The 45,820-nt window shown below is 43.9% G+C and carries 43 protein-coding genes; 13 read left to right on the top strand and 30 right to left on the bottom strand.

What is annotated here, in order from left to right; genetic code table 11:
* Window positions 1–245 precede the first annotated feature (245 nt).
* The 6 genes from ACED25_RS19290 to ppsA all read right to left on the bottom strand — a co-directional run bounded on the left by ACED25_RS19290 (window position 246) and on the right by ppsA (window position 8,575).
* On the bottom strand, window positions 246–1,568 hold the full coding sequence (locus ACED25_RS19290) for a CoA-disulfide reductase (RefSeq protein ID WP_371695895.1): 1,323 nt from the start codon (window positions 1,566–1,568) through the stop codon (window positions 246–248).
* Window positions 1,569–1,645: 77 nt separating this feature from the next.
* Window positions 1,646–3,052 carry a cation:dicarboxylate symporter family transporter gene (locus ACED25_RS19285; RefSeq protein WP_017102501.1) on the bottom strand — a complete coding sequence of 469 codons (1,407 nt, stop codon included), beginning with the start codon at window positions 3,050–3,052 and terminating at the stop codon, window positions 1,646–1,648.
* 37 nt (window positions 3,053–3,089) lie between these two features.
* On the bottom strand, window positions 3,090–3,473 hold the full coding sequence (locus tag ACED25_RS19280) for a RidA family protein (RefSeq protein WP_017101764.1): 384 nt from the start codon (window positions 3,471–3,473) through the stop codon (window positions 3,090–3,092).
* A gap of 24 nt (window positions 3,474–3,497) precedes the next feature.
* A complete protein-coding gene (locus ACED25_RS19275; protein ID WP_017101763.1) occupies window positions 3,498–4,163 on the bottom strand; it encodes a transcriptional regulator in 666 nt (221 codons plus the stop codon).
* Between the two features lie 489 nt (window positions 4,164–4,652).
* Window positions 4,653–5,990: an MATE family efflux transporter gene (locus ACED25_RS19270; RefSeq protein ID WP_371695894.1), complete on the bottom strand. Its 1,338-nt coding sequence runs from the start codon at window positions 5,988–5,990 to the stop codon at window positions 4,653–4,655.
* A 212-nt stretch (window positions 5,991–6,202) separates the two neighbouring features.
* Window positions 6,203–8,575 (bottom strand): phosphoenolpyruvate synthase, encoded by a 2,373-nt coding sequence (ppsA, locus tag ACED25_RS19265; protein WP_182797205.1) that lies wholly within the window; start codon window positions 8,573–8,575, stop codon window positions 6,203–6,205.
* Window positions 8,576–8,753: 178 nt separating this feature from the next.
* Between ppsA and ACED25_RS19260 the strand changes: the two genes are divergently transcribed.
* Window positions 8,754–9,587, top strand: coding sequence for a pyruvate, water dikinase regulatory protein (locus ACED25_RS19260; protein ID WP_009846294.1), 834 nt, complete (start codon window positions 8,754–8,756; stop codon window positions 9,585–9,587).
* A 117-nt stretch (window positions 9,588–9,704) separates the two neighbouring features.
* On the opposite strand, the gene grxB is transcribed toward ACED25_RS19260, so the two are convergent.
* From grxB to ACED25_RS19245, 3 genes are all read right to left on the bottom strand, one after another.
* On the bottom strand, window positions 9,705–10,337 hold the full coding sequence (gene grxB / locus ACED25_RS19255) for a glutaredoxin 2 (protein WP_017096986.1): 633 nt from the start codon (window positions 10,335–10,337) through the stop codon (window positions 9,705–9,707).
* 348 nt (window positions 10,338–10,685) lie between these two features.
* Window positions 10,686–10,847 (bottom strand): hypothetical protein, encoded by a 162-nt coding sequence (locus tag ACED25_RS19250; protein WP_009846296.1) that lies wholly within the window; start codon window positions 10,845–10,847, stop codon window positions 10,686–10,688.
* A 163-nt stretch (window positions 10,848–11,010) separates the two neighbouring features.
* Window positions 11,011–11,991 carry a Gfo/Idh/MocA family protein gene (locus ACED25_RS19245; RefSeq protein WP_371695893.1) on the bottom strand — a complete coding sequence of 327 codons (981 nt, stop codon included), beginning with the start codon at window positions 11,989–11,991 and terminating at the stop codon, window positions 11,011–11,013.
* Window positions 11,992–12,595: 604 nt separating this feature from the next.
* On the opposite strand from ACED25_RS19245, the gene ACED25_RS19240 reads away from it, so the two are divergent.
* From ACED25_RS19240 to ACED25_RS19230, 3 genes are all read left to right on the top strand, one after another.
* Entirely contained in the window at window positions 12,596–13,372 is a 777-nt protein-coding gene (locus ACED25_RS19240; RefSeq protein ID WP_009846298.1) for a glycosyltransferase family 25 protein, read from the top strand.
* A 211-nt stretch (window positions 13,373–13,583) separates the two neighbouring features.
* Entirely contained in the window at window positions 13,584–14,066 is a 483-nt protein-coding gene (locus ACED25_RS19235) for a GNAT family N-acetyltransferase (RefSeq protein ID WP_017096483.1), read from the top strand.
* Window positions 14,067–14,068: 2 nt separating this feature from the next.
* Entirely contained in the window at window positions 14,069–14,842 is a 774-nt protein-coding gene (locus ACED25_RS19230) for a murein L,D-transpeptidase family protein (RefSeq protein WP_017096484.1), read from the top strand.
* Window positions 14,843–14,946: 104 nt separating this feature from the next.
* Here ACED25_RS19230 and ACED25_RS19225 read toward each other — a convergent pair whose 3' ends face one another.
* The 7 genes from ACED25_RS19225 to ACED25_RS19195 all read right to left on the bottom strand — a co-directional run bounded on the left by ACED25_RS19225 (window position 14,947) and on the right by ACED25_RS19195 (window position 22,125).
* The gene (locus ACED25_RS19225; protein ID WP_017096485.1) at window positions 14,947–15,684 is read right to left on the bottom strand and encodes a sulfite exporter TauE/SafE family protein; all 738 of its coding nucleotides are present in this window, start codon (window positions 15,682–15,684) and stop codon (window positions 14,947–14,949) included.
* Between the two features lie 159 nt (window positions 15,685–15,843).
* Window positions 15,844–16,563, bottom strand: a complete 720-nt coding sequence (locus tag ACED25_RS19220; RefSeq protein WP_017096486.1) for a glycerophosphodiester phosphodiesterase family protein — start codon at window positions 16,561–16,563, stop codon at window positions 15,844–15,846.
* Window positions 16,564–16,619: 56 nt separating this feature from the next.
* Window positions 16,620–17,930, bottom strand: coding sequence for a sn-glycerol-3-phosphate import ATP-binding protein UgpC (locus ACED25_RS19215; protein ID WP_017096487.1), 1,311 nt, complete (start codon window positions 17,928–17,930; stop codon window positions 16,620–16,622).
* Window positions 17,920–18,762, bottom strand: a complete 843-nt coding sequence (gene ugpE / locus ACED25_RS19210) for a sn-glycerol-3-phosphate ABC transporter permease UgpE (RefSeq protein ID WP_017096488.1) — start codon at window positions 18,760–18,762, stop codon at window positions 17,920–17,922. Before ugpE ends, ACED25_RS19215 begins: the two co-directional genes overlap by 11 nt.
* A gap of 38 nt (window positions 18,763–18,800) precedes the next feature.
* On the bottom strand, window positions 18,801–19,682 hold the full coding sequence (locus ACED25_RS19205) for an ABC transporter permease subunit (protein ID WP_029223743.1): 882 nt from the start codon (window positions 19,680–19,682) through the stop codon (window positions 18,801–18,803).
* Window positions 19,683–19,954: 272 nt separating this feature from the next.
* On the bottom strand, window positions 19,955–21,247 hold the full coding sequence (locus tag ACED25_RS19200; RefSeq protein ID WP_009846306.1) for an extracellular solute-binding protein: 1,293 nt from the start codon (window positions 21,245–21,247) through the stop codon (window positions 19,955–19,957).
* Window positions 21,248–21,522: 275 nt separating this feature from the next.
* Window positions 21,523–22,125: a 2OG-Fe(II) oxygenase gene (locus ACED25_RS19195; protein ID WP_371695892.1), complete on the bottom strand. Its 603-nt coding sequence runs from the start codon at window positions 22,123–22,125 to the stop codon at window positions 21,523–21,525.
* 403 nt (window positions 22,126–22,528) lie between these two features.
* Between ACED25_RS19195 and ACED25_RS19190 the strand changes: the two genes are divergently transcribed.
* Entirely contained in the window at window positions 22,529–23,317 is a 789-nt protein-coding gene (locus tag ACED25_RS19190; protein ID WP_371695891.1) for an MBL fold metallo-hydrolase, read from the top strand.
* Window positions 23,318–23,392: 75 nt separating this feature from the next.
* Here ACED25_RS19190 and ACED25_RS19185 read toward each other — a convergent pair whose 3' ends face one another.
* Window positions 23,393–23,821: a RimK/LysX family protein gene (locus tag ACED25_RS19185; RefSeq protein ID WP_004733090.1), complete on the bottom strand. Its 429-nt coding sequence runs from the start codon at window positions 23,819–23,821 to the stop codon at window positions 23,393–23,395.
* Between the two features lie 32 nt (window positions 23,822–23,853).
* Complete coding sequence (gene rimK, locus ACED25_RS19180) at window positions 23,854–24,759, bottom strand: 30S ribosomal protein S6--L-glutamate ligase (RefSeq protein WP_010428457.1); 906 nt, start codon at window positions 24,757–24,759, stop codon at window positions 23,854–23,856.
* 603 nt (window positions 24,760–25,362) lie between these two features.
* Between rimK and ACED25_RS19175 the strand changes: the two genes are divergently transcribed.
* Both ACED25_RS19175 and ACED25_RS19170 read left to right on the top strand, forming a co-directional pair.
* The gene (locus ACED25_RS19175; protein WP_371695890.1) at window positions 25,363–27,147 is read left to right on the top strand and encodes an SgrR family transcriptional regulator; all 1,785 of its coding nucleotides are present in this window, start codon (window positions 25,363–25,365) and stop codon (window positions 27,145–27,147) included.
* A gap of 164 nt (window positions 27,148–27,311) precedes the next feature.
* The gene (locus ACED25_RS19170; protein WP_371695889.1) at window positions 27,312–28,373 is read left to right on the top strand and encodes an MBL fold metallo-hydrolase; all 1,062 of its coding nucleotides are present in this window, start codon (window positions 27,312–27,314) and stop codon (window positions 28,371–28,373) included.
* A gap of 111 nt (window positions 28,374–28,484) precedes the next feature.
* Here the strand turns inward: ACED25_RS19170 and ACED25_RS19165 are convergent, their stop codons facing one another.
* Complete coding sequence (locus ACED25_RS19165) at window positions 28,485–28,910, bottom strand: MarR family winged helix-turn-helix transcriptional regulator (protein ID WP_017060573.1); 426 nt, start codon at window positions 28,908–28,910, stop codon at window positions 28,485–28,487.
* A 97-nt stretch (window positions 28,911–29,007) separates the two neighbouring features.
* On the opposite strand from ACED25_RS19165, the gene ACED25_RS19160 reads away from it, so the two are divergent.
* The 4 genes from ACED25_RS19160 (at window position 29,008) to ACED25_RS19145 (ending at window position 32,406) form a co-directional block, all read left to right on the top strand.
* Window positions 29,008–29,499, top strand: coding sequence for a DUF2798 domain-containing protein (locus tag ACED25_RS19160; RefSeq protein WP_371695888.1), 492 nt, complete (start codon window positions 29,008–29,010; stop codon window positions 29,497–29,499).
* Window positions 29,500–29,532: 33 nt separating this feature from the next.
* Window positions 29,533–29,838: a DUF3861 domain-containing protein gene (locus tag ACED25_RS19155; protein WP_017069212.1), complete on the top strand. Its 306-nt coding sequence runs from the start codon at window positions 29,533–29,535 to the stop codon at window positions 29,836–29,838.
* A gap of 206 nt (window positions 29,839–30,044) precedes the next feature.
* Window positions 30,045–30,809 carry a hydratase gene (locus ACED25_RS19150; protein ID WP_371695887.1) on the top strand — a complete coding sequence of 255 codons (765 nt, stop codon included), beginning with the start codon at window positions 30,045–30,047 and terminating at the stop codon, window positions 30,807–30,809.
* Between the two features lie 238 nt (window positions 30,810–31,047).
* Entirely contained in the window at window positions 31,048–32,406 is a 1,359-nt protein-coding gene (locus ACED25_RS19145) for a Na+/H+ antiporter NhaC family protein (RefSeq protein WP_017083216.1), read from the top strand.
* 143 nt (window positions 32,407–32,549) lie between these two features.
* On the opposite strand, the gene ACED25_RS19140 is transcribed toward ACED25_RS19145, so the two are convergent.
* The gene (locus tag ACED25_RS19140; RefSeq protein WP_102497350.1) at window positions 32,550–33,110 is read right to left on the bottom strand and encodes a cysteine hydrolase family protein; all 561 of its coding nucleotides are present in this window, start codon (window positions 33,108–33,110) and stop codon (window positions 32,550–32,552) included.
* An 89-nt stretch (window positions 33,111–33,199) separates the two neighbouring features.
* Here ACED25_RS19140 and ACED25_RS19135 point away from each other — a divergent pair, with 89 nt between their 5' ends.
* Window positions 33,200–34,156: a GlxA family transcriptional regulator gene (locus ACED25_RS19135; RefSeq protein ID WP_371695886.1), complete on the top strand. Its 957-nt coding sequence runs from the start codon at window positions 33,200–33,202 to the stop codon at window positions 34,154–34,156.
* A 64-nt stretch (window positions 34,157–34,220) separates the two neighbouring features.
* On the opposite strand, the gene ACED25_RS19130 is transcribed toward ACED25_RS19135, so the two are convergent.
* From ACED25_RS19130 to ACED25_RS19120, 3 genes are all read right to left on the bottom strand, one after another.
* Complete coding sequence (locus ACED25_RS19130; protein WP_371695896.1) at window positions 34,221–35,381, bottom strand: multidrug effflux MFS transporter; 1,161 nt, start codon at window positions 35,379–35,381, stop codon at window positions 34,221–34,223.
* A gap of 309 nt (window positions 35,382–35,690) precedes the next feature.
* Complete coding sequence (locus tag ACED25_RS19125) at window positions 35,691–36,071, bottom strand: hypothetical protein (RefSeq protein WP_004729929.1); 381 nt, start codon at window positions 36,069–36,071, stop codon at window positions 35,691–35,693.
* Window positions 36,072–36,224: 153 nt separating this feature from the next.
* A complete protein-coding gene (locus ACED25_RS19120) occupies window positions 36,225–37,937 on the bottom strand; it encodes a pseudouridine synthase (RefSeq protein ID WP_371695885.1) in 1,713 nt (570 codons plus the stop codon).
* Window positions 37,938–38,216: 279 nt separating this feature from the next.
* Between ACED25_RS19120 and ACED25_RS19115 the strand changes: the two genes are divergently transcribed.
* A complete protein-coding gene (locus ACED25_RS19115; protein ID WP_029223766.1) occupies window positions 38,217–38,669 on the top strand; it encodes an NUDIX pyrophosphatase in 453 nt (150 codons plus the stop codon).
* Between the two features lie 16 nt (window positions 38,670–38,685).
* Here the strand turns inward: ACED25_RS19115 and ACED25_RS19110 are convergent, their stop codons facing one another.
* The 7 genes from ACED25_RS19110 to ACED25_RS19080 all read right to left on the bottom strand — a co-directional run bounded on the left by ACED25_RS19110 (window position 38,686) and on the right by ACED25_RS19080 (window position 45,133).
* Entirely contained in the window at window positions 38,686–39,123 is a 438-nt protein-coding gene (locus ACED25_RS19110) for a bifunctional diaminohydroxyphosphoribosylaminopyrimidine deaminase/5-amino-6-(5-phosphoribosylamino)uracil reductase RibD (protein WP_371695884.1), read from the bottom strand.
* A 139-nt stretch (window positions 39,124–39,262) separates the two neighbouring features.
* Window positions 39,263–39,841 carry a nucleotidyltransferase family protein gene (locus tag ACED25_RS19105; protein WP_371695883.1) on the bottom strand — a complete coding sequence of 193 codons (579 nt, stop codon included), beginning with the start codon at window positions 39,839–39,841 and terminating at the stop codon, window positions 39,263–39,265.
* Window positions 39,841–40,128 (bottom strand): putative quinol monooxygenase, encoded by a 288-nt coding sequence (locus tag ACED25_RS19100; protein ID WP_135385627.1) that lies wholly within the window; start codon window positions 40,126–40,128, stop codon window positions 39,841–39,843. Before ACED25_RS19100 ends, ACED25_RS19105 begins: the two co-directional genes overlap by 1 nt.
* Window positions 40,129–41,084: 956 nt before the next feature.
* A complete protein-coding gene (locus ACED25_RS19095; protein ID WP_371695882.1) occupies window positions 41,085–41,942 on the bottom strand; it encodes a hypothetical protein in 858 nt (285 codons plus the stop codon).
* Window positions 41,942–42,796, bottom strand: a complete 855-nt coding sequence (locus ACED25_RS19090; RefSeq protein ID WP_009844747.1) for an ABC transporter ATP-binding protein — start codon at window positions 42,794–42,796, stop codon at window positions 41,942–41,944. The genes ACED25_RS19095 and ACED25_RS19090 overlap by 1 nt, the downstream gene beginning before the upstream one ends.
* Window positions 42,793–43,164, bottom strand: coding sequence for a GntR family transcriptional regulator (locus tag ACED25_RS19085; protein ID WP_012601023.1), 372 nt, complete (start codon window positions 43,162–43,164; stop codon window positions 42,793–42,795). Before ACED25_RS19085 ends, ACED25_RS19090 begins: the two co-directional genes overlap by 4 nt.
* Before the next feature lie 226 nt (window positions 43,165–43,390).
* Window positions 43,391–45,133, bottom strand: a complete 1,743-nt coding sequence (locus tag ACED25_RS19080) for an EAL domain-containing protein (RefSeq protein ID WP_371695881.1) — start codon at window positions 45,131–45,133, stop codon at window positions 43,391–43,393.
* Between the last annotated feature and the right edge of the window lie 687 nt (window positions 45,134–45,820).

The raw sequence follows: 45,820 nt of genomic DNA, 5'->3' as shown, positions 1-45,820 counted from the left end.
AAACCGGCAACCGTTAATAGCGGTTCTAGGGTTCAAATCCCTATCCCTCCACCACCATTGAAAAGCCCGCTGAGAAATCAGCGGGCTTTTTTACATCTTGAATTTGCAAAAAGAGAGCTCAAAAACACTAGATAAGTCGTTATCTAATCTAGTTATAAGGTTCGTAGAGTTAAGGAATTAAAAAAGCAGAGCGCTCAGGCTCTGCTTTGATGTTTTAACTGTACGTTCTTCAGAACTTACACTCGTTATTTTGCTACGTTACCTGCCACGTTTAGAGCATCCCATGTACGTGCGAATGGTGGGGCATAACAGAAGTCCATGTAGCCTAGTTGTTGAGTAGTCATCTTGGCTGTGATCGCTACGGCCAGTGCGTTAATGCGGCCAACGGCTCCTTTCTTACCTACGATTTCACCACCTAAAAGGACCTTAGTTTCTGGGTGATAAACCAACTTCACCTTGATGTCTTCTTGGCCTGGGTAGTAATCGGTTTGGTTCTTATCTGAAATCGTCGATACTTTCACATCCAAGTTATGTTCTTTCGCTAGAAGTTCAGATACGCCGGTACACGCCAATTCGTAATCGAGTACTTTCAAGCAAGACGAACCTAAGAAGCCTGACATATAGGTATCTTTACCTGCTAGCTTGTCAGCCATCATACGCGCTTGCTTATTGGCTGTGGTTGCTAGAGGAACATAAACGGGTTTGCCTAGTGCCATATGATGTACGACGGCACAGTCACCTACAGCATGGATGTAAGCGTCTTCAGTGGCACCATATTCATTCACCAACAACGCGCCATTTTGAGCCTTTGGTAATTCGAATGCTTCAGTGTTTGGTTTGAAGCCGAGTGACAGGATCACGATATCAGCTTCTACATTGCCATTATCGGTTTCTACGATGTAACCACCTTGCTCGGCATCGCGAATCGCAGACACGCTGCAACCTGTTTTAAGGTCAGCGCCGGATTCTCGAATTGCACCTTCGACAACTTCAATGATCTCTGGGCTGAACTGACGGCTCATGATGTGTTGTTCACGTTCGATAATCGTCACGTGCTTATCTAAGCCATGTGCCGCATCAAAGACTTCCAGCCCGATAAAGCCTGCACCGATGACACACACGCGTTGTTTGTTATCGTCTTTAAGCGCTTCTTTGACTGCTAAGCCATCTTCCATACTTGTTAGTGTGTATACGTGTTCTGGATTGAATTCACCGAATGGTGGAACGATTGGTCGTGCACCTGTTGCAATGACCAACATATCGTAATCGATGACGCTTTCTTCATTTTGGTGACGCACCGTAATTTGCTTTTCAGTGCGGTCGAACGACACCATTTCTGTGTCTACACGAACATCTAAACCTGATTTGATGGCTTGTTCTGGTGTACGGGAGATCATCCGTTCGGTGTCATCAAACATGCCGCCTGCAAAGTAAGGTAGGCCACAGGCTCCGAAAGAGATGTAGCTACGCTTATCTAAAACGATGACTTCGTCTGATGGTTGATTACGTTTGTATTTTGCTGCGAAACTCATACCCGCGGCGCTACCGCCTATAACAACAACTTTCATATTTACTACCTAAATAACCTGAACTCAGGAAAAACAGAAGAGCACTCACGTGGAGTGCTCTTAATTAAGTTTGAGAATTATACTGCTGCTTCTTTTGATACTGTCGCTGTAACGTCAGCGTCGTATTGTTCAGTATCCAGTGAGCCATTCTTCTTCGCTGTAAGAACGCCTGACAACATAGAGCCAGAGATGTTCAGCGCGGTACGAGCCATGTCAATTAGCGCTTCGATAGATACTAGAATCGCGACTACTGTGATGTCTAGACCCATGATGGTCAGTACCGCTACTGCTGCGAACGTTGCACCGCCACCAACACCCGCGATACCGAATGAAGCAATTGCGATAACAGCGATCAGTTGTAGGATAAAGCTCAAGTCTACAGGCATGCCCATGACCTGTGCCGCCATGATTGCTAGCATTGCTGGGTAGATACCGGCACAACCGTTTTGACCGATACTGGTACCGAATGTCGCTGACATGTTTGCTGTTTCTTCGTCTACACCTAGGCGCTGAGTTTGTGTTTCAACGTTTAGTGGAATAGCTGCCATGCTTGAACGAGACCCGAAACCGAACACGAGTACTGGCCAGATTTTCTTCATGAACTTGGCAGGAGAAAGGCCGAACATTGACACCATCACGAAGTGGATGCCGAACATTACGCCAATTGCTACGTAGCTTGCTAGAAGGAAGCGGCCCATTTCTGCTAGTGCGAACAGGTCGTTGGTCATCATGAACGTAGTCATCAGAGCGAATACACCGTAAGGCGTTAGCTTCAGAATTTCACGTACCATTGAAAGCACCACTTCTTTTGCAGAGTTGATGAAATCAACGAAGTTTTGCACTTTCTCTGGCTTACGGTTTTTCACTTGAAGGATGCAGTAACCAAGGAACATACCGAACAGTACAGTTGATAACGTAGAAGTACGTTGAGACCCCGTTAGCATGTCAAAGATGTTGGTTGGAATGATAGACAGAGCCATACCAGAGAGACCACTACTCGCCATTGCATCTTGTGTTGCTACCAGTGAATCACCGCGAGCTTCAATCGCGCTGTTTGTGCCGATTGTGCTTACTAGCGCGTTCGCATCGATACCAAATAGGTAAATACTTGCGATACCAACGGCTGCTGAGATTGCACAAGTGAAAAGTAGAATACCGATGATTTTTGGTGCGATTCGAGATAGCGCACCACCGCCTTCGACGTTCATGATCGAAGAGATCATCGCCACGAATACCAGTGGGATAACGATCATTTGTAGAAGTTTGATGTAGCCTTTACCGAATACGGAAATCAGTTCAGCAAAGCCAGATGTCGCAACGTTGCCGACACCGAAAACAAGTTGAATTGCGCCACCGAACAACAAGCCAGCAGCAAGCGCACTCAGTACGCGGAAGTTAAAACTTTTCTTTTGCTTTTTGAAGTTCGACAGCAGTGCGTAGAACCCAAAGAACAGTACGCTTAATGCGATAAATGAAACGCTCATGAGAATCTCCTATGATACCCATTAATACCTAAATCGGTTATTTTTTGTATGCGATGGCTTCAACTTCAACCAGTGCGTCTTTTGGTAGTCGTGCTGCTTCAACACAAGAGCGAGCAGGTGCATTCTCAGTCCCAAACACCTCGGTATACACTTCATTAAAGGCAACGAAGTTCTCCATGTCTGATAGGAAGCAGGTAGTCTTCAATACTGTGTCTAAGCCAGCCCCGCTTACTTCTAAAACAGCCTTCAAATTCTCAAGAGATTGACGAGCCTGCTCTTTGATGCCGCCCTCGACAAACTTCATGGTTTCTGGAACGAGAGGTAATTGGCCTGATGTATAAACCATGTCGCCGTAAGACGTACCTTGTGAGTAAGGGCCGATAGCTGCAGGTGCTTGTTCAGTGGCAATGATCTGTTTCACGATGTAACTCCTAAATTATTGGTTTTATTCTGATTTAAATTCACGGATAAACTTGTAAACCGCCTGACGGCTGATCCCAAGCTGCTCTGATACTTGTGTAGTCGTCTCTTTTAGCTCAAATACGCCGTTATCAAATAAGCAACGGATGATGGCTTTATTACGACCTTTGAAGGAAACCGACTCATCTTGGTCAACCTCGTTAATGGCTGAACTCAATGCTTGTTGAATGACGTCGTTTGCATTGTTGCTGAATGTCTCGCTTACAATTGTTTGCGGCACATTGCACTGCGGCATCAACGTTTTGACGATTTCTGGGAATGGGAAAGATAAGTTCATGTTGATACACAGCATGCCGATAGGTTTTTGCTGTGGACCAGCCAGCACACAGGTGGTTGATTTCAGTAGGGACCCATCTGCTGCGTTGGTGAAATAGCTCTTCGGAGAAACTTCGCCAGTTTTCTCGAACGTGCTCCACATGCGTAAACCTAAATCGGTGATCGGTGAACCAATTTCACGACCCGTATGATGACCATTGACGATCTTCACGACTGAGTTTTCTAAGCTTTCAAATGAATGGATGACCACTTCGCAGTAAGGACCAATCAAATCGGCGATAGTGTCTGCTAAGCGGAAGTAATTGCTTAAGCATTCTCTGTCTTCATCGGTGAATCGAACTTGTTTTACATTCATGATTTCGGTTTACATTTTTGAACTCAATGACTGGAATCTACTCCTTTGGTGGTACTTCCACAAGATGCGGTAAACTTCTGTAAACCTGAAGTGAACGTTCAAAACATCAACAAATCGTAAGGTTTAGACCTATATCACGAGCGGAATTTGAACAAGATCACTAAAGATAGCCAAATGAGGTTTAATTTCTTAAACCGCATCAAGGTTTACATATTTAAAACCAAAGGTTGCATTTTTGAACCCTTTGATGATCTAGGACAAGTTATAAGGAAAGGCAAAAAATTGAATTGATTGGTATTGTAAATGCATGGCAATCAAGCATTTACCTTGCGAATGTGGTGGTGAGTAAAGATAGGTGGTTAATTGAAAATGAGGTTGTATTAGAGAGTTAAATTCACAAAAAACAGCTTTTTAATAGGATGCAAGCTAGGATTTAGATCCTAAAAAAGCAGCTGAAGTTGCTGCTTTATTTTGGAGTGTTCTGTTTGATTATTCGCTTGGCAGTTTAAGCTCGACTTGTTTTAGCGCGCGCTGATACATAAACCATGCACAGGTGCCAGCAAGCACATTACCTGCCATTGCGCCCCAGAATAGGCCTTCAATACCCGCAAGCTGAGAGCCAACCCACAAGCAAGGTAAGAAGAAGGCGAACAGGCGCAGCGCTGAAATCGTCAAGGCGGTGTAGGACTTGCCCAGAGCGTTAGAGACAGAAACCATCAGCATACAGATTCCTAATGGCCCTAAGCTAATAGGTACGATCAGTAGGTGATAGTTTAAAATCGTCGAGACTTCGCTTTCACTGGTCATTAGGCTTGCCAGTCCGCCTGAGAATAACCAAGTCACCAGTGCAATCACCAACTGGAAACCCAATACGAACATCACCGCAACCTTAACGAGCTTGCGTATGTTTTCGAGGTTGTTTTCTCCCAACATGCGGCCAATCATCGGAGGCATCGACATCGTTAGTGCTAGCACAGCGACAATCGAGAAGAATTCAAAACGTGAACCCAGCGCCCAAGCTGCAACGGCAGCGGTGCCATAGCCAGCAAGCAGCTTAGTGGCGAACATGGATGAAACAGGTGGCAACAGCTGACTGATCATCGCAGGGCCCATGATGTTGCCGATGGAGCGAACACTCTTACCAATGTCGAGATCGTGCCAGTCGAACGTCATCCAATGCTTCTTGGTCACTTTAGGAGCAACGATAAAGATACCCGCGCCGAACGCCAAGATGGTCGCAATGGCGGCTCCATTGATGCCCATATCGAGCGTAAAGATGAAAATCGGGTCCAATATCAAGTTGATGATACTGGTCGCGATCATCATTGAACCGGGTAGCATGGTATTACCATTGGCACGACACACACTGTAGAAGAAGTAGAGCAACGCACCTGTCCAAGAGCTGACTAGCCAATAGATCCAATAAGTATCAATGATTGGCAATACCGTCGGTGGCGCATCCAACAACTGTAAAATAGGCCCACGCAATAGGTAGATGATGACGGAGAAAAGCGCAACACTCACGCTGCCCATCGCAATCACTAATCCACCTAGTTGCTTAGCGTAGCGCGTTTCATTCGCGCCAATGGCTCTAGCGATTACCGCGGTTGTCGCGATACCTAACCCGACCTGAATACCAATGATGATCATCTGTATTGGAAGCGTGAAGCCTTGAACAGCGAGCGGCAGCACGCCCAGTTGGCCAATAAAAGCACTGTCGACAAGCTGGAAGCTCATTAGGGAAAGCACCCCAAACAGCATTGGCCATGTCATTGTATAGAGTTGTCGGCCAAGAGAAGGCGAGGGAGTTGCGGTAGTCGAATTCATAACGCTCTTATCAGTCTTGAAGTTAGGTTTGTATTGGTGACAAACATCTCAATGAAGAATTGTGTAAAGGATAACGTAAGGTCAGCTCGATACCAATGTTTGTTATGCTAGGCAGGTTATCTTTGTTGGCTTTCGGTGAACAACAAAGCCAGTCGCAATGACTGGCTTTGTTATATCTACTTTCTGTTATATCTACTTGTTGGCGCTAAGCGTTACTTGTTTGCAACGTTACCAAGCTTCAACCAAGTATCGATAACCGTATCTGGGTTTAGTGAAACCGAGCTGATGCCTTGTTCCATCAACCATTCAGCTAGGTCGTCATGGTCAGATGGGCCTTGGCCACAAATGCCTACGTATTTACCCGCTTTAGCTGCTGCATCGATAGCCATTTTCAGCATCGCTTTCACTGCTGGGTTACGCTCGTCGAATAAGTGAGCAACGTCACCTGAATCTCGGTCTAGGCCAAGTGTCAGCTGTGTCATGTCGTTTGAACCGATAGAGAAGCCATCGAAGTACTTCAAGAATTCCTCAGCCAAAATCGCATTCGATGGAAGCTCACACATCATGATGACTTTCAGACCTTGGTCGCCACGGCGTAGGTTAAACTTAGCCAGAATATCGATAACCGATGCTGCTTCGCTCGGAGTACGAACGAATGGGATCATGATTTCAACGTTCTTCAGTCCCATCTCGTTACGAACACGTTTTAGCGCTTGAGTTTCAAGCTCGAAACAGTCTTCAAATACTGGAGATATGTAACGAGATGCGCCACGGAAGCCCAGCATTGGGTTCTCTTCATGTGGTTCAAACGTTTTACCGCCAACAAGGTTGCTGTATTCGTTCGACTTGAAGTCAGACATACGTACGATCACACGCTTAGGCCAGAATGCAGAAGCGATGGTCGCAATGCCTTCTGTTAGCTTGCTTACGTAGAAATCGATAGGATCTTTGTAGCCACGAATACGCTGGTTGATTTCTGCTTTGATCTCATCCGTTTGCTCATCGAAGTTCAACAGAGCTTTAGGGTGAATACCAATCATCTTGTTGATGATGAATTCAAGACGAGCAAGGCCAACACCTTCGTTCGGGATTTGAGCGAAGTCGAAGGCACGGTCTGGGTTACCAACGTTCATCATTACTTTAGTTGGCAGCATTGGTAGCTCATCAACCTCAGAACGTTTGATCTCGAAATCGAGTTCGCCTTGGTAAACGTATCCTGTTTCACCTTCAGAACACGACACTGTTACGGTGTCGCCGTCATTCAGACTGCTTGTCGCGGTACCACAACCAACAATGGCAGGAATGCCTAGCTCGCGAGCAATGATTGCTGCGTGACAAGTACGGCCACCACGGTTAGTCACAATCGCAGACGCTTTCTTCATCACAGGTTCCCAGTCTGGGTCTGTCATGTCTGTTACCAGTACGTCACCTTCTTGAACCAGTGACATTTGGTCTAAAGAGTCAACCAAGCGAACAGGGCCTGAACCGATACGTTGACCGATAGCACGGCCTTCAACTAAGACATCCGCTTTATTGTTTAGCTCGTAACGCTCGATAACGTTTTGGTCGCTCTGAGAACATACGGTTTCAGGACGCGCTTGAACGATGTATAGCTTGCCGTCGATGCCATCTTTTGCCCACTCAATGTCCATCGGACGTTGGTAGTGCTTCTCGATGATCATTGCTTGTTTTGCTAATTCTTTGATCTCTTCATCGTTCAATGAAAACTCGTTACGCTCTTGAGTATCTGTGTCGATGATATCAACTTGCTTGCCGATCTCTTGGTTGGTTGAGTAGATCATCTTGATCAACTTAGAACCAAACGTCTTTTTAACTACTGGGTAGTGACCCGCTTCTAGCATTGGCTTATGAACGTAGAACTCATCTGGGTTCACCGCGCCTTGTACGACCATTTCACCTAAGCCCCAAGAAGAGGTGATGAATACCACTTGGTCGAAGCCTGATTCAGTATCAAGCGTGAACATCACACCTGAAGAAGCTTTGTCTGAGCGAACCATACGCTGGATGCCCGCAGACAGCGAAATGCCGCGGTGATCAAAGCCTTGGTGTACTCGGTAAGAGATAGCGCGATCGTTAAACAGTGAAGCGAATACGTGTTTCGTTGCTTCGATAACCGCATCGATACCTTTCACGTTAAGGAAGGTTTCTTGTTGGCCAGCAAAAGAAGCATCTGGAAGGTCTTCAGCCGTTGCCGATGAGCGAACTGCAACAGACAATTCTTCGTTGCCTTCAATCAGTTCGCGGTAGTTATCACGGATATCTTGCTCTAGTGATTCTGGGAAGGGTGCGTCTAGAACCCATTGTCGAATCGTTGCACCTGTCTTACGCAGTGCGTCAACGTCTTCAACATCAAGTTCATCAAGGAGTTGGTGAATGCGCTCATCAAGACCTTTGTAGTCAAGAAAGTTGTTAAACGCATAAGATGTGGTAGCAAAACCATTAGGTACTGATACGCCAGCGTTGGCTAGGTTAGAAACCATCTCGCCAAGTGAAGCATTCTTACCGCCGACTTTGTCGACATCTTCCATGGAAAGGCCATTGAACCATAGGGTGTTATTTTGCATTTATTTCTCCAGAAACATAGCAAGCATTGTAGGGATTTAAAGGCAAACGATTACGTATCAGTTTAAAAAAATGTAAATTATTTTCTAAAGCTGTGGGGGACGTAATAGTCAGCAGGGTTTCGTTATATATATTATGGTTCCCATCCTACTCAAAATAATTTTAAACATTAAATAAAAAATGCAAATTGATATCCAAAGTCGTGATGTATTCTATGTTTCTGATGGAACGGCCATAACATGTGAGACTTTAGGGCATGTTGTTCTAGGTCAATTCCCATTCGAAGCTAATGAAAAAACCTTCCCGTTTGTCGAAAGTGAAGACAAACTTTCTGATTTATTGAAAGAGATCGAGATTTCATATCGAGCAACAGGCCATGAACCTTTGGTCTTTTTCTCGATTGTGATTCCGGAGATAAAACTCAAGCTGTTAGATGCGCCTGCGCATTGTTATGACGTATTAGAGAGTATCGTGCAGAAAGTGCAAGATGATACGAAAATGGCGCCTAAGCCGAAGCTGCAGCGTTCTCGTAGCGTAAATAAAGACTCGGACAAATACTTCGACCGTATTGCTGCTATCGAATACACGTTAGCGCACGACGACGGTATTACTTTAAAAGGCTTGGAAGAGGCAGACATTATCTTGTTGGGAGTCTCTCGCAGCGGTAAAACGCCAACGAGCTTGTACATGGCAATGCAGTTTGGTTTACGCGTCGCAAACTATCCGTTTATCCATGATGATATTGCTCGCTTAAGGTTGCTACCGGAATTTGAGATATATCGTCATAAGCTGTTTGGTTTAACCATTGATGCAGAAAGGCTCACTGAAATTCGTGAGAACCGCTTAGCAGGCAGCGAATACGCGAGTGACTCTCAATGTTTGTATGAGCTGCAAACGGTAGAAGGTTTGTTCAGACGTGAAGCCATTCCATACATCAACACCTCGTCACTGTCTGTTGAAGAGATTTCGACACGAATCTTGGAACGTACAGGTTTGAGAAGGCGCTTGTTGTAGAAAAAGACCATTGAGTCATAAGAATCGAAGCTCGTACGAACAATGGTTCGGGGAGCTTCGATTTTTCTTTTAGCTGGTTGTTAGCTATTAACTGTTAACTATTAACGACTCAACAAATTAGCGAAGCAGCATGATGCTAAGCGTTTTGCTCTGTTTTTCGAGCCAATGTTCAAGTGCTGGTGGCCATTCGATACTTGGTTCGACACAGAAACCGCGAAGCATTGAGAAATAAAGAGCTTGATCAATCAAAGGTAGCGATGATTCACCATTCTCTAGCTCCAATAGAAGCTCTGCATCTTTCAGCAATGGGTTAATCAGTTGAACGTATTGTGGGGTCTTTTCTAAGAGCTCTTCAAAATTAAAGCCTTCGGTCTCTTTACTAACACGCCAAGCTTCTTTTGCTCCAGCCGAACGATATTCAGCCAAGTCGAGGTTCCACCAACGTGGGCGTCCGATCTGTTGAGTGAGAGGGAAAGTTCGGCTTTGGAAAAGAGTAGCCTGCTCTGAAGGTTCACGTTGCTCATTATTTGATTTCAAATCCATGAAATAAGCAATGATGTCTAGGCTTTCGGCCATGATAGAACCATCGTCTTTCTGTAAGACGGGCACCATTTTTTTACCGATCAGATCGATAAGGGTTTGGGCATCATCATAATCCACAGAAACAAGTTCGATATTCAAGCCAAGAGATTGAGCAATGTAGGCAACTCTTGCACAGAAAGGGCAGTGGTCGTAAATGTAAAGCTTCATAGCTTCCCTCATTTATGGTCATTACAAGTATAAGATAATGCTAATGTACCAGAAACTCTTACGAATACTAAGCATCAATAAATGCCAAGTTCCAGTAAACGCTTAGCACTAATAAACAGCATGCACTACCAGACAATAAGTATTTAGTGTAGATACTCTTTACTGAATTCTATTGTCCGTTGGATTGGACTTTATTGTAACGAGTAAATTAGTGGGGAAGCTGGTGGGTAAATCACGGGCACAAAAAAGGCTCTGGCTGCTCATTCTAATGCAGAAGAATGAAGTCAGCCAAAGCCTCAATTTTGTTACCTTTAGCAGAGTGACTACTAAAAGAGCGGAGCGGTTAAACTATGCTTTTTTAAGGTCTTTTGCAGGGTAAGTAAGCGTCATTATTGCGCCTTCTACTGTTGTAACATGAACGTAGCCACCACCAGCACTTAGGCCAATTACTACCATTTCACCTAGCTCAACACCTTTTGTTGCAACAACGCGATCATCAACTGAAAACACTTTACACACCTTCAATAAAATAAATAAATACGACAGATATCGAACGCGGATTTAAACAGATGGTATCCCAATCAACTAATCCGGTTATTTGTCGTAAAGATTAAATTTAGTTATGCATAAATCGGCATTTCTTAAAAATCAGTTGGTTAACATGCTTGGGGTGTTATTTGTCGGCGGGATAAACGACACCAACTTGTTGACGCATATCTGTAATCAACTTTGCAACGGTTAAAGCACGTAGTTTGGCTTGAGCTTGTGTACTTTTGTCACCAGCAATGCAGTTTGCAAAGGCTTGGGCCTCGTAACTCATGGAGTTTTCTCTTTGTGCTTGAGTAAGGTTTTCTACCGTGCCATCACGATAGCGAATCTTAACGTCGGTGCATTCTGCAATGTGATCGATGATGATCGATCCCTGTTCGCCTTGGATCTCGCTTGGTACGTAAGAGTCGCTGACTTTAGAGTGCGCAAGGGTTACATCAAATTCTGGATACTGGAAGATCGCACAGCCATGCGCATCCACACCTGAGTCAAGTAGCTTTGCCGAAGCCTGTGCATTCTCAGGTTCACCAAACAGAGCAACAGTCGCGGCTACGCAGTAGAAGCCAATATCGACTAATGAACCATTAGAGAAAGCTGGGTTGAAGGTGTTTGGGTTCTCGCCGTTTAGGTATTTCTGGTAACGCGATGAATATTGACAGTAGTTGATGTGCGCTTTATGCACTTTGCCTATCTTTTTTAAGCCGAGTTGAACTTGCTCAAAGTTCGGTAGATACTGAGATTTATACGCCTCAAACAGCACCACACCGTTCTTCTGAGCGACCTCAAACATGTGTGTTGCTTCTTCAATATTCGATGCGACAGGCTTCTCACAGATGACATGCTTGCCGTGTTCCATCATCAAGATAGATTGCTCGCAGTGCAGTGAGTTTGGTGAAGCGATGTACACGGCTTCAACTGTGTTGTCATTTGCCAATGCGTCGAGTGAGTCATACGTCGTTTCAACGTCAAATTCTTGGGCGAACTGCGCCGCGCTGGCCAGATTTCGTGAATAAACAGCAGCCAACTGCATCGATTGTGATTCATGAGCAGCTTGAACAAATTTCTGTGTAATCCAATTGGTTCCAATTACAGCGAACTTAATCATAAGGTATCCAATAGTTAGTATATTAATTCTATGAAGATAGTAGCACTCAATGGCTAGCATTGTTTCTGAGATTTGCGGAACAATTCTCCAAGATCTTTAGCCTGATATTAATATTAACTCGTCTATACCTGAGCTTTCTAGAGCATCATAATAGAGTCTTTTGTTGTGCTGGTTCGGAGGTGGGAGGTGCAGGTTTAGTATCAGTGACCGATTGTATTCTCTCAATTGGTGGTTTATTGGAAGTGTTTAATATAAAAGACTCAATACCCAAAGAATGAAGATCTATTGATTATATCCTCTCGTCAATTCTTAAGAAATATTATACAAGCTGAATTGGTGTGCAATTGTATTTATATGCAATCGCGCAATTAACCTATGGTGTTTTAATATCACTTTGTTTAGTAATTGATAACATTTTAAGACAATAAATGTTATCGATTGGGAGCAATTTACGTTACAGAGTCACGAAGTTGAACATAATTGGAATAATGAACAACATTTGTTTTAGATTGGTTCTAATTATGAGAAATAGGGGGGTTACTTTTGTTGATATTTATATTAATTTCTTATGGGTTAAATTATTAGCAATAGGTGTTTTTTTACTGTGAAATCTCTTATTATTGCGCTAGAACGTAAATCTGAACGATTTTTATCCAGCCAAAAGCAACTTTTAAATATTAAGTCTCTAGATATTGAAAAGTTGAGTGCTGTTGATGCTATGTCCTCTAAACCTCATCCTTTGATGGATTTCTATGATGAAACCGCCTTTTATGCACTAAATGGAAGGATCGCTGTTCCTGGTGAGATCGGGTGTTATGGTAGTCACTATTTAGCGTGGGAAAGATGCATTCAGTTAAATCAACCAGTTATTGTCTTCGAAGACGATGTTGTTGTTGATGTCGATGTATTTGAAAAAACGGTTCAATTTGCCAGTAAGCATATTGAAGAGTGTGGTTTTATGAGATTGGAAAATTATTCGACTAAGAGAGAGTATAATTATGTCGTTGAAAATCTCGATGACGAACAAAGTCTAGTGCGACATATTAAAACACCACTATGCACCACTGCCTATATGATCACACCGCATGTGGCGAAAATTTTTATAGAAAAAAGTGAACGATTCCTCTACCCAGTAGATGTATTTATTAGAAATGTATGGCTTCATAAGCAACCAACTTACGGAATATCTCCTGCAGGATTAACCGGGGGAGAAGGTGGCTCAGTCATTGGAAATCGGTCTTCTAGAACAAAAAAATCACTCCGTATTAAAACTCTAAAATTCTTAAGTAAGTTTAGAGATGTCGCTATGAATGGTTTGTTCAATTTGACCTATACCGTAATAATCAAAAAAAGCAGACCCAAAATGTTTAACGGTTTTTAATCGTTTCTTATCTGATTGATTTTACGTCATTCGTTTAGAACGAACCGAGATTTAGATATAAGAACAGCTCCCAATTGGGAGCTGTTCTTCGTTATCGTGTCATGTAATTAGTGGTATCAAGCTCTAGCTCGAAAGTTTTGTTAAAAGAGTAGGACGGTGCACAGCTAAGCTATTTTTGCTAAGGTGTTATTGAATTTTAAAAGGTAGTGATATGCAAATCCGGAACGCTAAGGTAACTGATATTAGCTCGATCTTAGAGCTCTCTATGCAAATAAATCGTCAACATCATCTTGGTGCCCCTATGGTATTTGCTCCCGCTTCTCATGGCTTAGCTGATAGTGAAGAATATTGGTTGGGATTGATGCTTGATCCGGTTGGCACTTTCTTAGTTGCGGTTGACGCTCAACAGGTTGTTGGTTTCTTGGTGGGGAAGGTAACGCAGAATAAAGGGGTAAGCTTCATTCAGTCTCACAAAATAGCACGAGTGAATACGATTGTGGTAAACGATCAGGTTCAGAGCCAAGGCGTCGGCAAAGCGTTGATGAAGTCGTTTAATCAGTGGGCGCAAGCGAGCGGTGCTATTGAGCTTAGGTTAGAAGTGATGGAGTTTAATCAGCAAGCTAAGGGTTTCTATGAATCGTTAGGCATGGAAACTCAATCACGAACCATGTCCATGCGCTTTGAGGAGAACTAAAGGTGCGTCTATTTTTGCCTTTATCACTGTGTTTACTGTTTGTAGCTTCGAGTGTGCAAGCTGAAAAGGTTGTGGTTGAAAAGATAATTTCTGACGCGACGGCAATCGAAACCATTGTATTCGAGTCGAAACCGGCTCACTCTCAGCGTGTCTCAACGTCTTCCTCTAACTCAACCTCTTCAGTGATCTCTAATTCCAAACATGTGATTATTGTGGATGATGTTCTTAGCAGTAACTCTGGCGAACAAGTTGCCCAGCTGTCTCAAGGTTCATCTAAACGTCCCCCTCAAAGCTCTTCTCAACAGTCTTACACTCTAACCGGTCCCTCTTCTGAGGCAGACTCTCTGTCGCAAGTGGTTACTTTAGTCAAAGTTGATAAATCGAAGCGTAGAATGTACCTACTTAAGGGTGATGAGGTCATTCAAGAGTTTCGTATTGCGTTAGGGAAACAACCGAAAGGGCATAAACGTTTTGAAGGAGATAACCGAACACCTGAAGGGGAATACCAGCTCGATTATGTGATGGAAGAATCGGATTTTCACCGCTCGGTGCATATCAGCTACCCGCAACCTTCGGATATGCAGTGGGCTGAAGAAAATGATGTCGACCCTGGAGGGAACATCAAGATCCACGGTATTAAAAATGGTGAGCGCCGTTCACCGAGCTTTATTCAAAGCTTTGATTGGACGGATGGTTGTATTGCACTAACCAATCAAGATATGGATGAGTTCATCCAACTCGTAAAAATGGGTACCCCGATCCATATAGAATGGTAGTAATTGGTACCCAATTTTCTTAATCACTTTCGGAATCTATTCGCGCAGGCAATTAGCGCAGTCAATTCGTGAAACCAACTTCCGTAATTAACCGCTAAAGTCAGTTACAGTATGACTCGACCTGCACTGAATATCGCAATTACGATCAGCAACGCAATGGTGACTGGCTTAAATTTCGCTCCACCAAATCTCTCGAATAGTTTAGAACCCACATAACCGCCAAACATGCTGCTTGGTAACAGTGCAAAAGTAAGCCAGACCACCTCGCGGTCGACTAATCCTGCGATAGATGCCGATACAAACGCACTGGAATCTGCCAACACAAAGAACGCAATCAGGCCAGCTCTGGCTATATGCGGAGCAACTGGGCTTGCCAACGCGTGTGTACCAATCGGAGGCCCTGACATTGAAGCTGCGCCGTTCATTACCCCAGCAAGGCTACCTAGAATATAGGGAGCAAATCTAGGCTCTCTTTTGTACTGGAACCCTTTGTAGATCATAAGTGCAGATGCAAAAATGAAGGCGCTGATGATCAAGATGATCGTGTCTTGGCTAACGGATTTTAGCAGAAGTAGGCCGACCGGAGTGAAGGCCAAACAAGGGACAAATACCTTTGAAACCCAGCGCCAATTCACATGATGTTTAACCTTCGGCAGCAATTGGATATTGCCTAACAGGTCGATCAGCATGAAAACGGGAACCAGCTCGATTACAGGCACGAATAACGCACTTAATGGCAGTGCCACTAAGGTGAAACCGAAACCTGAGAAGCCACGAACAATAGCGGCAAAAATGAAGATTGCACCCAAAACAGGGAAGGTTGGACTAAAAATGAGATCCATAAATTAAGTAACCAATGAAGCTGTCTAAATAGAGCGAGCGATGAAACCAAGTGAGTAGCGGAATGTACTCCTACTCACTTGTGTTTGCTACCTAATTTTCAGGTTTTTCAGGGTTAATTTTAAAGTCTCTCGGGGGGGATTTTTGCGGTATTTACGAGGTCAATTTATAGGGTTGAATTGATTCGGAAAATCAGTAAATACAGCATCTACTTTTGAGAGAAATTTGAAGCGAGACGGATCATTGACGGTGTAGCACCATGCTTGAATGTTCGCTTCGTTGAGTGTGTCAATATCGCTCTGATCAACGTGTTCATAGTTCATGTGACAGCTGAACGCTTTGACCTCATTGATGAGCATAAGATCATCTTGAGTCAGTTGCTCTGTGATTACTCCCACTCGATATCTCGGTAAATGACGAGCCATTTCAGCAACCACCTTATGGCTGAAGCTCGAAAGTAAGACCTTATCAGTGTCTAGATTTGAGCGAATCAACTCGTCGTGCAGCAAATCAACCACATAAGGGGCTTGATGTCGGCTGTCGACTTTGATTTCGAGGTTGACGCTAAGATCATGCTGCTCAACGAGTGTGAGTAACTCTTCCAGCGTCAGTATTTTTTCTCCAGCGAACTGCTCAGACTTCCAACTGCCAAAGTCGAGCTGACGCAGTTCAGCAAGGGTGTGTTCATCAACTCGACCCTTGCCATCGCTGCAGCGCTCAAGCGTGTGATCGTGACAAACGACCAGTTGGTCATCCTGAGTGGGCTGAATATCAACTTCAATCCATTTCAAGCCGAGTTTAGCCGCTTGTTCAATGCTTGCTTTGGTATTTTCTGGGTGAGTACCAGCTACACCTCTATGACCTACGATGATAGACGACATAATTAATCCTTCTTAAAGACGCACCGTAAAAACGCATTAAATATCAGTGTACTCGATTAAGCGAGAGCCGTCGTTAAGCTTGTCGTATCTTCGTGTGGCTCCTGTGATGTGAAATTATTTGGGTGAATGCGTTTGCCATGATTGTCAAAAATATGCAGGTTGGATTTATCGATTCTTAGCCCTAGTGGGACGGCTTGGCACAGTGTCGTTTCTGGTGTTACTGCAATAAAGGGCTGCTCGTTCACCAGACCATGAACCAATTGATTTGGACCCAAAGGCTCAACCACACTGATACGCAGTTCAAGAGGCAAGGTGTTCATCATCAATTCTGAACCAATTTCAGAGTGCTCTGGACGAATACCAAGTGTGATAGCTGTATTTTTTACGTGGGCGTACTCGGGTAAGTACATTTGCTGATCACCAATCTCAAGGTATCCGTCATCGAGTGTTGCTGGTAAAAAATTCATTGCAGGGCTGCCAATGAAGCTCGCCACAAAAGTACTGGCTGGCTGGTGGTAGACCTCTCGTGGCGTCCCGACTTGCTCTATCTGGCCTTTGTTGAGCACCACGATTCTATCAGCCAGTGTCATGGCTTCGACTTGGTCATGAGTGACGTAAACACTGGTCACGCCAAGTTCGCGTTGCAGTTTTTTGATCTCTAATCTCATGTGAGCACGCAGTGAGGCATCTAGGTTAGACAAAGGTTCGTCAAACAGAAAAAGTTGTGGATCGCGAACGATCGCTCGTCCCATAGCAACACGTTGACGTTGACCACCCGAAAGCTTGGCTGGCTTGCGGTCTAGGTATTCTTCGATTTTCAGCGTTTTGGCGACTTTCTCAATTTTCTCTTCAATAAGGTGCTGACTAACACCTCGGTTCTTTAAGCCATAAGCTAGGTTTTTGTAAACCGACATGTGGGGGTAGAGCGCATAATTTTGGAAGACCATTGCGATATCACGCTGAGCTGGCTTTTCGTTATCAACACGGCGACCACTTAAGTGAATCTCGCCACCAGAAATGCTTTCCAAGCCCGCAATGGAACGTAGGATAGAAGACTTGCCACAACCAGAAGGACCCACCAAAACAAGGAACTCACCCTCATCGATATCAAGCGAGACTCCTTTGACGGCTTGATGGCCGTTTTCATACGTCTTTACCAAGTTTTTGATACCCAGCATGATGGGAGCTTTACGCGTACGATCGTGAGTGGCTTGGTTGTGCGCTAACGTTTGTTTTAACTTTGGCATCGGTGTGTCCTCTGTATTTTTGTGGATAGCTTGGTGAGAAGGCAGGTGAGACATCTTGTACTCAGCGAGTGATTGAACGCGGTTATCGTTCATTTGATTTTTGTCGTTATTATTTTTCACTTTCTACTAGCCCTTTTACAAACCAACGCTGAAATACAACCACCACTAAAACGGGTGGCAACATCGCTAAAATCACCATGGCAAAAACATAGTCGTAGCGCGGTAAACTGGTTTCATTGATGTTGTTGAGTACTTGTTTGATGCCCATCACGATGGTGTTGTAGCCTTCGTCCGTGGTCATCATGATTGGCCACAGGTATTGGTTCCAACCCACCACAAACATGATGATGAAGATCGCGGCGATCATGGTTTTAGACAGTGGCAATAAGATGTCGACAAAGAATCGAAACGGACCTGCGTTATCTAGCTGAGCGGCTTCTAACAATTCATCGGGGATGGTTTTGAAGAATTGCCTGAAAAAGAAGGTCGCGGTGGCTGATGCGATCAAAGGCAGAATCAACCCTGTATAGCTATTAAGAAGACCAAGCCCAGCGACAACTTCATAGGAAGGAATAATACGAACCTCTAATGGCAGTAACAGCGTCACGAAGATCAGCCAAAACCACGCCGTGGCATAAGGGAGTCTAAAGTAGACTAAAGCAAACGCGGCCATCATCGAAATGATGATCTTACCGATCGCAAAACCTAGCCCCATGATCATCGAGTTGGCGATCATTTTACTGGCGGTGACTTCGCCACTAAAGCCCATGCTTTTGTTCCAAGCTTCGCTATAAATGGCCGTAAAGTTATCGCCCGGTAGCCATTGCAGACCTTCGCTGACAATGGTGTTTGGGTTATGCGTAGAACTAGCGAAGATTAGCCAGATAGGGACCAACATAAACAGCATCCCTGCAATTAAAATTAGGTGGTCTGAGACCTTATTACTTTTCATAAATAACTCCTGTCGCGTTAAATCCTAGCGTGGAGGGGCTAGTAATGGACGCGCTTTTCTACAACGCGAAACTGGATAAATGTGAGAGTGAGTACCAGTAGTAACAACACAACAGACTGGGCGGAACTGCCGCCTAAATCTGCGCCAACAAAACCATCTCGATACACCTTGTACACTAATGAAGTTGTACCGCCACCTGGGCCACCATTGGTCATGGTGTCTATCACGCCAAAGGTTTCAAAGAATGAGTAGGTGAGGTTGATGACCAGTAGAAAGAAGCCAGTCGGGGCGAGCAGTGGGAAGGTAATGGTCCAGAAACGTTTCGAGTCACTGATACAATCCAACATCGCTGCTTCTTTTACGGCGTAAGAGATTGATTGAAGCCCCGCCAGAAAGTAGATGAAATTCACCGAAACTTGTTTCCACACGGACACCAAAATCAGAGCAAACGTGGCATCCACGGGATCGGTTTGGAAGCTAAAATCCCAACCCACAACAGCAAAGATTTCTGTGAACACGCCAATGTGCGGGTTAAACAAGAAAGCACCAATAACACCTGCAATCGCAGGGGCAACCGCGTAAACCCAAGTGAGAGTGACCTTGTAAGCGCCTTGTCCGTGAATGATGTTGTCGGCTTTCACGGCAAGCAGCAGAGCCAAGGCAAGTGATAAGAAAGAGACCACAATCGCGAACATCAAAGTAAAGCCAATCGAGTTCAGGTACTCGCTCGATTCGAATAGCATTTGGTAATTCTCAAACCAGACGAATATAGATGAGGTGCCCCAAGGGTCTTCCAGCATAAATGAAAGGTAAACCGCCTTTGCTGCTGGGTAGATAAAGAAAATGGCAATGATGAGGATCTGAGGTGCCAAAAATAGGTAAGGCAGCGGAGAGTGAAAGAATTGTTGACGTCGTTCCACAGGGTAATCCCTAAAAATAATTACAGTGGCCACTATGAGCGGCCGTTACCACTAGCGCGATATCAAGGCATGCATCCCGTTGAGTTATCGTTGTTGGAGCAAGAAATGGCGCTAGGGAAGAATCTCCTCACGTCTTGCCATAGCGTTTTTAGCGACGCAGTGACAAGTCGTGAGGAGTGATGAACGGCTCTGATTCGCTAAGCCTTAAGCTTGTGAACAGTTTCGTTTCATTAATCGATCCAGTTTACTGATCGATCTAGTTATTAACCGATCTAGTTCATCGTTCGAGCGAAGCGCTTTAGTAGTTTGCTGCTCTCATCTTCGACCTTGTCTAGGCTGCTCTCGACGCTAGATCGGTCAGCGAAGATGTTATCGAACTCACGGTGCATCACTTCACGGATCTGCGGGTAATAACCTAGGCGGTAGCCTTTAGTCCACTCGCCCGATTTGAGGCTTAGTTGCTTAACGCCCACTTCTGCGTCTGGCTGCTCTGTGTAGTAGCCGGACTTTTTCGCTAGTTCATAGGCAGCAGTTGTTACAGGTACATAGCCAGTGGTTTTGTGCCAGTAAACCTGAGTTTCAGGTTTGGTCAGGTAATCAAAGAACGCTGCAACACCTTTGTCCTGTTTCTGGTCATGGCCATTGAGTGCAAACAGAGCTGCACCACCAATGAAGGTTAAGCCAGCATCAGGGTTGACCGATTTCCAGTATGGAAGGTAAGTTGTGCCTAACTCGAAAGGTACGCGGTTACGCAAGCCACCGAACGAGCCTGAAGAACCCATCCACATCGCCACTTCTTGGCGCTCGAAAGGTGTTTGGTTCGCGTCCCAGTCGCTGCCGTAATACTTGTAGTAACCTAGATCTGACCACTCTTTCATCTTGCTAACATGCATCATCATGTCTTTGGTATTGAACATGATCTTAGTGGATAAGCCGTCGTAACCATTGTTTTGGTCTGCGACCGGTAGATTGTGGCGAGACTTAAAGTTTTCAAACATGATCCACGGCGTCAGAGATTGAGAAAACGCGATGTGTCCTTCGGCCTTCAGTTTCTTAGCAACCACTTCGAGTTCTTCATAAGTCTTAGGCGCTTCGGCTCCCACTTCTGCGAGAAGGTCTTTGTTGTAGTAAAGAACCGGCGTCGAACTGTTGAAAGGCATACCAACCATCTTGCCTTGGTTGTCGGCATAGAAGTTACGAACGCCAGCTAGGTAGTCGTTTGAATTAAAGTTGTAGCCCGATTCAACCAGAATATCCTGTACCGGTTTCGCGACACCTTTAGCGTTCATGATGGTTGCAGCACCGGCATCGAAGACTTGTAGAATGTTAGGAGCTTCGCCAGCTCGATATGCTGCGATACCCGCTGTTAAGGTCTCTGTGTATGAACCTTTATAGATTGGCGTGATCTTGTAATCATCTTGTGACGCATTAAAGTCAGTCGCAATCTTATTGACGGTTTCTCCAAGTTGGCCGCCCATTGCGTGCCACCAAGTAACTTGAGTCGTTGCGAACGCCGGCATTGCTGCTGTCGCAGAAAGAACGCCTGCCAAAATTAGCTTATTCATCTTCTTTTCCTTTTGGATGAAATCGATATAGAGGTATTGAATTTGAGTATTAACGAGACGGTAGGGGTATCGTTTGAAGCTATCTTGAACAGGGTATATTTCACTTACGTGGCTAAAGCGTTTCACTGATGTGAAAGATTCATTTCGATTTTATTTAAGAGAAAAGTTATTGATGGATTTGATGTTTGATGTATTTGGCTTTCAAGACGTTTTTCTGACCAAAAAAAAGCCTCTCGATGGAGAGGCTAAGAATAAGGTTCGATGTGGATACAGTTTTAGTGCGCGATGTCTAATTGGTTGTCTTTCACGCCGTTAATACGGAACCAACCTGCGATACTGAATCGCTCTGTGTTGGTTGGTAACACTTCGTGTGGGAACTGTTCAGACAAGAACACAAATAAGCGGCCTGACTTTGGTGGAATGGTCGCAATGTGGTTGTCTTTTAGATCGTAAACCACGAGCTCCCCTGCGTCTTCCTCAGACCATTCGTCATTCATGTAGAACACAGTGGTTAGGCGGCGGTTTTCATTACCTTTAAAGCAGTCTAAGTGCTTCTGGTAAAAGTCACCTTTCTCGTATTTAGCAAAGTGCGCTTCGTACTCGAACAGACCCAAAAAGAACGCTCTGTTTGCTTCTAAACGAATTTGTTCCATTTTGTCTAGGAACAGAGATGCGGGTTCGCCCATATCACGGCGTACCCACTGAATTTTGTCACTACGAATCGTTGCTTCTCGTGCTACATCATCGTTACGGCCGATCCTAGCCTTGTTCCAGTTCTCTGGAATGCAATCCCTCAATGCCACTACTTCTTCGTGAGTTAAGAAGTCATCCCAAACAAAGTAACCTTGGGTAGAAAGAGCATCGATAAGTTGGTTCATGTACAGCACTCAGACAATAAATTAGAGGCGCATATATAGTCCGAATAACTCAGGTCACCAAATCACATGTTTTGTCGTCACGACAAATGATGCTCAGTGCTTAAAGCGCAAGGCTTGTTGAGCAAGGTTTTCGGTGATGTGAGCATTCGATAATGCTGAAAAATATCGGATGAAATTGATGGTCATCTTTGGAATGTGCCCTCATTATTCTGAGTTAAATTGGACTTGAGTAACATTGGTTTTGAGTAACGTCGGATTTGAGTGATTGAGTGGATACCAATGGAAATCTTGATTCGAGCTATATATCTGGTTTTAGATTGTTGTTTTTAACAAAATGATCACAATTGATGATGAGTTTGCTATTGTATAGGTCTGACCAGTTGTTTTGTCACAAGGAATGGATTTGCAACTTCATACCATCAAAGGCTATATCCAAGACATGTATCTCGTAGAGTACCCTGACAGGTTGCTCTTGCTTGATGGTGCGTGTCGAGCAGACATCCCGCATTTGAAGGCTTTCATCGAAACAGAGCTTATGCGTGATTTTGCTGATCTACATACGGTTGTGGTTACGCACATGCATCCAGACCACGCAGGGGCAGCGCACAAGCTCAGAAAGCTCACTAATTGTAATTTGGTTGCAGCAAATCGAGATAAGGATTGGTACCACGGCATCGATGGTATATTGATGCATTTGACCGATCTGGCATTGGCACGATGGATGGCGAATCGATTGGGTAAGCCCAAAGCAAATCTATGGTATTCAAGAAAGTTAAAGCCGGACTACAAGCTGTCGGATGGAGACAGCATTCCGGGTTTTGATGACTGGTTGGTTCTGGAAACGCCAGGCCATACCGACAGAGATCTTTCCGTCTATTGCCCATCACACAGTGTCGCCTATGTGGCGGATTTAATGGTCGAGGTCAAAAAGAAGCTGATTCCGCCTTTCCCAATTTTTCATCCCAATAAGTATCGAGCGTCGGTATCTCGTATCTATGGCATGCAGCTTGACACCTTGCTGGTGGCGCATGGGGGACAAGTGAATTTGAGTGAGCAAGCCTTTGAACATCTGTTGATGAGTGCGCCAAGAAGGCCAGTGACACATTGGCGAGTGACCAAAATCAAACTCAAAGGTTTGCTAAAATCTGTTTGGCGATTTGGGTTTAACAATAAAAAAAATCGCCATAAATAATAAAGGCCAGTCTCAAAGACTGGCCTTTATTAGTACGCGTTGTTGACTCACTATTTGAGCTGTGGAGCAGTTCAATTAATGAGAAATTAGAAATTCACCCGCTGGGTCAACAATCACTTTGTCACTCATGCCTTGACGACCAAGCAGCATCATATAAGTCATATCTTGACGGTTGCTTAGTGTGATATCGATAGGCCATTCCTGACCACCAATTTTTAGCATGGTTTCAATCACACAACGGTGTTCAACTTCGCCGTTCGATGATTTGATTCTTTTACTTGTTTTCAGCTTCGCCTTGCAGCGCACTGTTTCTTCTAGGTGGTAAACGTCTGGGTGAAGATCGAACTCAACGAAGTTTTCACCGTCTGTTTTTACACATAGTAGATTGTCTACGTGTAGAGAAGAGGTTTGAGCCCCTGTATCAACACGCGTATGTAGTCCAGTTATCCCTAACTCTGGTAAGCAAAGTGCTTCTGTATTCCCTATGATCATTTTATTGTTCATGTTTTTTCCAATCATGAGTAAACGGCGTTTAATCAGCCTTTGCCACGAGTACGGTTAGCGTTTGGTTTTGCATTTTTCTCGATAAATCCGAAAATCATGTCTGCTACATCTTTACCTGTCGCTTTCTCGATACCTTCTAGGCCTGGAGAAGAGTTCACTTCCATTACAACAGGGCCATTCTTAGATTGTAGAATATCGACACCACATAGGTTTAACCCCATGATTTTAGCTGCATTGATCGCTGTAGCGCGCTCTTCTTTGGTTAGTTTAACCAGTTGAGCTGTACCGCCACGGTGTAGGTTAGAGCGGAATTCACCCTCACCAGCTTGACGTTTCATTGCTGCAATAACCTTGTTACCCACAACAAAACAACGGATGTCTGCGCCATTAGCTTCTTCAATGAACTCTTGAACCAAGATGTTCGCTTTTAGGCCCATGAATGCTTCGATAACGCTTTCAGCTGCTTTGTTTGTTTCTGCTAGAACTACACCGATGCCTTGAGTACCTTCAAGAAGCTTGATAACCAGTGGCGCGCCACCTACGTTTTTGATCAAGTCTTGAATCTTGTCTGGGCGGCTAGCGAAACCTGTTTTTGGTAAGCCAATACCTTTACGAGACAACAGTTGTAGTGAGCGCAGTTTGTCGCGAGAACGACTGATAGCTACTGACTCATTGATACAAAAAGTGCCCATCATTTCGAATTGGCGAACAACCGCAGTGCCGTAAAAGGTAATGGAAGCGCCAATACGTGGAATAACAGCATCGTATTGAGGTAGCTCTTCACCCATGTAGCGAATCTTCGGATTGTTACTCGCGATATCTATATCACAGTGCAGCGTGTCGATAACATCGACCTGGTGACCACGAGCTTCTCCAGCCGCTTTTAAGCGAGAAGTAGAGTATAGGTTTTCGTTGCGAGAAAGAATTGCGATACGCATGGCGTTTCCTTAGTTAATACCTGATTGGTAACTGCAAATAAATGAGTTGTTAGCTGAGCTTTCAGTTTTTCTGAGGCTCTTTGCTTGCTTCGGGGCGAACCTTAAGGCTTTTCGTTTAACTAAGAAAACGAATTAAATTTGTCGAGTCGACAACGGAAATTTATCGAATGTGTGAGCGATTGGTACAACTAGGTTGAGAGGGAGTTTGGAATGGAAAAGCGAGTTGAGACCTAACTCATATTGGGGGTAGGAGCCTATTAGGTTGTACTCAACTCGCGTTAACTCGGTGCTTAAAAGTGTACTAATAACGCCAGTTACATAGCTCTATAAGTGTTCGTAGTGCTTCTCTTTCGAGCTTGCTACAGGTGCTTTTTAGCTTATTAAGATAGTATTTTCTCATGATGATTACTTCTCTTGTATTAGGCTTTGGTGGGAGCTCAAAGTTCCTTGTTGACCCATTAATTATGGTCACTTAATAGGAAGTAATAAACAGATGGGTTTTTACTAGGTTGTTCCTGTTTTTGTCTTTTAGCGCTACTTTTGGGCTGATGTGTTTTATAATGAGCTTAATCAGGAAGGGTTGTTTCTAAAAAGGTTCATTATTTGTCTGATCTAAACATGATGCGTTACTACACAAGGCTAGATTCGTTTGAGCCTAACCTCTCACATTCGGTTACCTTAACTGAGGTCGCAGATAAGCTGTTCACCAGCTTGCGCCATGCACGAACCTTGTTAGGCAAGATGCATCAGGCTGAATGGTTGGTGTGGGAGCCAAAAGTCGGCAGGAATCAACGTTCTAATCTGACTTTACGTTTTAGCAATCAAGAATTGACTCAACATGTTGCCAGTAAACTGATAGAGCAGGGCAAATACGAAAAAGCACTCTCAATTCTAGACAATGACCACGCTGTATTTGGCTCTCTCCTCCAAGAAACCTCTGGCGCGACGATGCGTGAAGGGCTGCTGCACGTTCAATTAACCTATAAACGTAAGTTTGAAGACCTATTCCCGCATCATATTCACCGCAGTAGCGAACGATTTTTGATCAGGCAAGTGTTCAGTTGCCTCGTCACTTGTAATGGCAAGGGCAAGTTGAAGCCTGAACTGGCGCACCATTGGGAATATGATGCTGAAAAATTAGTTTGGACTTTCTATTTGCGCCCGGGCTTAACCTTCCATGATGGTCAACCCGTTGACGCCAAGCAACTCGTGTCGTTATTTACCGCCTTACAACCGCTACCTTTCTATCAGACAGAGCTCGCCCATGTCGCTTCGGTTTACAGTGAACAGCCGTTAAGGATCAGCTTCCAATTGACCAAAGCAGACACTGGCTTCGCGGGCTTATTGGCTGGCGTTAAGTATTCGATTCAACCTGCTGCGCAAGTGACTCGTGAGCCATCGCCATTGAATTCAGTGTCTCATGCCGTGATTGGAACCGGCCCTTTCAAAGTGGTTGAGACTAGTAACGAACGCATCAAGCTTGCCGCATTTGAACACTATTATGGTTGTCGCTCGTTAACCGATGAGGTGACTATTTGGCAATTCGAAGAGTCGATGACGGGCAGTGCTCGCTTTGATGACAGCCAAATGCAGGTGTCACCTTATGAAGATTCATCTTGCTTCCATCAATTAGGGAAAAGCGACGCGAAGCTGGTGTCGGCTGAAACTGATGGCCTTCGTAGCCGAGTTGAGGATGGGTGTTTGTTTATCCTTTTCAATCAGAACTCAGCGGCTAGCTTGCTAACTGATGAGCAGCGTAAGTACATCTCAGGGATAGCTAACCCACAAGCGGTACTGTCTCAATTGGAACAAAATCAAGGCTTGTTTAGCGTCTCTTTTGCTCAGAACATACTGCCAAGTTGGCAGAAGTTGTATCGAACGCCTGCGAAAGAAGCACAACTACCGACAAAGATGAGCATTGCGGTTTATAATTACTACGCGCTCTATCGTTGTGCTATTTGTGTATCAGACATCCTTAAACGATATGGCGTGGAAGTTGAGGTGAACACCTACAGTTTTCGAGAATTGGCGCAGCTCTCTCAGAGTGGTGAGTTAAAGGAGGATCTGGTGTTGTGTAACCTGAATCTCGATGATAATGCCCCGTCTTCGCTGTTTTCGTGGATGATGAACGATCCTGTTTTGCACTCTGCTTTAGGAGAGGTGAACAGTGATTGGCTCAAGCAGCGCTTGGATAGTCATAAAGCATCCGTTGAACTGCCTAATTACTTGGCAGAGCTAGAACCCATCGCGTCTACTCTGATCTCAGATTATTGGTTAGTGCCTATGTTCCACCATTTACAGACCGTTCGTTTCCAAGGGATTCTGAAAAACGTGGCCATTACCAACTGGGGATGGCCAGATTTCAAGAATGTATGGTCAGCTGATTAGCCTTGCCTACCAAATAGAGTAACTCCTCTCCAAAGTCGATTTTGGCACGCTCACGTTTAGATAAAACAAAAATTACACTCATTGGTTTACTTTTTAATTTTGATATGTAAACTAGCCAGTGTAGTTTTTGCGTTGGGATAGACCCAATGATTAAAGAGATACCAATGAAAAAATATCTATTACCGATTTTAGGAGTACTTGCCGTGGTCGCTATCGTAAGCACAGGTTCACAATCAAACGACAATCTAGATAAGCTTCCAAAGAAGTTTGTAAACAGTGATCTGGAATACAAATCGGGTATGTCTGATATTTTTTCAATCCTGAAAGCTTATGTGACTGTGGAAAGAAACGAGCCCGTGCCGCGCGCTGCATTGCCTTTGATTCCAATGACTTCCGAGCAGCTGATCGAAGAACAAGACGACGTTGCTTACCGCTTAGGTCACTCCAGTGTGATGATGAAGCTGGATGGCAAGCTTGTGATGACCGACCCTGTATTCAGTGACCGTGCATCACCCGTGCAATGGATGGGGCCAAAGCGCTTCCACCCAACACCAATCTCACTGCAAGAGTTACCTGACATTGACGTGGTTGTCATCAGTCATGACCACTACGACCATTTAGATAAAGGTGCCGTAAAGGTATTAGCCGATAAAGTAGGTACATTTTTGGTGCCACTCAGAGTCGGTGCATTGCTGGAAAAGTGGGGCGTGGATAAAGCAAAGATTATTGAGTTGAACTGGTGGGAATCAGCAACGGCCTCAGATATTGAGTTTACTTTGACGCCAACACAGCACTTCTCTGGTCGTGGCTTACTTGATCGTGACCAAACACTGTGGGGGAGTTGGGTTATTAACGCTTCAGATAAGAAAGTCTTCTTTAGTGGTGACTCTGGTTACTTCAACGGCTTTAAAGAGATTGGCGACCGTTTTGGGCCGTTTGATTTAACCATGGTTGAAACGGGCGCGTATAACTCACTTTGGGCGGATATTCATATGTTCCCAGAGCAGAGCGTTCAGGCGCACATCGACCTACAAGGTAAGGTGATGATGCCAATCCACAACAGTACGTTTGATCTTTCTATGCACGATTGGCAAGACCCAATGGAACAATCTTTGGCGATAAGTAAAAAACGAGATGTACAGATGGTGAGCCCTGTGATGGGTGAGCGTTTGGTGATTTCAGAACCCGTACCTGTTAAGGCATGGTGGAAATTAGCATCGAATTAGAGTTGTCATCCAAATAGACATAGCTAAACCACTAAGCTTTACAACCCAACTTATACAAAAAACGCCACCGATCTTACGATTCGGTGGCGTTTTTTCGTTTTATTTTTAAGATCAGCTTTCTAAGTTCTGCGCCATTTTCTTCGCAATTTTTCTGAATTGTTCTAACTCGTCTTCGGCCATGCCTTTGGTCATTCTCTTCAGCATGTCTCGATCGATATCCGAGACCTTACTCATGATCTCTTGACCCTTATCAGTCAGAACCAATAACTGGCTGCGCTTGTCTTCCGGGTTCGGAGACTTCTTCACAAGTTCCTGATTGATCAAGGCATTAATGAGCCGAGTGACCTGTGCTTTATCACGATCTAGGAAGTGTGCGATATCGATAGCGGTACATGGAGACTTCTTAGTAATGATCTTCATGACACGAATGTTCATAGGTGCGATCTCTGAGTCTAAGCTCTCAATCTGTTCGCTCATTTGACGTTTCAAAGAGTGCACTAAACGAAAGATAGACTCTAGCGATGTGTTATCAGACATAAACGATCCTTAGAAATATAGTTGACATTATCAACCACTGTATTTATGGTTGACATTATCAACTTGATTGTTCGTAAATTCAAGACAGGAAATAGATATGACGATTCAAGCAACTCTAACGCAAACTCTTCCTGAGCAAAAAGGCACACCGGTTTTATACAAAATTTTGGTCATGTTGAGCTTAATGCTGACGATTGGCGGCAGTTTAACGGCCGTGATGACCTACATGAATGTCGGATTCGGCGAGGCATTTATTGGCAACTGGCTTTCTTCGTTAGCCCTTGTTGTCGTGATCATGATGCCAATGGGCGCGGTGATGATGGCTTTAGTCACCAAAGCCGTTGCTAGAGTGTTCACAACTTATAGCGAGAAAGTTCGCAACCTGATCATAGGACTGATCATGGCATTCATAATGGAGTCCATGATGGCATTTGTAACAGCGGCAAATAATATTGGATTTTCGGATACATCGGCGTTTACCAGTGGATGGTTTAATGGATTTATTGCCGCGCTTCCTATTGGCCTTACGATCATGGTCGTAATGTCGATGACGGTTAAACCTAAGCTAGAACGATTCATGAAGAGCTAGCCAAAACATTTCACAGCATTGTAGGAGATCCACATGAAAGCATTTACAGGCAAACACAATAACTACCGCATCACTATTGAAGAAGTGAGCGTTAAAGAAGACCGCGAACTTCAAACCATGCAGTTTGAAATTGAAGACAGAGAAAACATGTTCGCGATTGTTGAGAAGATCAAACAAGACAGCGGCTTAGATGAGCAATCAGCAGCACGACTGGGTGTGAGTATCCGCTTACTCGGCCCATTGATGATGCAAGATAGAAAGCATCCTTTGTTTGTTAATTTTATGCCTCACTTCAGAGACTTCATGCAAAACCTTAAGAAGACCTTGAAAGGGCAGTAAAGCCTAATCATCAGTAACACATCGAAAAGCCAGTAACGAACTTACTGGCTTTTGTTGTCTTTAAATCAAAATAATTTCAGTTGTTTGCGTCTAGAATATGCGAAAATTGATGGCTGAATTTTCGGTGTAGCACCGTTGTTGAATTGTCTATTCAAGCTTTAAGAAATCCGATATTATACTGGTCATAAAACTAAAGGTGGTATTATATGACAAATGTATTTAAACAAGCAGCTGAAGAACTGTTGAGTCGTCGCGTTGCTGGCACCAAAGCACCAAGATTAGACGAACAGTACCGTCCGAATAACTTGGAAGATGCGCTAAAGATCCAATCATCAATGATCGATCTCAATAGCGACAAGGTCGGTGGTTGGAAGTGTTTGCTTCCTTTGGCTGAAGACAAGTTCATTGTTGCGCCAATCTTCTCGGGCAGCGTTCAACAAGGAGAAGTTTGTGAACTGTTTGCAGACAACGACGTAGTACGTGTTGAGCCTGAAATTGCATTTATGCTTGCTAAGAGCCTACCTGCAAACCAAGAAGGTTACAGCGAAGAGCAAATCAACGAAGCGATTGGCTCTTGCCATATGGCACTTGAGTTAATGCAATCTCGTTTTGCGGATGACAGCGGCGCTGAGTTCTACGAAAAGCTTGCTGATGGCCTAGTGAACCAAGGTCTGTTCATTGGCCCTGAGATAGACCGCGAAAAAGCGTTCACTTCTGCTGAGATCAGTATTGAAGTGACTCAAGGTGAGCAAGTTCAAGCGTTCGCAGGTAAGCACCCAAATACATTACCGCCAAGCCCAATCTACTGGCTGATTAACTACATGACTCGTCGTGGCGTAGATTTCCAAGCAGGTGAAGCAATCATCACGGGTTCTTACTGCGGTATCGTAGAGATGGGATTCGATAAGCCAACGACCTTCCACTATGAAGGCATTGGCGAATACCAAGTGACATTCAAGCAAAAAAGCTAAATTAGCAAAAGCACTAAGCAAGCAAAGCTAGCTTCTGTGTAAACGCTATCTGTTCTCGAAAAGCAATCTGTTCTCAAAAGGCTATTTACTGATGAGTAAATAGCCTTTTTTATTACGTGATGCTCAATAGGGTTCTTATTACTTTGCATTAAATTGGGCGTTTAGACGTCTAGACGTTGACAACCTCTAAGTGTGACATTAGTCTGCTCACCTTCCTGTTCTATTGCGTTGATGTTCCATGTCCAATTCAAAAAATTCTAATGCGGTAATTGCCCCTTCTGCAGTTGCACTTATCCCTCTGATCGTTTTCCTTGCGCTGTTTATTGGCGTGGGTACATACCTGTCGCTACAAGGCGTCGATTTTGCTTTCTATCAGCTTCCAGCTCCTATTGCGGCTCTGCCTGCCGTGATGTTAGCGTTGCTATTGAGCAAAGATAAATTGAACCGTGCTATCGAACAATTCTTGGGGGGAGTAGGTCACAAAGACATTATCGCAATGTGTATGATCTACCTATTGGCGGGTGCTTTTGCGGCTGTGGCTAAAGCGTCTGGTGGCGTTGACGCGACTGTAAATCTTGGCCTATCTGCTATTCCAACTAGCATGATTCTGCCGGGTATCTTCCTTATTTCTGCTTTCATCGCAACAGCAATGGGCACTTCGATGGGTACCATCGCTGCGGTTGCCCCTGTTGCGCTAGGTATTGCTGACTCAGCTGGCATGAGCATTCCACTGACAGCAGGTGTTGTTTTGAGTGGTGCTATGTTTGGTGACAACCTGTCTATCATCTCTGATACCACGATTGCCGCGACACGCTCGCAAGGCTGTGAGATGAGAGACAAGTTTAAAGAGAACATCCGCATTGCACTTCCTGCTGCACTTATCGCGATTGTTATCTTTGCTTTCAACAGCACAGCGACTCAGGTACCTGAAACAGGTCCAATCGAGTGGCTAAAAGTCCTTCCGTACATCACTATTTTGATTCTTGCGGTATCGGGCATGAATGTCTTTGTCGTGTTGACGATTGGTATCTTGCTGGCGGGTGGCGTGAGCCTAGGTTCTGTTGAGAACTACGGTATGACTGATTACGCTCAAGATATCTATGCAGGCTTCGGCAACATGCAAGAGATCTTCTTACTGTCGATGCTGATTGGTGGTTTGAGTGAGCTAATGCGTCGTCAAGGTGGATTGGCGTTTCTGACTAACTTGGTAAGTGGTGTGATTCGTGCGTTTGGCTCTTCACACTCTAAGCAAGCGAATGGCCGTGCGAGTGAGCTAGGTATTGCTGGCTTGGTGTCTATGGTGAACCTATGTACGGCAAACAACACGGTAGCGATTATTGTGTCTGGTAGTGTGGCTCGCCAATTGGCGGAAGAGAACAATGTGTCTCCACGTCGTTCTGCAAGCTTGTTGGATATCTTCTCTTGTGTGATTCAAGGCGTATTGCCTTACGGTGCGCAGGTATTGCTATTAGGTTCGGTATTTAACCTATCGCCTTTGGATATTGTAGCCAACTCGTACTACTGTTTTGCTCTTGCAATCGTGGCTGTAGTCGCTGTGTTTATCAAACACCCAGCGCGTCAAGTGGCTCAAGCTTAGTAGCAATTGTCCAAGTTGAGTGATCTCAGACTCTAATAAGAAGGCTCCGAAAGGGGCCTTTTTTGCGCCTGAAAGAATTGTTTGGAAGCTAATTCTGATTTGAATATAGACAAAACCGCCCATGTAGACGGTTTTGAGTCTGACTAAAGTTGGCTTTCAAGTTCGCTGGCTGTCGCGACATTGCAGTAGCCAAAGCTCAGTGCTGCCATGAATGCGGCATGGACATGCGCAGCTGGAACCTTAATACCGTTGAATTCCATGTCTAAGGTAGTGCAAGCATCATGCGCTACGTGACATTCGTAGCCTAAATCGGTTGCTGCACGAGTCACCGCATCAATACACATGTGGCTCATTGCGCCAACGATGATCAGTTTCTCAATGCCTTGATCTTTTAGCACCTTGTTCAGTTCAGTATCTCTAAAGCTATTGATTTGATGCTTTACGATAACAGTTTCACCTTCTAGCGGAGTCACGCTGTTGTGGATTTGAGCACCGTCTGAATCTGGCAAGAAGAAGGGTGCTTCGTTGGTCGGAAATTCATGGCGTATATGAACCACAGGAAGTTGCTTGTCTCTGAAAGCCTGTAATAACTGAGCACCTTTTTCGGCTGCCTTTTCTGTTTCAGACAGTGCCCACTTTGCACCCTCGTATGAAGGGAAATAGTCATTTTGAAAGTCGATAAGTAGTAGTGCAGTGTTTTTCATAGTCTATACCTTTGTATTTGGTGTGTTGCGGTGTAGGGATATTATGAATACTCTGTAGTTTTTATCGCACGTCAAAAATGACAGACTCTATGGCAATAGTGACAAAATTAGTTGTGGTCGAAATCATCGACTACCCAGGCTCTTTGCAAAGTGCAGTGTTTGGAGTGAAAGAGTTTCTTCAGTTGGCGAATAGCATTGAGTCTTCCAATGAGCAGGTTCAGTTTCATGTTGAAATTAAGCCTCACGACGACTTGTCTATGTCGACCAACGGACCACTTGAGAACTCAAAGGCCGACATTATTCTAGTGCCGCCAAACTTAGATGGCAGCTACTACTTAGATCCAGATGAAGGGCTATTGGACTACCTTGTGCAGTCTCATCAACGTGGGGCGATCTTGTGTTCTGCTTGCGCAGGCGTGTTTATTTTGGCGGGAACGGGTTTGTTGCAAGGACGAACCGTGACAACGCATTGGAAAGCGCAGCAACAGTTTTCGGAGCAGTATGCTGAGGTCGATGTTGATGTCGACAAAATATTGATCGATGACGCTGACATTATCACTGCGGGTGGTTTGATGTCGTGGATGGATCTGGCTTTGTTTATCCTGACCAAATACACGACGCCGACCAATACTCGTAATCTCGGTAAATACCTAGTGCTTGATACGGGCTTGAGAGAGCAGCGCTACTATCAGAGTTTTGTGCCGAATTATGCTCACGGCAATGACAAGATTGTCTCGGTGCAGCGTTTTATTCAGAAGCATCATCATCTCCCTTTGTCGCTCGATCAATTGTCAGAAGAAGCCTTCATGACACGAAGAACCTTTATCCGTCAATTTACCAAGGCGACCAGTTTTACGCCTATCAATTATATCCAACACGTGCGTATTCATAGCGCATGCGAGTTATTGGAAAGCTCCCATAAACCAGTTGAGCAGATTAGTTATCTAGTTGGCTATGAGGACGTAAATAGCTTCCGAAAAGTCTTTATGAAAATCATCGGCTTAACACCATCAAGGTTTCGCTCTAGATTTCTATCAGAGGAATGATTTTTATTAGCCACCATTCCTCAGGCTTAACGACTGGTACTGTCAGTGATTATCTTGGAAGGGTCTAATTCAGCTTATTAGTCACGAACTCTTTGTTTCTAACCATTAGCCACATCAGGCCACCGAGCGTACCGATGGATAATTGAATAAAGCCTAGGTTTTCAATCAGTGACTCTGGGCGTATTGAAACTAATACCATGCCAAGCGAGCCACAAATCATGCTGAAGAACTGAATCAGCGCGACGGCAGAGCCCGTGTCATGATCTTGTTGGTTCAACATCAAGTTGGTGCCCGGTACTCGCATGATGATCGCCATCATTGTCGCTGGTGCAGCGATGAACATGAAGAACCAAGGGGACAGGTCGCCAATGGTTAGGGTGAAGATTCCCGCAAGCGCTAATAAAGCAAAACATCCTGAGATGACCTTTTGAACCGGCATTCGGTAGGACAACTTCATGTAAATTGTTGGACCAAATGAGGCGCACAGTGCATTGAATGCGAACGCGTAACTAAACTGTTGTTCGGTCAATCCAAAGTGATCGATGTAGATATAAGAACCCGCCGCAAGAAAGCCCATCAACGCCATCGGTATGATAGAGAAAATGACTAGCAGCTTGACGAACGAGCGGTTTTTCATGACCACGCCCATTCTTCCCCATGAGCGGAATATAGAACCTTGGTATTTGTTTTCGAGTGTTTCTCGGTAGCAGCAAGCTAATACTGACGCAAATGCACCAAAAATGGCGAGCGTGACAAACATCATTCGCCAAGACGCAATTTTCAGTAGAAAGGCACCAAATACAGGCGCAACCATTGGTGCGATGATCACCAGTGACATGATAGTCGCCATGATCTTTTCACGTTCTCGGCCGTCGTAAAGATCTTTTACAATGGCAGTCGCGATAACGGTGATGGCACTGCCCGCAAAGGCTTGGAATACACGAGCACCAATCAACTGTTCGATGCTATTGGTCATCGCGCACAATATGCTCGCGACCATATAACCCGCTAATCCAATTAATAGGATCGGCTTACGACCAAATTTTTCGCTGAGCGGCCCCCAGAACAAAAGACCGATGGCGTAAGTAACGAAGTAGCTGCTCAGGGTTAGGTTGACCATTGATCGGTCAGTATTAAACACCTCGACCATCTGCGGAAGCGCAGGTAAGTAAAGGTCGATGGTCAATGGAGGGAAAGCACTTATTATGACGAGAAAAAATAGCATACCGGTCTTTCCCAGTACTGGTTGTGGTCTCTTCAAGGTGGCTCTCCGTTGTCCAAGGTAGGTTTCTAATTGATGTGATATTGATATACAGCAGGTTAAGGCACGTCAGACAAGAAGGGTAGAGTCGTTCAAGAATATGGTGAAAGTATCGATGAACTTATCTCTATGAGTCCGAATCTACGAAGTCGGTCTGCGCACTGAATTGTATTACAAAAAATTATTACTTTTATAGCTAACGAGTTCAATCAGTTAGTAGCAGGGTAGCTTGTAATCGCCAAAGACACATTGTAATGATTATCGACTTGCTTGTTATCTTTTCTTTGGCCGTTTTTCGACTAAACCGTTACGCTCTAAACCGCGTCTAACACTGCTGCAAAGCTTACCAAAACGGCGTAGTTCTTCGAAGTTGGGGCCTTGGCCAATGGAAATACTGTGCTCCCAGTACATCAACTCACTGTCGACCATCTCTAGTAGCTTCTTCGAGCAACCCGAGCAGTTTCCTTTTGGCCCACAGATAAACGTCTCCGATTCGTAAAGTGGGAGTTCGTTTTTAACTTCTTCAATTAAGCTTAGCATTGCCAAATTTAGATTAGGCTTTTTGGTTGCTAGTGGTTTCAAGCTTGGTGCTTGCGCAGTTATCAAAGAAGAAGTTTGTGTGTTGTGGTGTAAATTCAAAGCAGCTGATGACATATCAAAGGCCTCAAGGAGAGAAGAAGGAGGGCATGCTACTCTTCACAACAAAGTGAATCTTGATGTAGTGCAATAAGCGTGGAGATATACCCAAAAGAGGTAGGAGCCACAAGCGGTGTAACTCCTTTTAAAGCTCGGTACTAATGAGAGATTTTAGAATTCAGCGTCGAACTGGAACTCCATCCACTCTTTGGTGACTGGGTGGTGAAGTGCAAGTCTTTCTGCGTGTAGGTGCAGTCGGTCGGCTTTGTTGCCGTATAAGCCGTCACCAACGATAGGCATGTTAAGCCCTTCTTGGTGTGAACAGTGAACACGTAACTGGTGTGTACGGCCTGTTTTAGGGTGCAGGTAAACCTTAGTGGTTTGCTCGTTTCGCTCAATCACTTCCCATTTGGTTTCTGCAGGCTTGCCGTGTTCGAAGCAAACAATCTGACGAGGGCGGTCATACAAGTCGCCACGCAATGGCAGTCGAATATAGCCTTCATCTTGGTCTAGCACACCTTCAATCATTGCGACATATCGCTTCTCAACTTCACGAGTAATGAACTGCTTCTGTAAGCTTTTGTTCGCACGTCGTGTTAAAGCAAATATCAGAATGCCAGAGGTCGCCATATCCAAACGGTGGATAACAAATGGCCCTTCAACATCTTGGTGCATTTCTTGAACACGAGTGTAAGCTGAATCTTTGATGGTTTTACCCGGTACGGATAGAAAACCTGCTGGTTTGTGTACCACAACGATGTGATCGTCTTGGAACAGGATATCGAGGTCTTTGCCTTCTGCTGGGTTCTCTAGCAATGGGTTGGGATCGACTTCCAAGCCTTTCATCATATGGCCTAAAATCGGTACACACTTACTTTGGCAAGACGCGTAGTATTTCTTGTGCTTACGGATTTCCGATTTCGGTGAACGACCCCACCAAAATTCAGCCAATGCCAGCGGTGTGTAACCGTTCAAATACGCGTATTGCAGCAGCTTGGGAGCGGCACATTCGCCAGAACCCGCTGGTGGTATCTTGTTTGGTGTGTCTTCAAAGATCTGGTTGAGATCCTCAATGTTTCCTTCCGCATTTTGGAAAGCGTATTGTGAAAACAGTTTGTGCTGAAGCTGATGAGAAAGGTGTGCTCTTTGCTCTTTTAGCTCAGCAAGTTGAGTCGTGAAAACATCAACTTTAGCTTGCAACACTTGCAGGATCTGTTCCCAGTTGAGTTTTAGGTACTTCTGCTGGTTCTTGTCGGCGACACTGGCTTTGTTAAGCTCATTGTTCAGTTGCTCGAAGGCTTGCTCATCAAGGTTTTCTTTACCTTGCTCACGTTGTTCTTTACGTGTTTTTCGGCCTTCTATAATCAACAAACGTTGTGCTTCGATCTCTTGCTCCGCTTGCGCTTTTTGCTGCGCCAGTTGCTCGCATAACTCAAGGTATTCAGTGTTTGCTTGCAGAGCTTTAAACTCAGCGTTGACAGCCATCATATCGGCCGTATCTTGATGGAAAAAGCTGTCACTGCTCAGCATGTCGAATACGGGTGGTACAAAGTGAGGCAATAGATTTTGGTCGGCGATTTTTCCAGAGAAAGCAGAGAAGTAACCCAATTCACCTTCAGGACTTTTCACCAGTAACACACCAAACATTTTGCCGCGACCATCGTCAGAATCCAGTCCGAAGTCATGCTGCCAGTCGGTTTGAGTTTCTAGATATTGTTGAAGCTGATGAGAGGCGATTTCACACAGTGGATGCGGTTCATAATAGAACGGGAATGTGAAACGCTCAGGCAACGAATATGACTCGATCGGCTGTTGAAAACGAGTGAAGCAATGCTCAGGTGTGTGGCTGTTTTCTGAGTCGTGCGTTGGTTTTGATGAGTGCATAGTCGTATTAATACTTATATCGTGGTGATAAATGGTTGTTAGTCTACTGTGTATGTTTAGAGACGTTAAACACAGTACAAGGCGGCGATTCTACTCTTTATCGAAAAGCGCCTCAAATAAGAAATGGTTCTATTACTAGATAGCCAAGCGACGAGCCTATGAGTTATGGCTTGAACTTCATTAATTGATGAGTAACTTCTCGTTTTTAATCATAGAAGACAATTTAACAAACCAAGGGTGGTAGCCTTGCCGCCCTCTTATGAAAACTAAGGTAACGTTATGATTCCACTCAACACTTCGATTGTATCCGGTGTCGCTATTTCAGAGATCAACGGACAAATGAAAATGCTATTAATGAAGCGTGTTAAAGGTGAGTTTTGGTGCCACGTCGCAGGCTCGATTGAAGCAGGTGAAACAGGCTGGCAAGCTATCGTGCGCGAGTTTGAAGAAGAGACCCAAATTAAGGTGGAAGCTCTGTATAACGCGCAGTTTCTGGAGCAGTTTTACGAGGCGCATGTAAATGTGATTCAGCTAATCCCTGTGTTTGCAGTGCTATGCTCGCCCAACCAAGCGATTGAACTGAATGATGAACACACCGAGTACCGCTGGTGCAATTTAGAAGAGGCAAAAGCGTTAGCGCCGTTTCCTAATCAACATGCGGTCTACGATCATATTTGGTCGTATTTTGTCGACAAACCAGTAAACCCACTTTACCGAGTGAAATTGAGCTAATACTGGCTGTTTAGATCTAGGACTTACCAAGGTAAGGGGTTAAAAAGGCGCTCACTTGTGCTTGGCATAGTCCTACATCCACTTTCACTCCGTGTGATTTGAGTATCGCCACACCACGGCCATTATTGCGAGGGTCTGGGTCTAGCATCGCTACTACTACGTGTTTCACACCGGCTTTAACCAATGTACTGGCGCAAGCGGGTGTTCTGCCAACAAATGAACATGGCTCTAAAGTTACGTAAGCGGTAACGCCTTCCATTTCTCCATCCGTTTCGCAGTCATAGCCATTCAGTGCTTCAACCTCGGCGTGGTTTCCACCGACCTTTTGCGTATATCCAACAGACACCACCTTATCGTTCTTCACCAAAATACAACCCACAGGCGGGTTTGGTTGGCAATCGGGTAGGGCTTGGCGCGAAGCTTCGAGTGCTTGCAGCATGTATTGTTGGTTCATGGTCGTTACTCAGTATGACGAGAGAGCGTAGCAGCTAGTCGCCACGCGCGGTTGATGAGTTGGTTAGTTACTAAGCTAATAAGCTAATAAGCTAATAAGTGGGGCATGTTCGATCTGATTGGGATTTTAGTCAATGGTTTTAGCGTTTGAATTCGAAAGCTAGTTCACTGCGACTAATCGTTAACTTGGGCCACTGGGTCAGCCAGTTCTTGGATTGTACTCTTTGATCAAAGATATCTCGGTTACGCTTTGGATTGGGTGTGATTTGCAAATCAAACAAACTCCCTAAACCAAAAGACGAAATGCACTCGATTTCCCCTGTCGGGCTTTGCTTGACGGCGACTGCGGTTTCTTTCTCTGGCCAGTAACGCATCGCATCCAATGAGCTTTGATAGGGCTCATCCTCGTTTCGAGTATGCATGTTGGCTTGATTGCGAACTTGCCAATTTAATTCAGGCAACCGTTGTTGAAGTAGAGCCTCGTATCTAAGACCCGATTCGTAGAAGGTATCAATAGGATCAAAGTAGATCACATCAATATCATTAAGTGGAGTCGGGGAAGCATAACCATGTAGGTCGTCCCAAACTAGGTTTCTCACAAAGCCCGCAGCGACATAGCACTGCGGTAAATCCAACTGAGAGACACAGTCTAAAACCTGCATTCGCAAGGGATCTTGTTTGATCAACGTGACGATGTGGTTGGCTAGCGGGTGTATCATTATGATGTCGGAACGTCGGTGACTTGGTAATGACGTGTCACGTTCTTGGAGGTTTCACCCCATTCAGACGTTTTTACTCGCTGTTGGTGCGCTTCAAATGCTTCTCGATTCGTAAACTCTTCATACACTTCAAAGCGATTAGGTTGAAGCGTGCTTTGACTGACTCGAAACACGATACAACCAGGTTCTTCCAGTGTCAGTTCTTTGTGTACAACCAGCGCTTGTGTGACGGCTTCTAGGTCGTTGTCTGGCACTAGAATATGCCCTTGCAGAATTACTTTACTCATAATTACGTCTATTTAATTTTGTCCACTACGGCTTTTGTCTATCAAAAGCTCTCCCCGTTACAAACATAATCCCATTTTGATGTTGTGACGTATAGGCTAATGTGGCGATTAATTGTTCACATTGAACATAGATCTTGTTGCACTGTAACTTCTTGGGTGAGATGAGTAATAAAAGATAAGATACTGGAACTAAATCCGTGTTAGTCCGGTCTATTAAATACGTATCACTGAACTGTATTGATACTGAAATGAATTTGTCATCTGAGATAACTAATCTAAATTTCGAACAACGGCTTAAGAGATTGAATTGAGCCATAGTTGATAACTAGGTCATACTTTGATGTAAATGGTACTCGAAACTCTATATATTTTGTGACTTGTATCATTGATCTGGCCATCAAACACCGTTAGATTCGAATGGTTGGCAATAAAAATAGCTCATGAAGAGCAGTTAAAGAAAAGGAAATATCCCTTATGAAAAAAATGAGAAGAGCACAGCTTCATCGCGTTCGCATCCAATACTGGAAAGACACAGCGAAAGAAGCTTCAAAGAAATAAGCTTTAAATCGTAAAGCTTTAAAATAAGAAAGCTGAAAAGCTTAATCATATGTAAAACGTAACAAATCGATTTCAATAGCACTCTCAAGGACCTTCATCTGGTCAGCGACTAAAGAAATCATCCCCCCAAAGAGCTGGCAGGCATTAACAATAATGCAATTCAATGTCAGCTCATTAATACCTCCTAGATTATCCTCACTCAGCACTCTGAAGCAAAACCAAAACCAAAACCAACCACCAATCCGTACCTTTGCCTCTATCACGAAAACCGTTGTTATAATTCAAAACACCTAACAATAAAACAGCAGCCAATAAAAAAGCTCCTGATTTCTCAGAAGCTTTGATTTAGATTTTGATATCTGATTTGGTTACCCGTTGAGGGTTCAGAATAAGTGACTCTATCGATGGAACAGCGTCTTCAAACTGACATCATCGGTTCGGTTCAGCTTCAAGCTCAGTAGACACCCGCCAACACCAATCAGTACATAAATACCCAAAGACAAAACCGGCGCTTCTGCAATCGCACTGAATGGGTTGCTCGCCGTTAGTACCTTTATTGGTAGTGATGCGATGAGAGAGAAGAAGTCATTGATGCCATAGAATCCAAATACGGCGACCGAGAGTAACTTAATCGCATAGCTTGAGATAAAAATGACAAGCAGTGGAGAATTCACTAACTGCGAAATTGCCAGAGTAACGGTTGCTAGTGGCAATAAAACCAGTGCAACTAACATCATTCGCCCAAAGAATACCAACCAATTGCTAAGCACATAAAACAGTGATTGCTGCTCTACTATCAATGCCAATTGTTGTTCGCTTGAGACGTTCAATATCCAGAATAGGAAGTCGGCGAATAGAACTAATAGCGCGCAGATAGCCGGAATAACCACTAGACCGAAGCATAGCTTCACGCAGTGAGTCATGGCATTGGATACTGGCATGCTTCTCCAAAACATCGAACTGCCTTCTTGGCGCTCTTTACGCAGTGTTTTAGGGATGTAAAGCGTCGACAGTATGAGTGAAATAAGGCCAGCACCAAAGTAGATCACTGAGTTGAGGTCTTGTGCGAACTCTCTGTGTATGTCGCTTACGTCACCATTCACTTCCATTTGGAAGAAAAACTCATGCTGCGCTGCGCCATTGAAAAACAAACTAACGAACAGCAAGAAACCACATAACGCGATAAACAGAGGTAATCGAGTGTTAATTTTGTGCTCGATCAGTTCTTTTTCTAGCATATAAAAAGTTGGGTGCATTATGCCTTCTCCGTCTGTGTTGCAAGGAATAGGTCTGCGAGACCAACGTTGTAGATGTTACCCAATGATTCAACTTGCGCTTTGTATTGGCCTTCCAATAACCATTTAGTGGTTCCTAGCCCAGGTTGTGAGGTCAGTGGATTAAGTTTCTGGATTTCGCTTGAGTGGTTGTTTGCGACATCGATAATGAAATAGTCGTTCTCGATGTCTTCCATGCTCTTTTGCAGCACACAATGGCCTTGTTTCAGAATCAACACATCCGTTAATAGGTGTTCAATCTCTGAAACCTCATGGCTGGCAATGATCATCGCGCGTTCGCCGTCATGGAACCACTCTAGGAGGTGGCGATAAAAAGTATCGCGGTAGAGCAGATCTAGACCTAGCGTTGGCTCATCTAAGATCAACACTTGAGTGTCGGTCGCGATAATGATTGCAAGGTGAAGTTGTACCTTCATCCCTTTAGAAAGCTGTTTGATCGTTGAAGACAGCTTAATGTTGGTGCTACTTAACGTCTGTTCTGCTTTTTGCTTGTTGAAGCTTGGGTGCACGCCTTGGGTGTATCGAAGCAGTTGTTTAACGGTCATCCACTCGGGTAGCACATTAACATCTGAAATGTACGACAGGTGCAACATGAGTTCTGCATGCTGGTGGATAGGGTGATAGCCGTTAACTTCTATCTCACCTTGATAGCTGTGTCCGCCAAGCAGTGATTTGATCAGAGTCGATTTCCCTGCGCCATTGTGGCCTAGCAGACCAAGCACTTGCCCCGGTTTTAACTCAAAGCTGATGTTCTCGACACCCACTTGATTTGAATAGGTTTTGGTTACGTTTTTCACTGAAAGTAAAGTACTCATGACTTGTCCTTTATATGTTGTTCTAGCTGTTTCACGAGTTCTTCGACACTCATATCAATGATGCCTAGCGTCTCAGCGATGGCTGGGATCTGTGTGTTGATGAATGATTGATGTGCGGACTCTTTCAATTTTTGAAGTGCCCCTTCTGCGACATACATACCTTGGCCGCGTTTTTTCTCTACCAAGCCTTCATCCACCAGTAACTGGTAGCTTTTCATGACAGTAAGGTGGTTGATCTTGAGATCGGCGGCAACCGCACGCACAGAGGGCAATGCTTGTTGTTCTAACCAAACACCTTGAAGAATTTGGTCACTGATCTTTGCCGCTAGCTGCCTAAAGATCGGTTGGTCGTCTTTCCATTCGGTCATAATTAAAACTGCATGGTGATATACATGTGTATAACACTAAACTTTTTATTCAGATTGGCAAGGTTTTTATAAAAATGAAGAGTATATTTTTATGTTTGAGAGAAATGTATTGGGTTATGAGAACGCTTGAAGCCTACTTCCTTGTGGGCTCTCAAGTCGTTGTATGATCAATTGCAATTAAACAAGAAAAGGGAGGTCATCAATATTTAAATGAGGTGGTAGATAATTACTCCTCCGAGTGACTAGGTCTACTGTACAGATAACCTTGATGTAGGTTGTAGCCTAACTGACATAAGATATATTGCTGCCTGCGCGTCTCGACACCTTCATAAATCATCGTGATGTTTGATAAGCGTCCAATCTCCGATATATTAAGCAATACTCCTTGATGATAATCTCCTGACTCAATGTCTTTAACAAAACAACGATCCAGTTTTAGGTAGGTCGGAGAGATAGCACTAATTATTTCAATGTTGTTGTTACCTGTACCAAAGTCGTCTAGCGCGATGGTGATTCCAAGATCTTTGATCATTTTGATGTTGTCGATGACCTCATAGCCATAGCCAATGTTTGAATACTCTGTTATTTCTACGACAAACTCATTCGCTTCCATCGTGACTAAATGCTCTTTGAGCTTTGTAAAGTTAGATCCCACCAACGCACTCGGGCACACATTGACACCGTAGATATCATGGCTGTTGTCCAACTTCGCTTTTTTTACTGTTTCAATGATTAAAATAGTATGAAAGGTCAACAAATTAGTACGTCTCATGGTGTTGATGAAACTCAGAACGCCTACGTTACGCACTCTAGACAATAACTCGTAATATAAAACGCTATTGTCGTCTGTGTTGATTATGGGCTCTTCCTCGAAGGATATGTGTCGCCAACGAAGCAGGTAAATGCCAAAGCCAAGAATATATGAGCGATAAAGTAGCGTGGCGATCACCAGAGAAAAAATGACCCACAGAAGCACAATATCATCACTGTAGAAAGTGATGGTTGCACCGGTTGGAAGTGGGGCTTGATAAATAGGCTGACTGTTTTCGCCTAGGTTTAATATGTAGTGACCATTTTTTTGTATGGAAACTGAATCAACCAAAAGAGGGAGTAATGAGTTCTTATATCTAGCTTCAATAGACCATTTAGAAATACGCGCAATGAGTTCGATGTCCTCTTTGGGGTCTGAGAAGCGTGAATAAGCAAAATCTAGGCTATCGTCAAAGTTTTCAATTTGGTCTAGTTCAACCATTTTTGATTGTGTTTTGGATATGTAGCATGAACCATAAGGCGTTGTCATCAAAACAGAATCAAGGTTAAGTGAGTGCCTCAATGCGTACACTGCAACTTCGCTATCACAGCCATAGTTCATTACTTCCTCTACTATTTGCTTTGCGTTTTTACTGTATTCATCTGCAATTTTCGTTGTATAAAGGATTTGGAAGAAGTAGACAACGAACAAAAAAAATGAAGAAACGGTACAAACGGCTATAAAGCCTCTGATCAACTCTTTTTGGTAAGTGTTGAGCATCAGCTTCAACATCTCGATATGGCTGAGCTTGAATTGGTTGATGTTGTATTTTGGTGTTATACGGTTGGTTGTACTTTTATCTAGATCGATAAAATAACCAACCTTATAAAGGTTCGAGATAAGTTCACTATTATTGTTAATTTTGGCTTTCTTACACAGATTTCTATACTTTTTTCTTATCGAAGCAATAATATTCTTTAAAGCGTATAAACTGAACTCTTCATCGAAGTGTAATTTAAATGACTTTTCAACATCTCTAGCAGATTGAGGGTTTGATATCGATGAATGCTCAATAAGATATTTAAAAACAAAACTTTCTTTACTATTAAGACTTTCCTCTGATATCTTATTACTGTTCCTTTTTATGTATATTTTTTCTTCATTATAAATTAATTGCAAGCTCTCATAGTTATTGTTTATATTGAAATAACAATGCATAGCTTAACTCCTAAGCGATAGTTATTATATTTACGTGATTGATATGTGATGCTGAGATTTTCATTCAACCTAAGAGTCCTTTCTAAATAACATAACTAAAATGTCACTATTTCTCTCAAGATGTTGATACTAATCGCAGAATTTTGGGGTCAATAACAGGTTATAGAGATGTTCACCCAAAACTTGAATTTATAAATAAAAGTTGATGATTTACAAGGGGTAAAGTGGATTTATCCATTTATTTTGGCATTTATCCATTTCTAGGGGCTGGATTTTTACTTTTTGTCTTGTTCTGTAATTTTTGTCATTCCCTCTTTGGAAAGCTAATTTGGCTTTTGGTTTTATATGATTAAATTATTTATATGTCAGATCGCCCGGTTTTTTATGATTATCTCGATATGGTTTATTTATTGTTAATTTTGAGAATATAGTTTTATTTTCTATGTTAATTTGTATTGCACTTGTTTTTACTTCTGTAGTTGGACTGTTTCTATAAGGATGGTTTGATTTTATTTTAATGTCATTTAAGTTCATGTAAATAAAGGAAATAAATTCAATATTACCCGATCTATAATAAAAGGTAATATCTAGTATTATTTTTCAGTTCATAGTGTAAGTATGTCTACTTTGGTTGGCTTTGTTGCGTAATTAAATTTAAAGATAGAACAACCCCGTTTCGCGTATTTC

It is taken from the genome of Vibrio sp. 1F263 (assembly GCF_041439035.1).
GTDB lineage: Bacteria > Pseudomonadota > Gammaproteobacteria > Enterobacterales > Vibrionaceae > Vibrio > Vibrio tasmaniensis_A.
The sequence above is the reverse complement of the archived record's forward strand: the minus strand, read 5'-3'. Positions and strand labels throughout refer to the sequence as shown.

Coding starts and splice junctions, on each gene's coding strand:
- ACED25_RS19115 (WP_029223766.1), top strand. CDS start 38,217: ATGATTCCACTCAACACTTCGATTGTATCCGGTGTCGCTATTTCAGAG.
- ACED25_RS19135 (WP_371695886.1), top strand. CDS start 33,200: ATGGCAATAGTGACAAAATTAGTTGTGGTCGAAATCATCGACTACCCA.
- ACED25_RS19090 (WP_009844747.1), bottom strand. CDS start 42,796: ATGAGTACTTTACTTTCAGTGAAAAACGTAACCAAAACCTATTCAAAT.
- ACED25_RS19130 (WP_371695896.1), bottom strand. CDS start 35,381: ATGCTATTTTTTCTCGTCATAATAAGTGCTTTCCCTCCATTGACCATC.
- ACED25_RS19110 (WP_371695884.1), bottom strand. CDS start 39,123: ATGAACCAACAATACATGCTGCAAGCACTCGAAGCTTCGCGCCAAGCC.
- ACED25_RS19195 (WP_371695892.1), bottom strand. CDS start 22,125: ATGAACCAACTTATCGATGCTCTTTCTACCCAAGGTTACTTTGTTTGG.
- ACED25_RS19120 (WP_371695885.1), bottom strand. CDS start 37,937: ATGCACTCATCAAAACCAACGCACGACTCAGAAAACAGCCACACACCT.
- ACED25_RS19140 (WP_102497350.1), bottom strand. CDS start 33,110: ATGAAAAACACTGCACTACTACTTATCGACTTTCAAAATGACTATTTC.
- ppsA (WP_182797205.1), bottom strand. CDS start 8,575: ATGCAAAATAACACCCTATGGTTCAATGGCCTTTCCATGGAAGATGTC.
- ACED25_RS19105 (WP_371695883.1), bottom strand. CDS start 39,841: ATGATACACCCGCTAGCCAACCACATCGTCACGTTGATCAAACAAGAT.
- ACED25_RS19165 (WP_017060573.1), bottom strand. CDS start 28,910: ATGTCTGATAACACATCGCTAGAGTCTATCTTTCGTTTAGTGCACTCT.
- ACED25_RS19160 (WP_371695888.1), top strand. CDS start 29,008: ATGACGATTCAAGCAACTCTAACGCAAACTCTTCCTGAGCAAAAAGGC.
- ACED25_RS19290 (WP_371695895.1), bottom strand. CDS start 1,568: ATGAAAGTTGTTGTTATAGGCGGTAGCGCCGCGGGTATGAGTTTCGCA.
- ACED25_RS19085 (WP_012601023.1), bottom strand. CDS start 43,164: ATGACCGAATGGAAAGACGACCAACCGATCTTTAGGCAGCTAGCGGCA.
- ACED25_RS19225 (WP_017096485.1), bottom strand. CDS start 15,684: ATGGATCTCATTTTTAGTCCAACCTTCCCTGTTTTGGGTGCAATCTTC.
- ACED25_RS19125 (WP_004729929.1), bottom strand. CDS start 36,071: ATGTCATCAGCTGCTTTGAATTTACACCACAACACACAAACTTCTTCT.
- ACED25_RS19170 (WP_371695889.1), top strand. CDS start 27,312: ATGAAAAAATATCTATTACCGATTTTAGGAGTACTTGCCGTGGTCGCT.
- ACED25_RS19270 (WP_371695894.1), bottom strand. CDS start 5,990: ATGAATTCGACTACCGCAACTCCCTCGCCTTCTCTTGGCCGACAACTC.
- grxB (WP_017096986.1), bottom strand. CDS start 10,337: ATGAAGCTTTACATTTACGACCACTGCCCTTTCTGTGCAAGAGTTGCC.
- ACED25_RS19260 (WP_009846294.1), top strand. CDS start 8,754: ATGCAAATTGATATCCAAAGTCGTGATGTATTCTATGTTTCTGATGGA.
- ACED25_RS19095 (WP_371695882.1), bottom strand. CDS start 41,942: ATGCACCCAACTTTTTATATGCTAGAAAAAGAACTGATCGAGCACAAA.
- ACED25_RS19200 (WP_009846306.1), bottom strand. CDS start 21,247: ATGAATAAGCTAATTTTGGCAGGCGTTCTTTCTGCGACAGCAGCAATG.
- rimK (WP_010428457.1), bottom strand. CDS start 24,759: ATGCGTATCGCAATTCTTTCTCGCAACGAAAACCTATACTCTACTTCT.
- ACED25_RS19275 (WP_017101763.1), bottom strand. CDS start 4,163: ATGAATGTAAAACAAGTTCGATTCACCGATGAAGACAGAGAATGCTTA.
- ACED25_RS19150 (WP_371695887.1), top strand. CDS start 30,045: ATGACAAATGTATTTAAACAAGCAGCTGAAGAACTGTTGAGTCGTCGC.
- ACED25_RS19245 (WP_371695893.1), bottom strand. CDS start 11,991: ATGATTAAGTTCGCTGTAATTGGAACCAATTGGATTACACAGAAATTT.
- ACED25_RS19235 (WP_017096483.1), top strand. CDS start 13,584: ATGCAAATCCGGAACGCTAAGGTAACTGATATTAGCTCGATCTTAGAG.
- ACED25_RS19220 (WP_017096486.1), bottom strand. CDS start 16,563: ATGTCGTCTATCATCGTAGGTCATAGAGGTGTAGCTGGTACTCACCCA.
- ACED25_RS19155 (WP_017069212.1), top strand. CDS start 29,533: ATGAAAGCATTTACAGGCAAACACAATAACTACCGCATCACTATTGAA.
- ACED25_RS19080 (WP_371695881.1), bottom strand. CDS start 45,133: ATGCATTGTTATTTCAATATAAACAATAACTATGAGAGCTTGCAATTA.
- ACED25_RS19285 (WP_017102501.1), bottom strand. CDS start 3,052: ATGAGCGTTTCATTTATCGCATTAAGCGTACTGTTCTTTGGGTTCTAC.
- ACED25_RS19145 (WP_017083216.1), top strand. CDS start 31,048: ATGTCCAATTCAAAAAATTCTAATGCGGTAATTGCCCCTTCTGCAGTT.
- ACED25_RS19185 (WP_004733090.1), bottom strand. CDS start 23,821: ATGAACAATAAAATGATCATAGGGAATACAGAAGCACTTTGCTTACCA.
- ugpE (WP_017096488.1), bottom strand. CDS start 18,762: ATGAAAAGTAATAAGGTCTCAGACCACCTAATTTTAATTGCAGGGATG.
- ACED25_RS19100 (WP_135385627.1), bottom strand. CDS start 40,128: ATGAGTAAAGTAATTCTGCAAGGGCATATTCTAGTGCCAGACAACGAC.